Annotated in this window: 54 protein-coding genes and 1 pseudogene (2 of these 55 only partly in view); 29 read left to right on the top strand and 26 right to left on the bottom strand. The window is 62.7% G+C overall.

What is annotated here, in order from left to right; translation table 11 throughout:
* The 12 genes from AC2YI2_RS21770 to AC2YI2_RS21715 all read left to right on the top strand — a co-directional run.
* A protein-coding gene (locus AC2YI2_RS21770) for a helix-turn-helix domain-containing protein (protein ID WP_487388582.1) crosses the window boundary here: on the top strand, positions 1–555 show its 3' portion. It extends 399 nt beyond the left edge of the window; only the last 555 of its 954 coding nucleotides appear in the window; its start codon lies off the left edge, out of view; the stop codon is at positions 553–555.
* 295 nt (positions 556–850) lie between these two features.
* Positions 851–2,221 (top strand): extracellular solute-binding protein, encoded by a 1,371-nt coding sequence (locus AC2YI2_RS21765; RefSeq protein WP_487388660.1) that lies wholly within the window; start codon positions 851–853, stop codon positions 2,219–2,221.
* A 110-nt stretch (positions 2,222–2,331) separates the two neighbouring features.
* Complete coding sequence (locus tag AC2YI2_RS21760) at positions 2,332–3,213, top strand: carbohydrate ABC transporter permease (protein WP_487388581.1); 882 nt, start codon at positions 2,332–2,334, stop codon at positions 3,211–3,213.
* Positions 3,213–4,049, top strand: coding sequence for a carbohydrate ABC transporter permease (locus AC2YI2_RS21755; RefSeq protein ID WP_487388580.1), 837 nt, complete (start codon positions 3,213–3,215; stop codon positions 4,047–4,049). Before AC2YI2_RS21760 ends, AC2YI2_RS21755 begins: the two co-directional genes overlap by 1 nt.
* A 4-nt stretch (positions 4,050–4,053) precedes the next feature.
* Positions 4,054–4,293, top strand: a complete 240-nt coding sequence (locus AC2YI2_RS21750; RefSeq protein WP_487388579.1) for a DUF2160 family membrane protein — start codon at positions 4,054–4,056, stop codon at positions 4,291–4,293.
* Between the two features lie 28 nt (positions 4,294–4,321).
* Entirely contained in the window at positions 4,322–5,365 is a 1,044-nt protein-coding gene (locus AC2YI2_RS21745; protein WP_487388578.1) for an NAD(P)-dependent alcohol dehydrogenase, read from the top strand.
* Positions 5,366–5,375: 10 nt separating this feature from the next.
* A complete protein-coding gene (locus tag AC2YI2_RS21740) occupies positions 5,376–6,437 on the top strand; it encodes an ABC transporter ATP-binding protein (RefSeq protein ID WP_487388577.1) in 1,062 nt (353 codons plus the stop codon).
* Between the two features lie 24 nt (positions 6,438–6,461).
* The gene (locus AC2YI2_RS21735; protein ID WP_487388576.1) at positions 6,462–7,232 is read left to right on the top strand and encodes an SDR family NAD(P)-dependent oxidoreductase; all 771 of its coding nucleotides are present in this window, start codon (positions 6,462–6,464) and stop codon (positions 7,230–7,232) included.
* A gap of 13 nt (positions 7,233–7,245) precedes the next feature.
* Positions 7,246–7,971 carry an SDR family oxidoreductase gene (locus tag AC2YI2_RS21730; protein WP_487388575.1) on the top strand — a complete coding sequence of 242 codons (726 nt, stop codon included), beginning with the start codon at positions 7,246–7,248 and terminating at the stop codon, positions 7,969–7,971.
* Between the two features lie 85 nt (positions 7,972–8,056).
* A complete protein-coding gene (locus AC2YI2_RS21725) occupies positions 8,057–9,040 on the top strand; it encodes a hypothetical protein (RefSeq protein ID WP_487388574.1) in 984 nt (327 codons plus the stop codon).
* 20 nt (positions 9,041–9,060) lie between these two features.
* Complete coding sequence (locus AC2YI2_RS21720; RefSeq protein ID WP_487388573.1) at positions 9,061–10,077, top strand: carbohydrate kinase family protein; 1,017 nt, start codon at positions 9,061–9,063, stop codon at positions 10,075–10,077.
* Positions 10,078–10,122: 45 nt separating this feature from the next.
* On the top strand, positions 10,123–10,851 hold the full coding sequence (locus tag AC2YI2_RS21715) for an SDR family oxidoreductase (RefSeq protein WP_487388572.1): 729 nt from the start codon (positions 10,123–10,125) through the stop codon (positions 10,849–10,851).
* A 144-nt stretch (positions 10,852–10,995) separates the two neighbouring features.
* Here AC2YI2_RS21715 and AC2YI2_RS21710 read toward each other — a convergent pair whose 3' ends face one another.
* Genes AC2YI2_RS21710 through AC2YI2_RS21690 form a run of 5 tightly spaced genes read right to left on the bottom strand, consistent with a single transcriptional unit; the run spans position 10,996 to position 16,936 of the window.
* Positions 10,996–12,510, bottom strand: a complete 1,515-nt coding sequence (locus AC2YI2_RS21710) for an ABC transporter substrate-binding protein (RefSeq protein WP_487388571.1) — start codon at positions 12,508–12,510, stop codon at positions 10,996–10,998.
* Between the two features lie 23 nt (positions 12,511–12,533).
* On the bottom strand, positions 12,534–14,216 hold the full coding sequence (locus AC2YI2_RS21705) for a dipeptide ABC transporter ATP-binding protein (RefSeq protein ID WP_487388570.1): 1,683 nt from the start codon (positions 14,214–14,216) through the stop codon (positions 12,534–12,536).
* Positions 14,213–15,061 (bottom strand): ABC transporter permease, encoded by an 849-nt coding sequence (locus AC2YI2_RS21700; protein ID WP_487388569.1) that lies wholly within the window; start codon positions 15,059–15,061, stop codon positions 14,213–14,215. The genes AC2YI2_RS21705 and AC2YI2_RS21700 overlap by 4 nt, the downstream gene beginning before the upstream one ends.
* Positions 15,058–15,996, bottom strand: a complete 939-nt coding sequence (locus AC2YI2_RS21695; RefSeq protein ID WP_487388568.1) for an ABC transporter permease — start codon at positions 15,994–15,996, stop codon at positions 15,058–15,060. Before AC2YI2_RS21695 ends, AC2YI2_RS21700 begins: the two co-directional genes overlap by 4 nt.
* Positions 15,997–16,042: 46 nt before the next feature.
* Positions 16,043–16,936: a proline iminopeptidase-family hydrolase gene (locus tag AC2YI2_RS21690; RefSeq protein WP_487388659.1), complete on the bottom strand. Its 894-nt coding sequence runs from the start codon at positions 16,934–16,936 to the stop codon at positions 16,043–16,045.
* A gap of 124 nt (positions 16,937–17,060) precedes the next feature.
* Here AC2YI2_RS21690 and AC2YI2_RS21685 point away from each other — a divergent pair, with 124 nt between their 5' ends.
* Complete coding sequence (locus AC2YI2_RS21685) at positions 17,061–17,840, top strand: LuxR family transcriptional regulator (protein WP_487388567.1); 780 nt, start codon at positions 17,061–17,063, stop codon at positions 17,838–17,840.
* A gap of 66 nt (positions 17,841–17,906) precedes the next feature.
* Positions 17,907–18,824 carry a proline iminopeptidase-family hydrolase gene (locus AC2YI2_RS21680; protein WP_487388566.1) on the top strand — a complete coding sequence of 306 codons (918 nt, stop codon included), beginning with the start codon at positions 17,907–17,909 and terminating at the stop codon, positions 18,822–18,824.
* A gap of 140 nt (positions 18,825–18,964) precedes the next feature.
* On the opposite strand, the gene AC2YI2_RS21675 is transcribed toward AC2YI2_RS21680, so the two are convergent.
* Positions 18,965–20,758 carry a sigma 54-interacting transcriptional regulator gene (locus tag AC2YI2_RS21675; RefSeq protein WP_487388565.1) on the bottom strand — a complete coding sequence of 598 codons (1,794 nt, stop codon included), beginning with the start codon at positions 20,756–20,758 and terminating at the stop codon, positions 18,965–18,967.
* 340 nt (positions 20,759–21,098) lie between these two features.
* On the opposite strand from AC2YI2_RS21675, the gene AC2YI2_RS21670 reads away from it, so the two are divergent.
* The 8 genes from AC2YI2_RS21670 (at position 21,099) to AC2YI2_RS21635 (ending at position 29,467) form a co-directional block, all read left to right on the top strand.
* Complete coding sequence (locus tag AC2YI2_RS21670) at positions 21,099–22,571, top strand: benzaldehyde dehydrogenase (protein WP_487388564.1); 1,473 nt, start codon at positions 21,099–21,101, stop codon at positions 22,569–22,571.
* 71 nt (positions 22,572–22,642) lie between these two features.
* Positions 22,643–23,743 carry an NAD(P)-dependent alcohol dehydrogenase gene (locus tag AC2YI2_RS21665; RefSeq protein WP_487388563.1) on the top strand — a complete coding sequence of 367 codons (1,101 nt, stop codon included), beginning with the start codon at positions 22,643–22,645 and terminating at the stop codon, positions 23,741–23,743.
* Between the two features lie 53 nt (positions 23,744–23,796).
* Positions 23,797–24,711 carry an alpha/beta hydrolase gene (locus AC2YI2_RS21660; RefSeq protein ID WP_487388562.1) on the top strand — a complete coding sequence of 305 codons (915 nt, stop codon included), beginning with the start codon at positions 23,797–23,799 and terminating at the stop codon, positions 24,709–24,711.
* 35 nt (positions 24,712–24,746) lie between these two features.
* A complete protein-coding gene (locus AC2YI2_RS21655) occupies positions 24,747–26,060 on the top strand; it encodes an ABC transporter substrate-binding protein (protein ID WP_487388561.1) in 1,314 nt (437 codons plus the stop codon).
* Between the two features lie 47 nt (positions 26,061–26,107).
* Entirely contained in the window at positions 26,108–26,830 is a 723-nt protein-coding gene (locus AC2YI2_RS21650; protein WP_487388560.1) for an ABC transporter ATP-binding protein, read from the top strand.
* Positions 26,830–27,552, top strand: coding sequence for an ABC transporter ATP-binding protein (locus AC2YI2_RS21645; protein WP_487388559.1), 723 nt, complete (start codon positions 26,830–26,832; stop codon positions 27,550–27,552). Before AC2YI2_RS21650 ends, AC2YI2_RS21645 begins: the two co-directional genes overlap by 1 nt.
* Complete coding sequence (locus tag AC2YI2_RS21640) at positions 27,552–28,439, top strand: branched-chain amino acid ABC transporter permease (protein WP_487388558.1); 888 nt, start codon at positions 27,552–27,554, stop codon at positions 28,437–28,439. Before AC2YI2_RS21645 ends, AC2YI2_RS21640 begins: the two co-directional genes overlap by 1 nt.
* Positions 28,439–29,467, top strand: a complete 1,029-nt coding sequence (locus AC2YI2_RS21635; protein ID WP_487388557.1) for a branched-chain amino acid ABC transporter permease — start codon at positions 28,439–28,441, stop codon at positions 29,465–29,467. The genes AC2YI2_RS21640 and AC2YI2_RS21635 overlap by 1 nt, the downstream gene beginning before the upstream one ends.
* Positions 29,468–29,528: 61 nt before the next feature.
* On the opposite strand, the pseudogene AC2YI2_RS21630 reads toward AC2YI2_RS21635, so the two are convergent.
* Together AC2YI2_RS21630 and AC2YI2_RS21625 are read right to left on the bottom strand one after the other, a co-directional pair.
* Positions 29,529–29,639: pseudogene (locus tag AC2YI2_RS21630) on the bottom strand (4-hydroxyphenyl-beta-ketoacyl-CoA hydrolase); the annotation flags it as partial.
* Between the two features lie 439 nt (positions 29,640–30,078).
* Complete coding sequence (locus AC2YI2_RS21625; RefSeq protein WP_487388556.1) at positions 30,079–31,878, bottom strand: NAD(P)/FAD-dependent oxidoreductase; 1,800 nt, start codon at positions 31,876–31,878, stop codon at positions 30,079–30,081.
* Between the two features lie 349 nt (positions 31,879–32,227).
* On the opposite strand from AC2YI2_RS21625, the gene AC2YI2_RS21620 reads away from it, so the two are divergent.
* Positions 32,228–32,935 (top strand): hypothetical protein, encoded by a 708-nt coding sequence (locus AC2YI2_RS21620; RefSeq protein WP_487388555.1) that lies wholly within the window; start codon positions 32,228–32,230, stop codon positions 32,933–32,935.
* Here the strand turns inward: AC2YI2_RS21620 and AC2YI2_RS21615 are convergent, their stop codons facing one another.
* From AC2YI2_RS21615 to AC2YI2_RS21580, 8 genes are all read right to left on the bottom strand, one after another.
* Complete coding sequence (locus AC2YI2_RS21615) at positions 32,936–33,865, bottom strand: NADP-dependent oxidoreductase (RefSeq protein ID WP_487388554.1); 930 nt, start codon at positions 33,863–33,865, stop codon at positions 32,936–32,938.
* Between the two features lie 140 nt (positions 33,866–34,005).
* Positions 34,006–35,058, bottom strand: coding sequence for an ABC transporter ATP-binding protein (locus AC2YI2_RS21610; RefSeq protein WP_487388553.1), 1,053 nt, complete (start codon positions 35,056–35,058; stop codon positions 34,006–34,008).
* A complete protein-coding gene (locus tag AC2YI2_RS21605) occupies positions 35,058–35,849 on the bottom strand; it encodes an ABC transporter permease (protein WP_487388552.1) in 792 nt (263 codons plus the stop codon). Before AC2YI2_RS21605 ends, AC2YI2_RS21610 begins: the two co-directional genes overlap by 1 nt.
* A complete protein-coding gene (locus AC2YI2_RS21600) occupies positions 35,846–36,667 on the bottom strand; it encodes an ABC transporter permease (RefSeq protein WP_487388658.1) in 822 nt (273 codons plus the stop codon). The genes AC2YI2_RS21605 and AC2YI2_RS21600 overlap by 4 nt, the downstream gene beginning before the upstream one ends.
* A 313-nt stretch (positions 36,668–36,980) precedes the next feature.
* Positions 36,981–38,042 carry an ABC transporter substrate-binding protein gene (locus AC2YI2_RS21595; protein WP_487388551.1) on the bottom strand — a complete coding sequence of 354 codons (1,062 nt, stop codon included), beginning with the start codon at positions 38,040–38,042 and terminating at the stop codon, positions 36,981–36,983.
* Positions 38,043–38,058: 16 nt separating this feature from the next.
* Complete coding sequence (locus AC2YI2_RS21590; protein WP_487388550.1) at positions 38,059–39,042, bottom strand: PfkB family carbohydrate kinase; 984 nt, start codon at positions 39,040–39,042, stop codon at positions 38,059–38,061.
* Positions 39,035–40,060: an ADP-ribosylglycohydrolase family protein gene (locus AC2YI2_RS21585; RefSeq protein ID WP_487388549.1), complete on the bottom strand. Its 1,026-nt coding sequence runs from the start codon at positions 40,058–40,060 to the stop codon at positions 39,035–39,037. Before AC2YI2_RS21585 ends, AC2YI2_RS21590 begins: the two co-directional genes overlap by 8 nt.
* A gap of 2 nt (positions 40,061–40,062) precedes the next feature.
* Entirely contained in the window at positions 40,063–40,767 is a 705-nt protein-coding gene (locus AC2YI2_RS21580) for a GntR family transcriptional regulator (RefSeq protein WP_487388548.1), read from the bottom strand.
* Between the two features lie 153 nt (positions 40,768–40,920).
* Between AC2YI2_RS21580 and AC2YI2_RS21575 the strand changes: the two genes are divergently transcribed.
* The 5 genes from AC2YI2_RS21575 (at position 40,921) to AC2YI2_RS21555 (ending at position 44,528) form a co-directional block, all read left to right on the top strand.
* On the top strand, positions 40,921–41,694 hold the full coding sequence (locus tag AC2YI2_RS21575; RefSeq protein WP_487388547.1) for an SDR family NAD(P)-dependent oxidoreductase: 774 nt from the start codon (positions 40,921–40,923) through the stop codon (positions 41,692–41,694).
* A gap of 96 nt (positions 41,695–41,790) precedes the next feature.
* A complete protein-coding gene (locus AC2YI2_RS21570) occupies positions 41,791–42,177 on the top strand; it encodes a hypothetical protein (RefSeq protein WP_487388546.1) in 387 nt (128 codons plus the stop codon).
* A gap of 385 nt (positions 42,178–42,562) precedes the next feature.
* Positions 42,563–43,036, top strand: coding sequence for a YciE/YciF ferroxidase family protein (locus AC2YI2_RS21565; RefSeq protein WP_487388545.1), 474 nt, complete (start codon positions 42,563–42,565; stop codon positions 43,034–43,036).
* Positions 43,037–43,118: 82 nt separating this feature from the next.
* Entirely contained in the window at positions 43,119–44,237 is a 1,119-nt protein-coding gene (locus AC2YI2_RS21560; protein WP_487388544.1) for an AI-2E family transporter, read from the top strand.
* A 99-nt stretch (positions 44,238–44,336) separates the two neighbouring features.
* Entirely contained in the window at positions 44,337–44,528 is a 192-nt protein-coding gene (locus AC2YI2_RS21555; RefSeq protein WP_487388543.1) for a CsbD family protein, read from the top strand.
* 186 nt (positions 44,529–44,714) lie between these two features.
* On the opposite strand, the gene AC2YI2_RS21550 is transcribed toward AC2YI2_RS21555, so the two are convergent.
* The 9 genes from AC2YI2_RS21550 to AC2YI2_RS21510 all read right to left on the bottom strand — a co-directional run bounded on the left by AC2YI2_RS21550 (position 44,715) and on the right by AC2YI2_RS21510 (position 55,149).
* Positions 44,715–45,323: a DnaJ domain-containing protein gene (locus AC2YI2_RS21550; protein ID WP_487388542.1), complete on the bottom strand. Its 609-nt coding sequence runs from the start codon at positions 45,321–45,323 to the stop codon at positions 44,715–44,717.
* 91 nt (positions 45,324–45,414) lie between these two features.
* Positions 45,415–46,350, bottom strand: a complete 936-nt coding sequence (locus AC2YI2_RS21545) for a LuxR C-terminal-related transcriptional regulator (protein WP_487388541.1) — start codon at positions 46,348–46,350, stop codon at positions 45,415–45,417.
* Positions 46,351–46,488: 138 nt separating this feature from the next.
* Positions 46,489–48,798 (bottom strand): N,N-dimethylformamidase beta subunit family domain-containing protein, encoded by a 2,310-nt coding sequence (locus AC2YI2_RS21540; RefSeq protein WP_487388540.1) that lies wholly within the window; start codon positions 48,796–48,798, stop codon positions 46,489–46,491.
* Between the two features lie 4 nt (positions 48,799–48,802).
* Positions 48,803–50,320: a branched-chain amino acid ABC transporter permease gene (locus AC2YI2_RS21535; protein ID WP_487388539.1), complete on the bottom strand. Its 1,518-nt coding sequence runs from the start codon at positions 50,318–50,320 to the stop codon at positions 48,803–48,805.
* Positions 50,317–51,246: a branched-chain amino acid ABC transporter permease gene (locus tag AC2YI2_RS21530; RefSeq protein ID WP_487388538.1), complete on the bottom strand. Its 930-nt coding sequence runs from the start codon at positions 51,244–51,246 to the stop codon at positions 50,317–50,319. The genes AC2YI2_RS21535 and AC2YI2_RS21530 overlap by 4 nt, the downstream gene beginning before the upstream one ends.
* Position 51,247: 1 nt before the next feature.
* Positions 51,248–51,946, bottom strand: coding sequence for an ABC transporter ATP-binding protein (locus AC2YI2_RS21525; protein WP_487388537.1), 699 nt, complete (start codon positions 51,944–51,946; stop codon positions 51,248–51,250).
* Positions 51,939–52,670 (bottom strand): ABC transporter ATP-binding protein, encoded by a 732-nt coding sequence (locus tag AC2YI2_RS21520; protein WP_487388536.1) that lies wholly within the window; start codon positions 52,668–52,670, stop codon positions 51,939–51,941. Before AC2YI2_RS21520 ends, AC2YI2_RS21525 begins: the two co-directional genes overlap by 8 nt.
* A gap of 11 nt (positions 52,671–52,681) precedes the next feature.
* Positions 52,682–53,935, bottom strand: coding sequence for an ABC transporter substrate-binding protein (locus tag AC2YI2_RS21515; RefSeq protein WP_487388535.1), 1,254 nt, complete (start codon positions 53,933–53,935; stop codon positions 52,682–52,684).
* Between the two features lie 107 nt (positions 53,936–54,042).
* Positions 54,043–55,149 carry a class II histone deacetylase gene (locus AC2YI2_RS21510; protein ID WP_487388534.1) on the bottom strand — a complete coding sequence of 369 codons (1,107 nt, stop codon included), beginning with the start codon at positions 55,147–55,149 and terminating at the stop codon, positions 54,043–54,045.
* Positions 55,150–55,274: 125 nt separating this feature from the next.
* On the opposite strand from AC2YI2_RS21510, the gene AC2YI2_RS21505 reads away from it, so the two are divergent.
* Entirely contained in the window at positions 55,275–55,931 is a 657-nt protein-coding gene (locus tag AC2YI2_RS21505; protein WP_487388533.1) for a GntR family transcriptional regulator, read from the top strand.
* A gap of 8 nt (positions 55,932–55,939) precedes the next feature.
* Here the strand turns inward: AC2YI2_RS21505 and AC2YI2_RS21500 are convergent, their stop codons facing one another.
* Positions 55,940–56,326, bottom strand: the 3' portion of a protein-coding gene (locus AC2YI2_RS21500) for a glutamine amidotransferase-related protein (protein ID WP_487388532.1). It continues 330 nt past the right edge of the window; only the last 387 of its 717 coding nucleotides appear in the window; the start codon falls outside the window, past its right edge; it ends in the stop codon at positions 55,940–55,942.

Below are 56,326 nucleotides of genomic sequence, written 5' to 3'. Positions count from 1 at the left end.
GCACTTGCTGGCCAGCGGCTTCTTGCCCAAATGGGGTCCGCTCATGGCGCCGAACGTGTGGTGCTCTTCCTCGAGCTGATGATCGCACTGGCGCGCAATCCCGCCGAACGGCGCAGGCTCTCGCGGCTTGCGCCTGCCACCGCGCAGGTGGAGCTGCCGCCGGAGCTCGACATTGCGATGCGCTATGTGATGGAACATTACAGCGAGGATTTCGACCTTGCTTCGGTTGCCAGGGTTTGCGGCCTTGAGCCACAGGCCTTCTCGCGTCTCTTCAAGCGCCAGACCGGTCACACTTTCGCACGCTATGTGATCCTGGCGCGCGTCTATGCAGCCTGCTCGCTGTTGACCCAGACCTATCGTCCGATCACTGAAATCTGCTTCGAGGTCGGGTTCAACAACATCGCCAATTTCAACAGACAGTTCTTCAAGATCTGCGGGCGGACGCCCTCCGACTATCGGCGCAACGCGCACAAGATCGGTACGGAGGCACGCGCCGATCCGTTCCGCGAAATCCGCGCTTTCTCGGCCGGCATGGCGGTCGGCGAAAAAGTATAGGTCGCTGGCAAAGCACGCGTGGCAGAGCCAAAGACCGCGCACTAAGCTCCTTTCACGCCAATAGGAAAGGGGCCGGCAAACAAGCCAGAGGTCGCAATTCTACGGAGGCGAGCCGTATCCGAAAGCCGGGAGGAGCCGTGCTTCGGAGTTCGGGAGGAACCGACACGTGTCGGGCGTGGGAACATGCCTGCAGATTCAAATCTGTGGGCTGTGCAGAGGCACAGGAGGAGGAACTATGATCAGGAAAAGTGGAATTGGACTTGCCGCGCTTGCGATCAGCCTGTTGGCAGGCGTGATGCCCGCACAGGCCGACTTCTGGTCGGATGCCGGCGCGAAATACAAGGGCGTCGTGCTGCACGGCGTGACCGAAAGCACGCCGCCGTCCAACTACATCAAGGACGTGCTGGCGCCGGAATTCGAAAAGAAGACCGGCATCAAGGTCGAGATCGAGACGACCTCCTGGGACCAGATGTACGACAAGGCGATCAAGGACATGGAAGCCAAGACCGGCATCTATGACATGATCTATATCGAGCAGGACATCATCTACGCCTATCTCGCCCGCAACTTCCTCGTCGACATTACGAAGACCCTTAACGATGACGCTTCGCTGAAGTCTCCGGATTTCAACGAGGCAGGATTCACGACCTTCGCCGACTATTTCAAGAAGGACGGTGACCTCTACGGCATCCCGATGGAGGCCTTCGTCAAGGTCTATCTCTATCGCACCGATCTCTTCAACGATCCCAAGATCCAGGAAGCTTTCAAGGCGGCCACGGGCAAGGACCTGAAACCTGCGACCACGCATGCGGAATACACCGAGATCGCGGAATTCTTCACCAAGTACGGCAAGGACAACGGCCTCGAGCTCTGGGGCACGACGGCCCAGGCACATACCGGCCATCCGGCATCCTGGTACGAGTTCTTCGAGTCGATCGCGCCGACATTCGGTATCTATAACTGGGGTATCGACGCCAACAACAATTATGCCGCGTCGGTCGAGAATGGCGGCCAGATGAACAGCGACAAGGCCAAGGCCGCCATGAAATACTGGCTGCACCTGCGTGACATCGCGCCACCTGAATCGGCAGCCTCGACCTGGACCGAAGTCGGCACGACCTTCGCAGCCGGCCGCGTCGCACAGGGCCTGGTCTATGGCGAGAATGCCGCCTGGATCGCTTCCGATGCAGAAAAATCGAAGGTGGTGGGCAATGTCGGCGTGGCTCTGCCGCCGACAGATCCAGCGGTTCTCGCGGAGGTCGAGGCCGGCAAGGGCTATCTTGGCTATTATGATGGAGGGGCCTTCGGCCTGCCGGTCACCTCGAAGAACAAGGAAGCGGCACTGCTCTTCCTGCAGTTCATCGGCCAGGACTCGGTCCAGCCCGACTGGGCGGTGGCGGCACCCCGCATCACCAACACGGCGACCTATGACGACCCGAAGGTCATTGACATGGATAAGAAGCTGAACGGCTACTACACCATGCTCAAGGACCAGGGAAAGCTGTTCGCCGGTGCGCCTCCCTATCCGTTCCATGCGCAGGTTCGCGAAGCCACGGCACCGATCTTCTACAAGATCCTGCTCGGCGAAGTCGGACCTGACGAAGGCCTCGATCAGATGGCGGCGGCCGCTGAAGCGGAGCTGAAGAACCTCGGCTACCGGAAGTAAGACCGACACGAGCCTGCGTCCGGGTGGTATCTCCCAAGACCGCCATCCGGGCGCAGTGTCAGATATTGCGGGCCTCCGGCCTGCGCGAATATCTTCGGGAGCAGGAATTCATGCGTTCAAACACGGTCGGTTGGCTGATGCTTGCCCCGACGATTGCGATCCTCGGCATCTTCGGAATCATCCCTTTTATCTACGTGCTTTATGTGGCGTTCCATCAGTGGAACCCGTTCGGCGCCACCCCGGATATGATCTACAACGGCGCCAACAATTTCCGCCGCCTGGTCTTCGACGCCGAATTCCTGACCTCCATCGCCGTCACCATGAAGTTCGCCTTCTTTGTCGTCGCCAGCGAAATCGCGCTCGGCTATCTGCTGGCGCAGCTCTTCATGCGGGAATTTCCCGGACGTGGCTTCTTTCGCACCATCCATACGCTGCCGCTGATCGTGGCCCCCATCGTCGTCGGCTCGGTCTGGCGGCTGATGACCACGCCGAGCATCGGCATCATTCCCTATCTGCTCAAGAGCTGGTTCGGCTACGACCTCAATATCGGCCGCGATGCGACCACCGCCTTCATCCTGACCGTGATCATGGACATCTGGCACTGGACGCCGCTGGTGACGCTGACGCTGCTCGCGGCACTGCTCGCCCTGCCAAAGGAACCATTCGAACAGGCCCAGATCGATGGCGCCAACCGCCGCCAGATCTTCTGGCACATCACCCTGCCGATGATCCGCCCAGCCATTCTCGCCACCGTCTTCATCCGCATGATGGATGCGCTCAGGACCGTCGACGAGGTCTGGATGCTGACATCGGGTGGGCCGGGGGCCGCCACCCGCTATCTCGGCCTGCATATCTGGAAGATCGTCTTCCCGAAGACCGACTATGGCTATGGCGCGGCGATCTCGGTCATCGTGCTCTATATGACGCTGGTCATGTGCTGGATACTTTATGTCGCCCTCGTCGCGCGGCGCGAACGGAAGAGGACATTCTGATGCGCGAGAGCAATCCCATCCTCAATGTCCTGCTCTGGGTGCTTCTGAGCGTCCTGACACTGTTTCCGATCTACTGGCTCTTCGTGATATCGGTGAAGCCCGCGGTCGATCTCTTCACCACGCCGAGCCTGTTCATCGATACCTTTTACTGGAAGAATTACGTCAACGTGATCGGCAACGAGACGCTGCGCGGCTACATGATCAATTCGATCATCATCTCCAGCGGCAATGCGTTGCTGGTGACCACCCTGGCATTCATGGCCTGCTACGCGCTTTCGCGCTTCGACCTCCCCGGCAAGGAGAACATCTTCTTCTGGACCATCACCAATCGCATGGCACCGGCGGCGGTGTTCCTGCTGCCCTTCTTCCTGCTCTTCACCCAGGTCTTCACGATCGGCGACTGGAAACTCTACGACACCAAGATCGGCATGATCCTGCTCTATTGCACCTTCAACCTGCCCTTCGCTATCTGGACGCTGCGGCCGACCATCGACGGCATCCCGAAGGAGCTCGATGAGGCCGCCACCGTCGATGGTGCCTCGACCTGGCAGGTGATCTACGAAGTCATCTTCCCGCTGGCGCGGCCGGGGCTGGCGGTGACGCTGATCCTCACCTGGGTCTTCGCCTGGAACGAATTCCTGCTCGCCGCGACGCTCACCAGCTTCAACGCGCGCACGATCACGACCGGTCTGTCGGAATATGTGACGACGACAGGCACTGAATGGGGTGCGATGGCGGCAATCGCGGTCATCACCCTTATCCCCGCGCTTATCATCTTCGCCGTCGTTCAGCGCCACATCGTGGCCGGCCTCACCTTCGGCGCGGTCAAGGAGTAGAGTCATGCAAGAGCCTTTCGATCCCGGACAGGTCGGCGCCGAAACGCAAGCTGCCGAGGGCAAGGCCGAGCGGACAGGCTTCCTTCCGATCGTCACGAACTGGTTCGACCGCGTCTTCGTCGGCATCTACCTGTTCGTCGCGCTCGAACTCTTCTGGATGCGGTTCCTCGAACAATCGATCCCGCTCACGGTATGCCATGTGCTGGCCGTGGCACTCGGGGTGCTGATCGTATGGCGCGGCTGACGCCCGCCGGAAAAATGGGACAGAGACAATGAAATCGCTGGTACTGGAAGAAAAGATGAGGCTCACGCTCCGGGATTTTCCGATCGAGCGCCAAGAGGTGCTGGGCCCGCGCGATGTGCGGATCAAGCTGCATACGGTTGGCATCTGCGGTTCCGACGTGCACTACTACACCCACGGCGGCACCGGCGTGTTCCAGGTGAAGGCGCCGATGATCCTGGGCCACGAGGCATCGGGCACGATCATCGAGACGGGCGCCGACGTCACTTCGCTGAAACTGGGCGACCGCGTCTGCATGGAGCCGGGCATTCCCGACCCCAACAGCCGCGCGACCCGCCTTGGAATGTACAATGTCGATCCGGCCGTGCGCTTCTGGGCGACGCCGCCGATCCATGGCGTGCTGCGGCCGACCGTCGTCCATCCAGCCGATTTCACCTTCAAGCTGCCCGACAATGTCTCCTTCGCCGAGGCTGCCATGGTCGAGCCCTTGGCCGTCGGCGTCCATGCCGCCACCAAGGCGCAGGTGAAGCCCGGCGACATCGCGCTGGTGATTGGTGCCGGCCCGATCGGGCTGGTAACGGCGCTTTCGGCACTCGCTGCCGGTTGCGCCCGGGTCTTTGTCAGCGATATCGACGATGCCAAGCTCGAACTCGCGGCCAAGCTCGGGCCGATCACGCCGGTCAATGTCGCCAAACAGGATCTCGTCCAGACGATCCTCGCCGCCACCGATGGCTGGGGCGTCGAGATCGTCTTCGAATGCTCCGGCCATCCCAAGGGCGCCGAGGGAGTCTTCGATCCCCTGTCGCCCGGCGGCCGGGTGGTCTTCATCGGCTCGCAGGTCCATCCCATCCACTACGATGTCGGCAAGGCCATGGTGCGCGAGGCGCGCGTGGAGCATGTCTTCCGCTACGCCCATGTCTTTCCGCGCTGCGTGGAGATGCTGTCATCCGGTTCCATCGACGTGAAGCCGCTCATCACCCGCACTTTCGATTTCGACGAGAGCGTCCGTGCCTTCGAGATCGCCGCCTCCGCCCCCAAGGGCGAGGTGAAAATGCAAATCGCGTTGCCGCAGTAAGGGAGTTCCAATGGCTCACGTCACCGTCAAGGACGTCACCAAGAAATACGGCGCGCTGCAGGTCATCCATGGCGTCGGCATCGATATTGCCGATGGCGAATTCGTCGTGCTGGTCGGTCCGTCCGGCTGCGGCAAGTCCACGCTTCTCAGGATGATCGCCGGGCTCGAGACGATCTCCGGCGGCACGGTGGCTATCGGCGGCAGGGTGGTCAACGACGTGCTCCCCAAGGACCGCGATATTGCCATGGTGTTCCAGAACTACGCACTCTATCCGCACAAGACGGTGGCCGACAATATGGGCTTTCCGCTCAAGCTCAAGGGCGCGCCGAGGAGCGAGATCGAGGCCAAGGTCCGCAAGGCGGCCGAGATTCTCGACCTCGGAAAGCTGCTCGACCGCTATCCCAAGCAGCTTTCGGGCGGCCAGCGCCAGCGCGTCGCCATGGGCCGCGCTATCGTCCGCGATCCGCAGGTCTTCCTGTTCGACGAACCACTCTCCAATCTCGATGCTAAACTCCGCGTCACCATGCGCGTCGAGATCAAGGAACTGCACCAGCGGCTTAAGACCACGACCATCTATGTGACGCATGACCAGATCGAGGCCATGACCATGGCCGACAAGATCGTCGTCATGCGCGACGGGCGCGTGGAGCAGATCGGCGCGCCGCTCGATCTCTACGACCGTCCGGCCAATGTCTTTGTCGCGGGTTTCATCGGGTCGCCATCGATGAATTTCGTCGCCGGCAAGCTGACGAACGAGGGGGGACGGCAGAGCTTCGTCAGTGACAAGGGAACCGTGCTGCCCGTGCCCGAAGGCACGGCCAATCATAGCGAACCTGTCATCTATGGCATCCGCCCCGAGCATATCGACGTCCGGCCGGATGGATTGCCGGCAACGATTTCGGTTCTCGAACCGACCGGCTCGGAAACGCAGATCTTTGCGCATTTCGGCGGCGATGCCATCATGGCGGCGGTTCGCGACCGTATCGTGGCCCGTCCGGGCGAGGTCATCTCGCTTCGCGTCGATGTGGCAAGGGTGCATCTCTTCGATGCGAAGAGCGGCCGGCGCCTCTAGCCCGCATGAAAATGGGAGTGACAGATGTTCTTTGAGAAGTTCCGGATGGACGGCCAGATCGCCGTGGTGACCGGCGGCGGACGCGGCATCGGCCTTGCCTGCGCCGAAGCGCTCGCCGAAGCGGGCGCGCGGATTGTGATCATCGATCGGGATGAAGCTGTTGCCGAGTCAGGCAAACAGGCGCTGTCGAGCAAAGGCGTCGCGGCCGATACATTTGTTCTCGACGTGACGGATTCGGCGGCAGTCGATAGAGCCGCGGCGGACATCTTCGCCAGGCATGGCCGGATCGACGCGTTGGTCGCCAATGCCGGCATCGCCCGCACCGGCACGGCAGCGGAGGACACGCCGGACGAGCTCTGGCTCAATGTCAACGACGTCAACTACAACGGCGTCTTCTGGTGCAACCGCACGGTCGGCCGCTACATGTTGAAGGCTGGACGCGGCTCGATCGTCAATATTGGTTCGATGTCCGGCTTCATCGTCAACCGGCCGCAGCTCCAGACCTATTACAATGCCTCCAAGGCAGCCGTGCATCACTTGACAGCGTCGCTGGCCGCCGAATGGGCGCCGCGCGGCGTGCGGGTCAACGCGGTGGCGCCGACCTATATCGAGACGGAGATGACGAAAGACATCGTCGACAGGTCGATGATGGACATCTGGGTCCGCGACACGCCGATGGGCCGGATGGGCCAGCCGCATGAGATCGCGTCGGTCGTGCATTTTCTCGCCTGCGACGCGTCGAGCCTGATCACCGGTGCCACCGTCAAGGCAGATGCCGGCTTCACCTGCTGGTAAGAGGAGAGCACTCATGGACTTCACGGGCAAACATGTCGTGCTGACTGGTGCCGGCAAAGGCATTGGCCGCGCGACGGCGCTGATGCTGGCGCGGCGCGGTGCCAAGGTCACAGCGCTCTCGCGCTCGGCCGCAGATCTCGAAGAGCTTCAGAAAGAGATCGGCTGCATTCCGATCCCGGTCGATCTCGCCGATCCCGAAGCAACAAGGGCCGCGGCGCGCAAGGCACTGCCCGCCGATTATCTTATCAACTGCGCCGGCACGACCGAGCTCGAATCCTTCCTCGACCTCAAGGTGGAAAATTTCGACCTTCTGATCGCCGTCAATGCGCGGGCGCCGATGATCGTCTCGCAGGAATACGCCCGCGAGCGCATTGCCAGTGGCAGGAAGGGCGCGATCGTCAATGTGTCGAGCATTTCCTCTTTCATCGGCTTCGCAGATCATGCCGCCTATTGCGCCTCGAAAGGCGCGCTCGATGCTATGAGCCGGGTCATGGCCAACGAACTCGGCCGGCAGGGTATCCGCGTCAACTGCATCAATCCGACCGTGACGCTGACGCCGATGGCGATCAAGGCCTGGAGCGATCCCGCCAAATCCGCCGGCATGTTGTCGCGCATTCCGCTCGGGCGATTTGCGGAGACCGATGAGGTGGCCGAGGTCATCCTCTTCCTACTCTCGGATGAGGCATCGATGCTGCACGGCCTGACGATGCCTGTCGATGGCGGCTTCATGGTGAACTAGGCTCGACCGGCGGGACCTTCCATGGTCCCACCCGGAAATTCCGGCGGCGCGTGAAGCGGCCGTCCCGCATTCGAAGGATTCCCGCATGACACGTTTCGACGCCAAGCTCGCCAGGATCAGGGCCGGTAACTACAAACGGACCGATTTCATCATCGCCGACGCCAAGGATGGCGACATGGGGCCGAGCATCCCCTCTTGCGGTCCGAAGCTCGAGAAGGATTGCACCCATACGCGCTTTCGCACGCGAGCCGAGTTTCTCGACCAGATCCGGGCAGTGATCGCCCAGGACGTCGTCGATATCATGCTGACCTCGGCCTCCAATCTAGAGCTGCTGATGGAAAGCGGCGCCTATGCCGGCAGCAGCGTGAAACCCGCCATTCGCGCCAATGATACGACCGATATCTGGGTCGGGCGCGGTGCGGGCTACAGCAAGCAGCCCTCGCGGCCCTATCGCACGGCATCGCTCTCGATCAACCGGCGACACACCGATCTCGGCCTCTACTCGATCACCTTCAACAACAACCTCGAAGCCGACTACAATTCGCTGCTCGCTTTCCTCGATTTCGTTGAGGATGCCGACGACAACGGCTTCAACTACTTCCTTGAAGTGTTCAATCCCAATGTCGATACCGGCCTCGCGCCCGATCTCGTTCCGCACTACGTCAACGATAGCATTTGCCGTGCGCTGGCCGGGCTGACGCGGGCGCAACGGCCGCAGTTCCTCAAGATCGCCTACAATGGGCCGAAGGCGCTGGAAGAGCTCAGTTCCTACGATCCGGGCCTGGTGGTCGGCGTTCTCGGCGGTGGCGCCGGCACAGCGCGCGACACGTTCGAGCTCATCCATCAGGCGGAGAAATACGGTGCCCGCGTCGCGCTTTTTGGCCGCAAGATCAATCTTGCCGAAGATCCGCTTGCCATGGTGAGTTTGATGCGCGCCGTGGCCGACGGCGATGTCGGGCCAGAGGAAGCGGTCAAAGCCTATCATGGGGCGCTGCAAGCCGCCGGGCAGACGTCGTTCCGCTCGCTCGCCGACGACTTGGTCGTCACCGAAAAAGTCCTCATGAATTGAGTCCGGCGGAGGAGGAGATCATGGCCGGAGCGAGCAGGCGCGGCTTCATCGCCGGAGGGACATGGTGCCTCGACCGCAACCGCAGGATTGACGCCTGGCCGCGGGAGGACAGTGTCGGTATCGCCTGGGGGCTGGAAGAGCGTGGCGGCGGGCCGGCGTGCAATCTCGCGATCGACATCAGGCAGCTCGACCCGTCCATTCCGGTCGAAACCATCGGCCTGATCGGCGATGACGAGGCGGGCCGAAAACTGGTTGCCGAAGCCGAGAAGGCCGGGCTCGATCACCGGCAGATGCAAATCAGTCTGGAAGCACCGACGCATATGACGGAGGCCTTCATTTCGCAGGCAAGCGGGCTGCGCACCCATATTTCCGATCTTGGCGTATCGGCCCTCCTGAGCCCTGAGCATTTCGACTTCTCGACGACATCAGCCCGCTACCTGCATCTCGGCCTCCCCGGTATCCATCCCAGGATGGATGCGCCATGGCAGGACGATGCCAATGGCTGGGTGGCGGTTCTCAAGTCGGCGCAGCGGGTCGGGCTGCAAACCAATCTGGAACTCTGCACCGTCACCCCGGAACGCTTGCGCGGCCTGATCCTGCCCTGCCTGGCGCATCTCGATACGCTCATCGTCAATGACAGTGAGATCGGGGCGCTAGCGGAAATGACGACGGTAAAGGACGGGCGGACCGACATTGATGCTTGCGCGGCAGCATCCTCCGCCATGCTTGAGCAGGGCGCGATGCAACTGGTCACCATCCACTTTCCCGAGGGCGCGATTACGGTCATGCGGTCGGGCGAGACGATCTTTGTGCCCTCCGTGAAGGTGCCCCACGATGCGATCGTCGGCCCCAACGGGGCAGGCGACGCCTTTGCGGCCGGCTTCATGTACGCGCTGCATGAGGACTGGGCGATCAAGGACTGCCTCTGGCTCGGCCATGCCGCCGCCGCCTGCTCGCTAAGGAGTGCCGGCACGACCGATGGCGTCGTCGGCTGGAAGGAATGCCTCGACATTGCAGGCCAATGGGGCAGCCGCTGAAGCCAGGGCTGCCGCAAGACTTTCACGGACACAGAGGAGATGACTATGGGTAAATATCTGGAAGGCAAGGTGGCGGCGATCACGGGCGCGGCCTCCGGGATCGGGCTCGCGAGCACGCGGGCTATGATTGCCGAGGGCGCGCGCGTGGTGCTCGTCGATCGCGACCGCAAAGCCCTGGATACGGTCTGCGCCGAGCTCGGCAGCGCCGCGATACCGCTGGAGATCGACCTTCTCGATTCGGTCAGCTGCGCGACCCTGATGCCGTCGATCGAGAAACTCACCGGCCAGCTCGACATCTTTCACGCCAATGCGGGCACCTATATCGGCGGCGACCTGATCGAGGCGGATACTGCAGTCATTGACCGCATGCTCAATCTCAATGTCAACGCGGTGATGAAGAACGTCCATGACGTGCTGCCGCATATGATCGCGCGCGGCTCGGGCGACATCATCGTCACGAGCTCGGTCGCGGGGCACTATCCCGTGCCGTGGGAGCCTGTCTATTCGGCCTCCAAATGGGCGATGACCTGCTTTGTCCAGACGGTGCGACGGCAGGTCAACAAGAAAGGCATTCGCGTCGGCTCGGTCTCGCCGGGACCGGTGATCAGCGCGCTGCTCGCCGACTGGCCGGAAGAAAACCTCAGGAAGGCCAAGGAATCGGGCAGCCTGATCGAGCCGAGCGAAGTCGCCGACGCGATCATTTTCATGCTAACGCGGCCGCGCAATGTCACGATCCGCGATGTCGTCGTGCTGCCGACCAATTTCGATATCTGAGATCGCCGGGTTGCGCCGCAACACGGGCGGCGTCGCGGGCCCAACCGTACTGCCGCGCCAGTTACTGCATGCGTCAATGGCGGAGCCTGGTTGGCTCCGCCATCGTAAACAACGTCATGACCTGAGCGCGCCAGTAGAGGCGGTTCAGTTCTTCACGGTGTCTTCCAGAAAGAACCGGCCGAGCGGGTTCTGGTAGAAGTTCGCGATATTCTTGCGCGAAACGTTGATGTAGGGGCTGTAATAGAGATCGATCCAGTTGACATCCTCCTTGGCCATCTTCTGGATCTCGACATACATCTGCTCACGCTTGGCCGGGTCGAGTTCCAGGCGGGCGGCCGCCACGAGGTCCTTGACCTTGTCGTTCTTGTAACGCGTCATGTAGTTCATGTTGCTGTCGTGGCCGACGACGAAGGTGGTCTTCTGGTCCGGGTCGAGAATGTCGTTGGTCCAGTAGTTGACGCCGACATCATAATCGCCCGCTACCAGCATGTCCCATTCCTGGCTCGGATCGACCTTGTTGATGTTGACGGTAACGCCGGCCTTGGCGAGCTGCTGCTGCAGCAGCACTGCCGTCTGCTCCACCACTTCATCGCCCGCGCGGACGACGTAGTTGAGTGTAAGGTCTGACGCGCCCGCCTCGGCCAGCATCGCCTTGGCCTTCTCGGGATCATAGGGCCGCTGCAGGTTGTCGGCGTAGTAGTAGAGCGCGCCTTTAGGGACATAGGAGTTGGCGATGGTGCCGAGCCCGAAGGTCACGGTGTCGACCAGTGCTTTCTTGTCGATCGCCATGTCGAGCGCCTGGCGGACTTCCTTCTTTGCGAGCGCGCCATGTTCGTGGTTGATCAGCAGGTGGTCCTCGCGGGTCGATGTCTCGATATGAACCTCGAGATTGGGATCCTTCTTGAGTTCCTCGACGCGCGAGAAGGGCACGAAGATCGCCGTGTCGAGCTGACCGGCCTGCACGTTGAGCATGCGGGTATTGTCGTCAGGCACCGAGATCCACTCGACACCGTCGAGCTTCACCCGGTCCGCCTGCCAGAAATTCGGGTTCTTTTCGAGGATGACGCGATCGCCGCGCCGCCATTCCTTGACGATGAAGGCGCCCGACGCTGCGGTCGGCAGTTCGGCAAAGGCGTCCTCGCCCGCTTCAACCGCCTTCTGCGACAGGACGGACACATTCGGCAGTGCCAGCGTGGCGAGGAACGGTGCCGAGGGGTTCTTGAGCTTGACCACCAGCGTCCTGTCATCCGCGGCGGTTGCAGTATCGACGACCTTGTAGCTGTCGGCCCAGAGCGAACCCTTGTTGTCGCGGATGCGGAGCAGGCTGAAGGCCGCGTCGCCGGCCGTGATCGGCGAGCCGTCGGAGAACTTGGCGTCACGGATCTTGAAGGTGTAGGTCAGGCCGTCCTCCGAAATCGTCCAGCTCTCGGCGAGACCGGGCTCGAGCTTGGTGCCCGTCTTGTCGACGCGGATCAGCACGTCGAAGACGTTGGAAAACACCCAGTTGTCGACATTCTGCGCCGACTTGATCGGGTCGAAGGTGGTGGAATCCTCGCGGCGGCCGATGGAAAGGACACCGGCAGCCTCGGCGATCGTGGCACCCAGTGTCAGCAGGGCGAGCACTGTGGCGACACCCATGTTCAACCATTTTTTCTTCATGTCATTCGTTCCCTTTGTTGTTGTCAGGCGGTTATCAGTCTTGGCTGGCTGCCACGCATGGCAGCCAGGAGCGGCTTGTCGGGATTGATGTCGGGAATGGCGCGGATCAGGGCAGCCGTGTAAGGGTCGCGCGGATTGGCGAAGACTGCGTCCGAGCGGCCCTCCTCGACGATCCGCCCGCGATGCATGACAACGACCCGCTCGCAAAGGCTGCGGACCACGGCGAGGTCATGGGCGATGAAGATGAGAGTCAGTTTCATCCGCGTCTTGAGATTACGAAAGAGATCGACGATCTGCGCCTGGATCGTGACGTCGAGCGCGGCGATGCATTCGTCGGCGATGATCAGCTTCGGGTCGACTGCCAGGGCACGCGCGATGCCGGCCCGCTGGCACTGGCCGCCACTCATGCTGCGCGGCAGGCGGGCGGCGAATTCCCGCTCGAGGCCGACGAGATCGAGAAGTTCGCTGACCCGTGCCGGAATCTGTGACGTGGCGGCCTTGCGCTGAACCTGCAGCACCTCCGCCAGCATTTCGCCGATCGTGAGCCGAGGGTTGAGTGCGCCATAGGGATCCTGGAAGACCATCGCCGCCTGGCTTCGGATCGCCGCCAGCGCCGTCCGCTTCTGCCCGGCGAGATCGAGCCCGGCGAAGCTCACATGGCCCGAACTGAGCGGTGTGAGGCCAAGGATGGCGCGCGCCAGCGTGCTCTTGCCCGAGCCGCTTTCGCCGACGATGCCGACGCTCTCGCCGGGCATGACCTGCAGGCTGACACCATCGACCGCTGCGACCTTTCGGCCGCCACCGAGGATGCCGAGCCCTGGTGTCGGGAAGCGGACGACGAGATCGTCGATTTCAAGCAAGGGTCTTGAGATCGATGCCGCCTGATGCGGTGCTGATGTAGGCGAGACAGACTCCGGCATCGACGGATGGCTGCTTAGCAGGCTCCTTGTGTAGGCGTGTTTCGGCGATGCAAGCACAGTGCGCTTCGGCCCCTGTTCGAGCAGGCGTCCACCGCGCAAGACGGCAATGCGGTCGCAGACCTGAGCGACGATGCCGAGATCGTGGGTGACCAGGATGATCGACAGGCCGCGGCGGTCGCGAAGATCGAGCAGCAGGCCAAGGATCTGCGCCTGGATCGTAACGTCGAGCGCGGTGGTCGGCTCGTCGGCGATCAGGATTTCGGGATTGCATGAAAGGGCAATGGCGATCATCGCGCGCTGGCGCATGCCGCCGGAGAATTCGTGGGGGTAATTGTTGTACTGGCGTGCCGGATCCGGAAACCCGACCTGGGCGAGGATTTCGAGCGCCGCTGGCCTGGCTTCGCTGCGAGATTTGCCTTGATGAAAGCGGATGCCCTCGCAGATCTGGTCCCCGATGCGCATGACCGGGTCGAGATGGCTGGTCGGGTTCTGGAAGATCATGCCGATCCGCGCGCCGCGGATACCCAGCATGTCCTTCTCGTCCAGCGCGGTCAGGTCGCGTCCATCCAGCATGACCGAGCCGCCGGCAATCGCGAGCGATCTGGACGGCAGGAGCCGCATGATCGCCCGGCAGATCATGCTCTTGCCCGAGCCGCTCTCGCCGACGAGGCCGAGCACCTCGCCGCGTTCGAGATCGAACGATACGCCATCCATCAGCCTGCGGGTCTCGCCGTCGAGGTCTGCCTCGACCGTCAGTTCGCGAATGGAGAGGATGGGGTCGCTCATTCCGCGACCCCCAGATATTCGCCGAGACCGTCGCCGAACAGGCTGAAGCCGAAGGCGAGGACCACGATCGAAAGGCCGGGGAAGAGCGTGATCCACCATGCGGTGGTGATGAAGCTCTGTCCTTCGGCCACCATCACGCCCCATTCGGCCAGCGGTGGTTGCACGCCGAGCCCGAGATAGCTGATCGCGGCACCGTTCAGCAGCACGAGGACGGCATCGGACATCGAGAACACGATCGATCCTGCAATGGCGTTCGGCAGAAGATGGCGGAACATGATGCGCATACGGCCGAAGCCGAGGCTGGTCGCCGCGACGGCGTAGTCCGTGGTTTTGAGCACGAGCATCTGCGCGCGGATCAGCCTTGCATAGGAAACCCAGCCGACCAGTGCCATGGCGATATAGAAGCTGGAGAGGCCAGGCCCCAGAATGGCGATGATCGAGAGCATCAGAACCAGGAAGGGGAAGGCTAGGATGATGTCGATCAGCCGCATGAAAACGATATCCACCACGCCGCCGAAGAAGCCGGCGCCGGTGCCGACCAGCGTGCCGATCAGGAACGGGAAGACAACGCCGATGACGGCGATCTGCAGGTCGATGCGGGTTCCCCAGATAACCCGCGACAGGATATCGCGGCCGAAATTGTCGGTGCCGAACGGGTAGGCGAACGATGGCGCCAGCAGCCGCGCATCGCCGTTCTGGAGTATCGGGTCATAGGGCGCGATCCAAGGCGCCAGGAGTGCGATCGCGACGAAGGACAGCAGTACGCCTGCCCCGATCGACAGGGTTAGATGCCGGCTGACCCAACGCAGCCACGGCGCGTTCTTTCGCATCGCGACCGCCGTCATATCTTCACCCTGGGATCGAGGGCGACGGTCAGGATATCGGCAATGAAACTGACCAGCACGGTGGCGCAGGCGAAGACCATCGCGACGCCCTGCACGACCATGTAGTCGCGCGAGAAGATCGCGCGCACGAGCAATTGCCCCATCCCGGGAATCGCAAAGACGCTTTCGACCACGACCGTTCCGCCGATCAGCCAGCCGATGTTCACGGCGAGCAGGTTGATGGTCGGCACGATGGCATTGGGCAGGACGTGTCGCCAGAGGACGATGTGTTCCGGCATGCCCCTGGCGCGCGCGGCGGTCGCCATGTCCGACTGCAGCTCGACGATCATGGCGGCGCGGAGGCTGCGCAGCAGCACCGCCGAGAGCGAAAGCGCGATGGTGAGGCTCGGAAGAACGAGATGCGCCGCCTTGTCGGCAAACGTGCTGCCATATCCGGAGACGGGGAAGATGCCGAGCTTCACGGAGAACAGGATGATGAGCATCAGTGCCAGCCAGAAGGGCGGAAAGCCGATGCCGAGGGTCGAGACGATCCGGACCATATGGTCGGCGAGCCGTCCTCTAGACCGCGCCGACAGCGCGGCCAGCGGCACGGCGATCAGGATGGAAAGGACAACGCTTGTCAGCACCAGGGCCAGCGTCGGTTCCAGGCGCGTGGCGACCAGTTTCAGAACGTCGATCTTGTAGAGGATCGACTTGCCCATCTCCCCGCTGCCGAGATTCTTGAGGAAATAGAAATATTGCTGCCAGATCGGCAGGTCGAGACCGTATTGGGCGCGAATATTGGCGATGGCTTCCGGCGTCGAGCGGGTGCCGAGCAGCACGCGCGCCGGGTCACCGGGAATAAGACGCACCAGGATGAACGTGATCACGCTGATGCCGAACAGCACCGGCAGGAACTGCAAGGGACGAAACAGGACGAACCGGTAGCGGTGCATCAACAACACCCTTCAGGTCGTAGTGCCGTAATCGCCCATCGCGATTTCATCGGGTGGTCCTGTGGCGCGAGAGGAAATCGAGGAGCGCCGGATAGTAGGCGCCGGGATTCTCGTAGAACGGCATGTGGCTCGCATTGTCGAAGACCTGCATCTCGGCATCCGGCAGGTTGAGCTTCATCCTGAGCGCGCAGGCCGGCGTCAGTTCATCATGGGCGCCGCAGGTGATCAAGACAGGCATGGTGAGTTTCGGCAGGTCGGGGATGCGGTTCCAGTCCTTGAGGTTGCCGATGTAGAGGAATTCGTTCGGCCCCTGCATCGTGCCGTATGGTCCCATGTTCCAGTCTTCCAGCGACCGGTTGACCGGGGCAGGCCATTCGGGCAGCCGGCAGACATGGCGATAATTGAGGATCGTGATCGCGGCCAGGTATTCGGGGTGATTGATCGTGCCACGGGCCTCGTGCTTCTGCATCATGGCGACCGTCTCCGATCCGAGGGCCGCGCGCAGCCGCTCGAGTTCGCTGACGAGATGCGGCATGTCGGCGACGGTGTCCTCGAGGATCAGCGTCTTGAGATGTTCCGGATAGGTCAACGCATAGTCGATGCCGAGCCAGCCACCCCAGGAATGGCCGAGCAGATGCACCTTGCCGAGGCCAAGCGCCTTGCGGACCGTCTCGGTCTCCTCGACATAGCGGCCGATGGTCCAAAGTGCTGAATCGGTCGGCCGGTCCGACGCGCCGGTTCCGAGCTGGTCGAAGGCCACAACGCGGTAACCCTCGTCGACCAGGCAAGAATGCGCCTCGCGCAGATAATCACATGGCAGGCCAGGGCCGCCATTGAGGCAGAACACGACCTCGTCGCCGCCGCCGAACGAGTAGGCGACGACCTTGAAGCCGTCCACGTCCACCTCGATCCGGTCGTCGGGTTCGATTTCACGCCACATGCCGGCCTCCGGCCACAGATTCAGCTTGCTCATCTTTTGAGCATGGCTAATTTTTAGCGGAACGCCAATTCCGCGCCAGCTATAAGAAGTGATAGGGTATGCGTTTGGAAACCGGGAGCCGCAGATGCTCGACACCATTGCGGAGCTGAGACACCGCTTTTCGACCGCCTCGACACTGGACGGGCGGATCGACCAGGCATTCGAAGCAATGAAAGCATTCGGCTTCGATGCGCTCATCTATGACTATACGCCCGTTCCTTTCGATCTTGCCGGCGACCTGATGATCCCGTCGCTGCTGAAGCTGCGCAACATCGCCGACGACATGCATGAATACTGGTGCGACCGCGGCTATTTCCGCATCGACCCCGTGCAGCAGGTCGCGCTGAGAACCACGACGCCCTTCTTCTGGAACTACGACCGCGACGCCTGTACGCTGATCAACCGCTTCATGAGCGAGGCGACCGCGCCGGTGACCCATTATCTGCGCGAACGTGACATGTCGTGCGGCGTCACCGTGCCTGTGCATATGCCGCGCGGCGACTATGCCACCGTGACCGGCCTGCGGCTCGGCGCCAAACAGGATTTCGAGCGTGCCGCTGGGGCGGCGCTGGCCGACTTCGGGCTGCTCGCGCATGTCTTCCACGAGAGCGCATATCCGGTTTTCGACCGCGATGCCCGAAGCTGCACCGCACTCCGACTCACCGAACGCGAGCGGGAATGCCTGCGCTATGCCGCCGAAGGGCTTTCCGCCAAGGAGATTTCACGAAGCATCAAGCGGTCGGTGCCGACGGTCGTCATGCATCTGAACGCCGCAGCACGAAAGCTCGGCGCCAAGAACCGCACGCAGGCGGTGGTGCGCGCCACGCATTATCGCCTGCTCGACGACGCACCCTATTACTTATGATAGCTGCCCGCCCTGCCGGCGCGACGCTATGTTTCCGTCACATTTCGAGGTGAATGGAGACGGACCGTGGGATTGCTGCCGACAGAAGAAGGTTATGTGCCCTTTGGCGAATACCGCACCTGGTATCGCATCACGGGCTCCCTCGACTCGCCGCTTCTGCCGCTCGTGGTGGCCCATGGCGGTCCCGGCTGCACGCATGACTATGTCGATTCCTTCAAGGACATCCACGCGCTCGATGGCCGCCCTGTCATCCACTATGACCAGCTCGGCAACGGCAACTCCACCCGCCTGCCGGAAAAGGGTCCCGATTTCTGGACGGTCGAGCTCTTCCTGAACGAGCTGGATCGCCTGCTCGTCCATCTCGGCATCCAGCACCGCTATGCCTATCTCGGCCAGTCCTGGGGCGGCATGCTCGGCGCCGAACATGCGGTGCGGCGGCCCGCCGGTCTGAAGGCGCTGGTGATCGCCAATTCGCCCGCCAACATGCAGACCTGGGTCGCGGAGGCCAACCGGCTGCGCCGGGGCCTGCCGGAGGACGTGCAGGCAACATTGGCCAGGCATGAAGACGCGGGAACGATCACGGACCCGGACTATATCGCGGCATCTCGCGTCTTCTACGACAGGCATGTCTGCCGGGTCGTGCCCTGGCCCGAGGAAGTGGCACGCACATTCGCGATCATGGACGAGGACAACACGGTCTACCGCAACATGAATGGTCCGACCGAGTTCCATGTCATCGGCACGATGAAAGACTGGACGATCGAGGATCGACTGCCTGATATCGCCGCGCCGACGCTGTTGATATCCGGGCGTCACGACGAGGCAACGCCAGAAGTCGTCCGCCCCTATGTCGAGCGTGTGCCGAACATCCGCTGGATGCTCTTTGAAGACTCAAGCCATATGCCGCATGTCGAGGAAAAGGCGCTCTGCCTCGCCACAGTTTCCGGCTTCCTGAAGGAGCACGATGAGGCAAATCGGATATGATGATTTGTCGCCTCATGTCACGAAATAGACGCCGCTGAAGAGCTCGGGCGGACGCCTGAATATGGCCATCCCAGGGGTAATGACTGACTTAAATTGTACCGGCCCTGGAAGTCGCGCGAATCCGCGGGCCTGAAGTTCATTTAGGGTTCGTTCGTTCGGGTCAGCAAATCAACCTTCTTCAGCCTGTATTCCAGCTTGGCGCGGGTCAATCCGAGCTGGCGCGCGGCGGCTGACACGTTGCCACCTGCAGCCTCGAGTGCCGATCGATACAGCTCGGTTTCGGCGCGCTTGAGCGCTTCGGGCGCGGTTATCATCCGGCGTTCGCCGGTCAGGTCCATGCCATCGCGGGGTGCCACGCCGATGCGGCCCTCTCCTGTCAGTTTCAGCGACAAGGACGGAACCTTCTCGAAGCCGGTGAAGAGATGCTGCATGTCGATCAGCGATCCGCTTTCGGCATAGATGACGCCGCGCTCGACGAGGTTCTGGAGTTCGCGGATATTGCCGGGGAACTCGTAGGCGAGCAGCGCATCCATCGCCCGCCGGGTGAAGCCTGCGACGTCGCGACGATGCCGGTCGCGGAACAGTTTCAGGAAATGCGCTGCGAGCAGAGGGATGTCGTCGCGCCGGTCACGCAGAGGCGGAATCACGATCGGGAAGACGCAGAGGCGGAAATAGAGGTCCTGCCGGAAACGTCCGGCGCGGACCTCTTCCGCGAGGTCGACATTCGAGGCGGCGACGACGCGCACATCGACGGGAATCGTCTTTGCGCCGCCGACGCGTTCGATCTTCCGCTCCTGGACCGCCCTGAGCACCTTGCCCTGTGCCGAATAGGTGAGCGAGGCGATTTCGTCGAGGAAGAGCGTGCCGCCATGCGCGCGCTCGAAATAGCCGGCACGAGACTGGATCGCGCCGGTGAACGCACCTTTCTCGACGCCGAACAGTTCGGACTCGACCAGGGTCTCGGGGATGGCGGCGCAATTGATCGGCACGAAGGGACCTTGCACGCGCGGGCTCAGCTTGTGGAGTTCGTTGGAGAAGAGCTCCTTGCCGACACCGGACTCGCCCATGAACAACACCGTCGCGTCGGTATCGGCCACCTTCTCCAGCATCAACCGGGTGCGGAGGAAGCTTGCCGAGACGCCGACGACCTGGCCCTCGACCGCCTCCGTCGGCTCCCGGCCCGACGATTTTGGCGCCGGCGCAGGGCGGTCCACCGCCACGTAGCGCCGGCTCTTCCAGTCGAGACCGAGATAATGCCGTTCCGGTGCGTCCTTGCCCCAGGCATCGACATGCTGGCCGACGACGAAGCATCGCGGCGCGCCCATGCCGGCGCATTCGATCTCGCGGAAGATCACCGGCCGGCCGAATAGCGTGCTGGTATAGCCCGAAGGATAACCCGTCTGCATCCAGCACACGGGCTCGCTGGAAATGCCGTAGCTCGAAATGTGCTCCGCGGCTTCCGAAGAGTCGTCCCAGTAGAACTCGCCGAAATAGGTGCCCTTGCGGAGGTCGAACTGGAACTGCTTCGTCGTCACCTTGACGAAGCCTTCGAGCGTGTGGACGCGCGGACCGGCGGCGAGGGCATGGGTCAAATCTTCCTGCGGGAACCGCTTCTGGATCAGTTCGGCATCGCGCACGCCCTGCATATAGCCGACGCGCATGAACAAGCCCTTGGCGGTCTCCGTTCCGAAGGCGTCGATGATCTCCTGCCTGAGCCGTCCCAGCACCAGCGACTGGATCAGCACCATCCGCTGGTCGTTGAGCCAGATCCGGCCGTCGCCGAGCGCGAAGTGAAGCGCCTCGGTGAGATCGGTGAGGGTGGGCGCCGCGCCGGTATCGAGTTCGCTGAAAGCGCCGCGCGTGAGGATCTTGCCCGTCTTGCGAGAGGCTTCGGCGAGGGAGATCAGTCCGTCGAGATGCTGTGTGCCTGTCATGATGACATTAATAATTTGATGAATTTATCAACACTATTTCATTATTTGCGTAATCACAAGATCCCTGCCGCAGAAGCGGAAATACTTCCCGTACGCGACGGAAAAACAAGCGTCATCAATCGCTTGCAGACTCCTATCGGCAAGTGCCGCATGCCTTTCGAAATTCTGGCACGACCTTTGCAATGTTAGCTCCGACCGCTTGAGGAGGCGGCAGGAGGACATCGGCGGAAAGTCAAGCGACTGCAATTCAATGGACCCTGGCAAAAACGCCCGGGCTCGCAACGGCGAAGCCATGCCTGCGCCTCAGACGACAGACCGGCACTTTTTGGAGGAGGAACAAATGAACATCGAGAACCAAAATTTCCTGGACAGCGAACGCTGGCAAGGGCGCGCCTTCTTTGCTGATTGGCAGAAGACCGCCGCCGGCGTCATGGACGTGACCGATCCGGCGACCGGCGCAGTGATCGCCTCGGTCGGCGTCGGCGGTGCCGCAGATATCGCCCGTGCCGCCGCCGAAGCACGTGCCGCCCAGAAGGCCTGGGCCAAGACGTTGCCGACCGACCGGGCGCGCATTTTGTCCAAGGCCGCCGACCTGCTCGAACAGAACGGCGCCGAACTTATCCCCTGGATCATGCGGGAATCCGGCTCGATCTATCCCAAGGCCGGCATCGAGATCGAGCATGGCGCACTGTTCATCCGCCATGCGGCAACGCTCGCCACTTTGCCGATGGGGATGATGATCCCGTCGATGGACGGCCGGGCCAACTATGCCAAGCGGGTGCCGCATGGCGTCGTCGGCGTGATCTCACCGTTCAATTTCCCGCTCGTGCTTTCGGTCCGCTCGATCGCAGCGGCACTGGCATTCGGCAATGCCGTGGTCCACAAACCCGATCCGCGCACGCCGATTTCGGGCGGCATCATCATCGCCCGCATTTTCGAGGAAGCCGGCCTGCCGAAGGGCGTGCTGCAGGTGGTGCCGGGTGGTGCGGATGCCGGCGAGGCGATGTGCACCGATCCCAATATCGCGATGATCTCCTTCACCGGCTCTGCCCGGGGCGGTTCGAAGGTCGCCGAGATTGCCGGCAAGCATTTCAAGAAGGTGCAGCTGGAACTCGGCGGCAAGAACTCGCTGATCGTGCTCGACGATGCCGATCTCGACATCGCCGCCTCCAATTCCGCCTGGGGCGCCTTCCTGCACCAGGGCCAGATCTGCATGGCGACGGGGCTGATCCTCGCCCACGAAAAGATCGCCGATGCGCTGACGGAAAGGCTGGTCGCAAAGGCATCGCATCTGCCGGCCGGCGATCCCTCCACCAATCAGGTGGCGCTTGGCCCGATCATCTCGGACGCCCAGGTGGCAACCATCCAGGCCATCGTCGACGATGCCGTGGCCAAGGGCGCCGGCCTTCTCGCGGGCGGCACCCATGACGGGCGCTACTACGCGGCGACTGTGCTTGCGGATGTCGCGCCCGGCATGCGCGCCTTCGACGAGGAGATCTTCGGCCCGGTGGCTTGCGTCGCGACCTTCAAGACGGATGAGGAAGCGATCGCGCTGACCAATGGCAGTGACTATGGCCTCGCCGCCGGCGTGATCTCGGCCGATACCGGCCGCGCGATGCGGATTGCCGACGAACTCGATGTCGGCATGGTCCATGTCAATGATCAGACGGTCAATGGCGGGCCGTTCGCGCCTTTCGGAGGCCCGCGCAAATCCGGCAACGGCACCCGCATCGGCGGCCCGGCCGACATCGAGGAATTCACCACCTGGAAGTGGATTTCCGTCAAGGACGCCGCGACCCCCTATCCCTTCTGATCACTCCCAGGACCGGGATGCGGGCCGCGGCGCCCGCATCCCCCGCGTGACATTTCATTTCGGAGACCACCATGCAGATCAAAGCTGCCATCGCCCGCGCGCAGGGCGCGGACCTCAGCCTCGAGACCATCGATATCGAGGAGCCGAGGGACAATGAAATCCTCGTGAAGGTCGTCGCCACGGGCGTCTGCCATACCGACATTGTCGTGCGTGACGGCATGCTGCCGACGCCGCTGCCAGTGGTGCTCGGCCATGAAGGCGCCGGCATCGTCGAAAAGGTCGGCCGCTCCGTGTCGAAGGTGAAGGCCGGCGACAAGGTGGTCATGACCTTCAATTCCTGCGGTCATTGCCCGAGCTGCCAGGATCATCACATCAGCTATTGCCACGAATTCTTTCCGCGCAATTTCTTTGCGGCCCGCACGGATGGCTCGAGCGCGCTGTCGGCAGGCGACGAGCGCATCCATGGCAATTTCTTCGGCCAGTCGTCCTTCGCCACCCACGCCATCTGCCACGAGGTGAATGTCGTGAAGGTGCCGGATACGGCGCCGCTCGAACTGCTCGGACCGCTTGCCTGCGGTATCCAGACAGGCGCGGGCGCGGTGATGAACGCGCTTAAGGTTTCGGCGGGCAAATCCTTCGCCGTATTCGGATCGGGTTCGGTCGGCCTTTCCGCCCTGATGGCCGCCAAGGTCGTCGGCGCGACGACGATCATCGCGGTCGACATGAATGACGAGCGGCTGGCGATGGCGCGCGAACTCGGCGCCACGTATACGATCAATCCCGGCAAGGTCGATGCGACGGCCGAGATCATGGCCATTACCGGCTATGGGCTGAATTTCGCGCTCGACACGACGGGGATTTCGAGCGTCATCCGCGGCGCGGTGATGGCGCTGGCACCGATGGGCGCCTGCGGCATTCTTGGCGCCTCGGCCATGGGCACGGAGATCAATCTCGACGAAGTGCATTTCATGAGCGGCGGCCGCCGCCTGATCGGCATCGTCGAGGGCGAATCCAACCCGGACACCTTCATTCCCATGCTGGCCGAGCTCTACGCCCAAGGCCGTTTCCCCTTCGACAAGCTCGTGAAGTTCTACGACTTCGCCGAGATCAACCAGGCGATCCACGATTCCGAGAGCGGCAAGACGATCAAGCCGATCGTGCGCATGCAATAGCCGGGCGGAGGCCGCGCCGGCCTTTCCCCATCCGACATTTCAGGGAGGAAACCATGTCGAAAGCGCAACTCGATTTCATTCTCGATATCAGCAGCCAGAACCCGCCGCCCGAAAACGCCACGCCTGATATGATGCGAGCATGGTTCGAGGGCATCAACGCGCAGACGCCGATCGCCGATGGCTCTATGATCGAGCGGGTCCCCGCCGGACCCTGTGGCGGCGACCTGATCCGCCGGGAGGAGACCGACGAGCGCCGGCTGGTCATCTACTATCACGGCGGCGGCTTCTTCTTCGGTTCGAGCCGCTCGCACCGGGTGATCGCCACCCATCTCGCCCGGACTTCGGGTGCCGCGGTGCTGGCGGCGGACTATCGGCTGGCGCCTGAGCATCCGGCACCCGCCGCGCATGACGATGCCTTCGCCGTCTACAAATGGGCACTGGCGCAGGGCTATGATTCGTCGGCGATCGCGCTGACCGGGGACAGCGCCGGCGGCAATCTTGCGCTCTCGGTTGCCGTACGGGCGAAGAAGGAAGGCCTGCCGCAGCCCGGGGCGCTGGTGCTGATGTCGCCCGCACTCGATCTCGCAAGCGTGGGCGACTCGCATCACTCCGTGACCGATGCGCCGCTCCTGACGCCTGGCCTCATGCAGCTTTTCAACGCGGTCTATGTCGGCACCGGCGACCGCAAGTCGGAGCTGGTCACGCCCTTCTACAGTGATTTCACCGGGCTAGCGCCGACGCTCGTCCAGGTCGGCTCCTGGGAAATCCTGCGCGACGATTCGGTGACCGTCGTCGAGCGGCTAAAGGCTGTGGGCGTGTCGGCAGAACTCAAGGTCTTCGACGGCATGGTGCATTCCTGGCAGCTTTTCGCGCCGATGCTCGACGAGGGCATGCAGTCGATCGAGGAAGCCGGAAGCTTTCTCCGCGAGCATCTGCGATCCGGGATGGTGAGACGGGTCGCGGTCTGACGATTTTTCCAACGCTCTTGGTCTGGGAGGACAATATGGGCAAGCATTCTGATATCACGCGCCGCGGCCTGCTGCGCGCCACCGGCAGCGTCGCGGGAGGCGCCGCTGCCGCATTCGCCATGCCGGCGACCATCCGCAAGGCATTCGCCTCGGGTGGCGATACGATCAATATCGGCTGGGTCAATGCGCGCTCCGGCCCGCTCAGCCCCTTCTCGGAGGCGGACGAGTATGTGCTCGGCCTGGTCAACGAGGCGCTGAAGGGCGGGATCGAGATCGGCGGCAAGAAATATGCCGTCAACTTCATCCTCAAGGACACACAATCGGACCCGGTGAACGCCTCGAAAGTCTCGAAGGAGCTCATTTCCTCCGATGGCGTCGATATGGTGATGACATCCTCAACGCCGGAAACGGTCAATCCCGTCGCCGATACCTGCGAGGCGGCCGGCACGCCCTGCCTGTCGACTGTTGCCCCCTGGGAGGCGATCTATTACGGCCGCGGCGCTAAGCCGGGCGAGCCGTCGCCCTACAAATGGACCTTCCATTTCTCGTTCGGCGCCAACGACTTCGCTGCCCTCTATGCTGATCAGTGGTCAAAGATCGAAACCAACAAGAAGGTCGGCCTGTTGTTGCCGAACGACGCCGACGGCAATGCGATACGCGGCGTGATGATCCCGGCACTGCAGGAGGCCGGCTTCGAAGTGACCGATGCCGGACCCTATGAGAACGGCATCACCGATTTCTCGGCGCAGATCGCCACGCTCAAAGATGCCGGCATCGAGATCTTCAACACTTTCCCGTTCCCGCCGGATTTCCCGGTCTTCTGGCGCCAGGCGGCGCAGAAGGGGCTCGCCCAGCAGATCAAGATCGTGCAGGTCGCCAAGGCCGGGCTATTCGAGCCGGAAATGGAGGCGCTCGGGGATCTCGGCAACGGCGTTGCGTCGGGTGCCTATTGGCACAAGGCGTTTCCGTTCGTCTCCCCGGTGACGGGACGCACCTGCGCAGACCTCGCCGCCGGCTTCGAGATCGCAACCGGCAAGCCATGGAGCCAGCAGGTGGGCGCCCAGATGGCGCTGTTCGATGCGACGATCGCGGCGCTGAAGGCCTCGGGCAATCCCAAGGACAAGGCGGCCGTTGCCAAGGCGATCTCGACGCTGAATGTCGAAACCGCCACCGGCGTGGTCGATTTCACCAATGGTCCTGCACCCAGCATGGCGGCCACCGGGCTCGTCGGCACGCAATGGCTCAAGGACGAAGAAGGCAAATTCCCGTTCAAGCTCGAGGTGACCTCGAACATCCTGATCGACCGCGTGCCGATCACCGCGCCGCTCAAGGCCTACACACTGGGCTGATTGGAAGGGGCGGGCGTCGCGTGCCGGCGCCCGCTGTCGGGGGAAACATGGCGGAAATTCTTTCGGGCAGCGGCATCAACAAGACCTTCGGCTCGTTCCAGGTGCTGAAGGACGTGAACTTCACTCTCGCGGAAGGGGAAGCGCTCGGAATCGTCGGGCCCAATGGTGCCGGCAAGACGACACTGTTTTCGGTCGTTGCCGGCTCGCTGGTGCCGTCATCCGGTTCGGTCTTGTTCTCGGGGGCCGACGTCACCAGGGCGGATGCGGCGGCACGCTGTCGCGCCGGCATCGGCCGGACCCATCAGGTGCCGCGTCCGTTCCTCGGCATGAGCGTGTTCGAAAATGTCCTCGTGGCCGCCGAGCATGGTTCCGGACGACGGGGCGTTGAGGCAGGAGCCCTCGCCGCCGAGGCTCTCGAGCGAAGCGGTCTCCTGCCGCTCGCCAACCGGCCCGCCGCCACGCTCGGCCTGCTCGACCGCAAGCGGCTCGAGCTTGCCCGCGCTTTGGCGACCGGGCCGACGGTGCTGCTGCTCGACGAGATCGGCGGCGGGTTGACCGAGGCGGAGCTCGGCATTCTCGTCTCGCTGATATCAGGCCTCAAGGCATCCGGCGTCACCATCGTCTGGATCGAACACATCCTGCATGCATTGCTCAAGGTGATTGACCGGCTGATCTGCATGAGCGCGGGCCAGGTGATCGCGGAAGGAGACCCGCGCGAAGTGATGGCCGACCGCGCCGTGGTCGGCGCCTATCTCGGGGGAGTGCAATAATGTTCGAGGTCGAAAATGTGGTGGCATGTCATGGCCTGCTTACGGCTGTCAGGAATGTGTCGCTGAGCGTGCGCAAGGGTGAAGTGCTCGCCATCATCGGCGCGAACGGCGCTGGCAAGACAACGCTGTTCCGGTCGATGACCGGCGTTCACACGAAAATGGCTGGGCGGATCCGGCTGGGCGGGACCGATATCAGCACCTGGTCGCCGGCGAAACGCGTGGCGGCCGGGCTCGCCATGGTGCCCGAGGGACGCCGGCTCTTTCTCGACATGACCGTACGCGAAAACCTCCAGGTTGCCGGCGAGAACGGCCGCAAGGGGCGCTGGAACCTCGAACGGGTGCTGTCCGCACTGCCGGTCCTGCGCCAGATCCTCAATTCGGTGGCCGGCAATCTCTCGGGCGGCCAGCGTCAGGCCGTCGCCATCGGCCGGGCGCTGATGACAAGCCCGGATGTCATCCTGCTCGACGAAGTGTCGCTCGGACTTTCGCCGATCGCGATCGGCGGGCTCTATGAATCGCTTGAGGCGCTGAAGCAGGAAGGCGAGACCGCGATGATCGTCGTCGAACAGGATCTGGCGCGGGCAATCGCCTTTGCCGACCGCATCATCTGCCTTCTCGAAGGGCGTGTGGTGCTGGAAGGCAAGGCGGCCGAACTGAGCCATGACCAGATCACCAGCGCCTATTTCGGGCTTGAGACCATGTCCGGCGCGGAGGTGCATTGATGCTCGACGCGCTTGTTCAAGGTATCCTGCTCGGCGGCTACTATGCCATTCTCGCCGCCGGCCTGTCGCTGATGTTCGGCGTCATCCGCTTCATCAACCTCGCCCATGGCGATCTTGCGATCCTCGGCGCCTATATCGTCCTGCTGTTCGTCGAGCGGCTCCACATGCCCGTCGGATACGCCATCCTGCTGATGATCCCGGTGCTGGCTGTGCTGGGCTATCTGCTTCAGGCCTTGCTCTTCGCCCGGACCATGCGCGGCGGGTTTCTCCTGCCGCTGCTCACGACATTCGGCCTCGGCGCCGTGCTTCAGAACGGCATCTATGGTGCCTTCTCGTCGGATGCGAAGTCGCTCGGCAACTATATCGGCAACCTGTCCTGGGCCTCCTGGAACCTGCCGTTCGGGCTTACGGTCGGCAAGCTGCCGGTGCTGACCTTCGTCGCGGCTGTCCTCTTGCTGGCCGTACTGCAACTCGTCCTCAGCTATACCAGGCTCGGCCGCGCGATCCGCGCGACGTCTTCCGATCTCGAGGCCGCGGAGCTTTCAGGAATCGAGGCGAAACGCATCCAGCGCGCGGCGGTGGCAATCGCGGTGGCGCTTGCCGGCCTTGCCGGCGCGGCACTCGCCATGCGCTCGCTGATCAGTCCCTATGCCGGGCCGGCGCAGTTGATCTTCGCCTTCGAGGCGGTGGTGATCGGCGGGATCGGCTCGCTCTGGGGCACGTTGATCGGCGGCATCGTGCTCGGGGTCGCGCAGAGTTTTGGCGCCATCGTCTCGCCGCAGCTCTTCCAGCTTACCGGACATCTCGTGTTTTTCGCGGTTCTGGCGCTGCGTTTTCAGGGCGTCGGCCTGATCCGCCTTCGCACTCTTCTGACTGGGGGTCGGTGATGCATGGGAGTTTGAAGTCGGTTGGACGGTTTACCTTCGAGCGCTGGAACCGCTCCGGCAGGGCAACGGTCCTGCTCTCGGCGATCCTGCTTGTAGGACTGCTGGTCGCGCCGCTATTGCTGTCGGCCAGCGCCGTGGACAAGCTGACCACACTCTGGGTCTACGTCATCCTCGCCGTGGTGTGGAACCTGCTGGCGGGCTTTGCCGGCCTGGTGTCGGTCGGGCAACAAGGCTATTTCGGGGCCGGGGCCTATCTCACGCTGCGCTTCGTCGAGGCCGGCATGAACCCATGGATCGCCCTGATTGCCGGTGCAGCCGGCGCGGGTCTCATCGCGATCCCGCTTTCCTTCTATGTGCTGAAACTCCGCGATGGCGAATTCGCCATCGCCACCTGGGTGCTGGCGGAGGTGCTGCGCATCATCGTGATGTTCGATCCGCTGGTGCAGGGCGATACCGGCAATTCGCTGATCGCACTCAATGTCTACGATCCCGATTTCCGCCGGAACATGACCTATTGGCTCGGGCTTTCGGCCATGGCGGGCTTCCTCGTCCTGACCTTCTGGCTGCTGCGCAGCCGGACGGGCAGCGCCGCGCAGGCGATCCGCGACGACGAGGACGCGGCCCGTTCCGTCGGCATCGATATCACCAGGACCAAGCAGATCATCTATGTCGTCGCCGCCTTCGGCTCGGCGCTCGCCGGCGTGGTGTGGCTGGCAAGCGCCATCACATTCCTGCCGCGCACCAATTTCGGAGTGCAGTGGACGGTGTTCATGCTGTTCATGGTTCTGGTCGGCGGGCTCAAGACGTTCGAGGGGCCGATCCTCGGCGCTGTCGTCTTCTTCCTGCTGCAGGAGGTTTTTGGCGACTATGGCGCCTGGTACCTGTTCGGCCTGGGCGCAGTGGCGATAGCCTTTGCGCTGGCGCTGCCGGACGGGCTGTGGGGGCTGGTGCGGAAGCAGATCGACGGCGATCTGCTTCCCACGGGGACGGTTTTGCGCGAGGGGAAAGACGAAGAGGCGCGCCACTAACTGTTGACGGCCCTTCCGCCGAGCGGCCGGCCCAAACGGCCCGGCAAATGGTCTCACAGCCTGAGGCAAAGGGGATCATGATGTCGGAATTCTCAGCCGCGATCTTTGCCACTTCCTCATTCTCGTAGCGGCGAAAGCCGGTCTCGCGTTCGGCATCGACGGAGAAGATGACGCAGCGGCACGCTGACCCCGTTCCGGAACGCGCTGAAAGGCAGTCCGCTGGAGGGATACTACAGCGACAAGCGCGACGCGCCGCGCCAGGAGGCAAACGCCTGGATTCGGGAGAGCGGAGAATTCGAAGCGGTTGTAGATCTCGACACGCATTTCGCCGATCCGGACAATCCGCGCGACATCAAGGATGAGGTGTAGGCCGACCATCTGCTCTGTCGCCTGCGGATAACAAGCTCGTCGCCGATGCAATGACACCGGCCGCACTTTTCGGCGAACAAAACAGCGGTCGGACGAGGGTTTTGAACCGAAGGCTCCAATTGTCTGGCCGGTGAAGAGCCGACATGTGGGTCTGCTGTTCTCTCCTCGTCCGATGGCTGCTTCACTCCCCCATGGATAGCTCCGTCGACCACGGGAAGTGCCAACCAGCGATCCGGCTGTCGTCAGCCCTTGTGATGCACCGTCTGCAGCCCGTAGACCGGTGTCGGGATACCCTCCATCCGCGCCTTGAGCTGCAGCGACAGGAACTGCGAATAGTGGCGCGACTGGTGCAGGTTGCCGCCGTGGAACCAGAGGGCCTCCTGTTGGGTCGGCTTCCACATATTGCGCTCTTCGCCCTCCCACGGGCCGGGATCCTTTGGCGTGTCGGAGCCGAGGCCCCAGCATTTGCCGACCTTGTCGGCCGTCGCCTGGTCGACGATATCGGCCACCCAGCCGTTCATCGAACCATAGCCGGTCGCATAAACGATGACGTCGGCCGGGATCTCCGTGCCGTTGGTGAGCTTGACGGAATTCTCCGTAATTTCCTCGACCTGTCCGGCCGCGAGTCTGATCTTGCCGTCGATGATGAGCTGTGAGGCGCCGATGTCGATATAATAGCCGGAGCCGCGGCGGAGATACTTCATGAACAGACCGGAGCCGTCAGCACCCCAGTCGAGCTGGAAGCCGGCCTTTTCCAGCCCAGCATAGAAATCCGCATCGCGCTCCCGCATCTGCTCATAGAGCGGGATCTGGAATTCATGCAGGATCCGGTAGGGCAGGGAGGCGAAGATCAGGTCCGCCTTGGCCGTGGTCACGCCATTCGCCAGCGCCTGCTCGGAATAGAGCGAACCGAGGCCGATATCCATCAGCGTGTCGGACTTTACGATATGCGTCGTTGAGCGCTGGATCATGGTGACATCGACGCCGGCCTCGTAGAGCGCCGCGCAGATGTCATGCGCCGAATTGTTCGAGCCAATGACGACGACCTTCTTGCCCTTGTAGCCATCCGGTCCGGGATGCTGGGACGAATGGTGCTGGTCGCCCTTGAAGGTCTCGCGGCCCTTGAAATTGGGGACATTGGCCTTGGCCGACATGCCGGTGGCGAAGACCAGTTGCTTTGGCCGGAGTGTGACCTCCTGGCCGTCGCGATCGACGACGATGGTCCATTCCTTCTTGGCCTCATCCCATTTTGCGGATCTGGCGGTGGAGCGGGTCCAGTAGTTGAGCTCCATGACCTTGGTGTAGAATTCCAGCCAGTCGCCGATCTTGTCCTTCGGCGAGAAGATCGGCCAGTTCTTTGGGAAGTCGATATAGGGCAAGTGATCGTACCAGACCGGGTCGTGCAGGCAGAGCGACTTGTAACGCTTGCGCCAGGAATCGCCGGGACGGTCGTTCTTCTCCAATATGATGGCCGGCACGCCGAGCTGCCGCAGCCGCGCGCCAAGAGCGATGCCGCCCTGGCCGCCGCCGATGATGACAACATAGGGCTGCTTTTCGTAGCCAAGCGTGCGCGCTTCGTCCTCGCGCTCATCCTTCCAGGTCTTGGCGCCGGGATTCTGGCCGTGCTTGGCACCGAGCGGTCGGGTAAAGCCAGCCTTCTCCTCATGCCCCTTGAGTTCGGCGAGCGTGGTCAGCAGCGTCCAGATCAGGCCGTTCTTGAAGCGCACGAGGCCATAGCCGCGGCCGACCTCGGTCTCGAAGGTGATCCAGCTCTCCAGCACCCCGTCGGCTTCCGTCGCCTCTTCACCGGGTGCTACGCTCCAGTTTGACGGCTTCGTAGTGGCGAGCTGTGATTGCAGCATGTCGCGCACCTGATCGCGGCCTTCAACGGTCTTAATATTCCATGTGAAAGCCACGAGGTCGCGCCAGTAGCATTCGTCGGCAAACATCCCGTCCGCTTCGTCGATGCGGCCGCCTTCGAGTGCGGCGCCGAACTTGTCGAGAAGGGCCTGCATGCGGGTCGTCGGGGTTTTTTCGAGCATAAGTTTCTCCTCCTGGGCTTCCTGGGCGACGGTGGGATCGAGCCGGTAGCCGTCGGGCAGCGCAGCCAGGACCGGATGAGCGGCGCATCCCCGGCACTCGCATCGCCCAAGGCGGCGTGCTCGATCTCGCGGATATGCGAAAGCGTCGACGCCATCGAGCGCTCCTCCCGAAGCGATCGTCGCATATCCGCGGTTTGCTCACAATCCGCAGTTGCCTGGACTGTCGCATGCTTGCGCCTTATCAAGCTGTGGAATAAGTAGCCGACATTGAGCGACGGAGATCTTGAAACAAGGCTGATATTCCGATTCAAACCCTTCGAACCAATCGAGATTGTGTAGGTGACAGCCGATGTCCTTTGCTTACTTCCTGTCTTTTGAAAGTCCGCCCAACCGTGCGGTTGGTTTGCCGAAGCCCGCGCTGCCGGCCCTCAGGACGCTGCTTGCTGGCGTCGCCGGCCTCGAACGGGCGTTGATTTTCACGCCCGAAACGACAAGGGACCAATTCATCGATGACGGCACGCCTCCGCCCTTGTCGCTCCAGCTCTACTTCGCCGAATTGCCCGCGCTGGAGGCCGCAGCGTCGGCCGGGGGACCGCTCGCGCCTCTCGTTGGCACCGGTCTGCTCGGGGAGCTTGGCGATCTCGCGATCAGCCAGCAAGCCTTCTATGCGCGGCCATTTCCGGTCGACGATCCCGTCGTGCGGCCCGGTCCGTCCGGTCTGCCCTGCAGTTTCGTCGTGCATTATGCGGGACCTGCCGCCGATCTCAATCTCTGGCTCGCGAACTACATCGCCAGTCACCCTCCGGTCATGCGTCAGTTTCCGGGCATCCGTTCGATCGAGATTCTGTCGCGCGTCGACTGGTGTGGCAGCCTGCCCTGGCCGCGCGCCAACCATATGCAGCGCAACCGCGTGATGTTCGACAGCGCCGATGCGCTGACCGCAGCGCTGGCTTCGCCGGCCCGGCTTCAGCTCCGGCGGGATTTCGAGAAGTTCCCGCCCTATGAAGGCGGCACTTTCCACTATCCGATGGCAACCGAAGAGGCGTTGCCCGGCTGACTACATGGTCAGAACCAGCCGGCCACGCGTGACCTGGCCGGATTGGATGAGCCGATGCGCTTCCGCTGCTTCCGAGAGCGGCATTGTTGACGAGACCTGCGGCCGGAAGGCGCCGGACGCCATCATGTCGATGACCCTGGCGATCATGTCCGGTTCGTCGGCAGGCCCCCTGTAGCCGAGCGTGACGGTGACGCCGAATTCCGCGCCGCGATCGATGATTGGCTGGGCGTTCAGGTAGATCAGCCGGCCGCCACGCCGCATGATGGCATAGGAGCGGTCGTGGACGGCCCCGCCTATCAGGTCGAAGACGACGTCGATATCGCGGAGGGTGCCGAAATCTTCACCGTCGTGAGCCACGGCTCTATCGGCGCCGAGACCGGCAACATAGTCCTTGTTGGAGGCGCGGCAGGTGGTTGCGACATGGGCGCCGGCGGCGTGGCAAAGCTGCACCAGGATGCCGCCGACCGCGCCGGCGCCGCCATGGACAAGCACGCGCTGGCCGCGCTTCACGTCGGCCATGTCGAAGCATACCAAGGCATTGATGCCGGCGTTCAGTCCGGCCGCTGCGCGCACTGGTGGGAGGGAAGCGGCTATGAGCGCGACATTCCGGCGGGGCAGCGTGACCTTTTCCGCATAGATGCCGCCCCTTGCTGCGCCAGCAAGCACGCAGACACGATCGCCCAATTTGAGATCCGCAATATCAGTGCCGACCGCTTCGACGACGCCGGCGCCTTCGCGCCCCGGAACAAAGGGAAAAGCCGTCTTGAAATGGTCCTGCAACAGGCCTTGGCGCAGCTTCCAGTCGAACGGTGCAACGCAAGCCGCCTCCAGCCGCACCAGCACCTCGCCCTCTGCCGCAACCGGATCAGGCGCGTCCACATATTCAAGCACATCAGGCCCGCCGAACGATCTGTAGAGCGCTGCCTTCATGCTGATTGTCCCTATAGGCGAGATCGCCGCTGCCAGAATGAAGGATGCGGCATCGGCTGGGCTGAGAAGGTTTAGACATAAAATATGTCCTCTCGCAAGATGGGCTCCGCTGAACGAGCAGCGCCCCATCACGTGGCGCCCTAGTTGACCTGGAAGGTATTGGCCGCCGACCAGATTACGCTCACAGGATCGCCTTCCTGGAAGCGGATGTCGGCGGAATTCGTTACCACGACCCGGATCTCGCGGCCTGCAGTCTCGATATGATAGGTGGAATTGACACCCGAAAACATCTTACGGACGACGCGGCCGCCCAGTGTATTTTCGAAGGGCGGTGTGGTTGCCTGAGCGAATTGCATGCGCTCGGGACGGATCGCGCATTGCATCGGCTCGCCGGGTCTGTGGCGCTCCGCACCGGACACCAGGATCTTCGTTCCATCGGCCATGACCATAGCGTCGCCGGACCAGGTGCCGGACAGGATGTTTGCATCGCCCAGGAAGGTCGCGGCGAAGAGGCTTCGCGGACGGTTATAGATCTCCTCCGGCTCACCCTCTTCCACCAGTTGGCCATCTTTCAAGATGCCGACCCTGTCCGCCATGGTCAGCGCCTCTTCCTGGTCGTGGGTCACGAAGATCGTGGTGATGCCGATCTCGCGCTGGATCCGCTTGAGCTCCACCTGCATGTCGACGCGAAGCGATTTGTCCAGCGCGCCGAGCGGTTCGTCGAGAAGCAGCGCGCGCGGATTGATGACGAAGGCGCGGGCGAGCGCCACGCGCTGGCGCTGGCCGCCGGAGAGCTGATGCGGCTTGCGCTCGCCATAGGTGCCGAGCTTGACGAGGTCGAGCGCGGCCCGGACCTTGTCCCGGATCTCCGCTTTCGGCAGGCCGCGCACCTCGAGCCCGAAGGCGATGTTGTCGGCGACGTTCATGTTGGGAAACAGCGCATAGTTCTGAAACATCATGCCGATCTGGCGCTTCTCCAGCGGCACGCGCTCGACGCTCTCGCCGTCCATCTCGATCCGCCCGGCATTGGGGAAATCGAAGCCGGCAATCATCCGGAGCAGCGTCGTCTTGCCCGAGCCCGAGGGGCCGAGCAGCGCATAGAAGCCGCCATCATCGAAGCGCACCGAGACGTCGTCGAGCGCCTTGTGATTGCCGAATGTGCGGGAGAGATTCATGACCTCGACGCTTGCCACTATTGCTCTCCCCCGAATTTGTAGAAGCGTGCGGTGATCAGCATGATTGCCATCGACAGCAGGATGATGATGGTCGAGACCGCGTTGATCTCGGGCGTGAAGCCCTTGCGGATCGCAGCATAGATTTCCACCGGCAGGGTCGATTGTCCCGGCGTCGCCAGGAAATAAGAGACGACGAACTGGTCGAAGGACACGGCGAAGGCAAATAGCCCGCCGGCGATGATCCCCGGCGCGATCCACGGCAGCGTCACCCGCCGCGTCACCTGCCACTGGTTGGCGCCGAGCGACCGCGCCGCTTCCTCGAGTTCCGGCGCCAGCGTCTTGAGCCGCGCGTTGACGACGATGATCACGTAAGGCAGGGCGAGCGCGACGTGGCCGAGAATGATCGCATGCAGGCCGCGGCCGATGCCGACGCCGAAGAAGAAGATCAGCATCGCCGTGCCCGTGATCAGCCAGGGAATGGCGATCGGCGGCAACAGCGCCGCCTGCAGCACCGACTTACCGGGGAAATCGTAGCGATAGAGCGCGAGCGAGGCTGCCGTGCCGAGGATCGCGGAGACGATCGTGGTGATCACGGCGATCAACACGCTGTTCCAGGTCGCCGCGATCAGTTGGCTGTTGGCGAAGAAGGTCTCGTACCACACGGTCGACCACTCGATGGGCAGCATGTAGAAGGGTGAGGCGTTGAAGGACATCAGCGCCATGATGATGATCGGCAGATAGAGAAAGAGCAGCAGCAGGCCGACATAGAGCTTGCCGAGGCAGTTCAGCGTGCGCGTCAGCCCGTTCATTGCGCCCTCCGCATGATGGGGGAGGCAGCGGCCAGGATCACCAGCACGACGCCGAGCAGGATGAAGGATAGCGCCGCCCCAAGCGGCCAATTGAACACCGCCACGAACTGGTCCTCGATCACGGTTCCGTAGAAGGTACCCGTGCGGCCGCCCAAGATTCGCGGCTCCATGAAGGAGCCGACAACAGGCACGAAGATCAGCACTGCGCCGGCGACGATGCCTGGTACCGCGAGCGGCAGGATGATCTTTCTCAGCACCCGGAACCGCGAGGCGCCGAGCGACCGCGCGGCCTCGATCAGGCTGTCGTCGATCGCCTGCAGGGTGAGATAGCAGGTCAGCACCACATAGGGCACGTAGCTGTGCACGAGCCCGATGATCACAGCCGGGTAGGAATACATGAGGTCGATATTGATCTTGAACGGCAGCACGGCGTTGAGCATCGTGTCGAGAATGCCGCCCTCCCGCAGCACCATCGCCCACGAGAAGATGCGCACCAGCCCGTTGCTCCAGAAGGGCAGGATGACAAGCAGGAACACCGCTTCGCGGCTGCGGCCCTTCAGCACCTTGGCCAGCACATAGGCCGCAGGAAAGCCGACCAGCAGGCACCAGAAGGTCACCTCAAGTCCAAGCCGGAGCGAGGAGCCGAGCAGGGTAATGTAGATGCCGGTCGCGAAGAAGGCCTGGTAATTCTGTAGCGTAAACGACCAGTCGCGGCCGGTGAGCGGCATGTCGCTCATGAAGCTGAAGAAGACCATGGCCGACAGCGGCAGGAAGATGGCGATGACCAGCCAGACATAGGCGGGCAGGAGGAGTGGCATCGCCCTGCGGAGGGGGGAGTCATGCGGAATGTAAGCGATGTCTGCCAAGATCTATCCGCCAGTGAGAGTCACGACTTGAGAGTTTTACCCCTCACCAACTTCGGCCAAGGGTTCGCGTTGCTCACCCGGCCTTCGTATCCTCTCCCACAAGGGGAGAGGTAGGGTGCCGCGATCGCGGCCTAGCTTGGGGCACCGTGAGCGCCGCGGGTTTACCTCTCCCCTTGTGGGAGAGGATAGCAAGCCCGGCTGAGCCGAAGGCGAAGACTTGGGCGGGCTTGGTGAGGGGTGCACACCCAAGACAAGCACGCTCCGGCTACTTCACGTTGACCTTGATCTCCTGCCAGAGCGCCAGATAGGCCTCGCGCTGAGCATCGGTAATCGGCGCCTGGAACTTGATGCGCGAGGCGACCTTGGGATCGCCCATCACCACCCGGTTGAAAGCATCCGCGGGCAGGGCTTCGAGCGCCTTGTCATTCGCCGACACCGGGGCACCGACCTTGGCCACCCACTCAGTGTAGAAGCCCGGATCGATCATGTAGTTGATGAAGGCTTGGGCACCCTCGACATTCTTCGAACCCTTGGGGATCGAGAAGGCGTCGAGCCAGCCGACGCAGCCTTCTTCCGGGATCACCAGGCTCACCGGCAGCTTGAAGTTCTTCTTGGCGCGATCGGCCGAGCCGCTCCAATAGGTGCCGACATCGATCTGGTTGGCGGCGACCATCTGGTTGAAGTCGTTCTCGGCGCTCCAGAAGGTGCGGATCTGCGGCATGAGTGAGGTGAGCTTGGCCCTCACCGCATCCATGTCCTTGATGTCATTGATATCCTGGCCCGTCGCGATGGCGCCGAACTGGATCGCTTCGACGGCATCGTCGCGCAGCACGACGCGGCCCTTGTGTGCCTCGTCCCACATCACGCCGATCGAGGTCGGCGGAGTCGGAAAGCTCTTGTCGTTGATGGCGAGTGCCGTGACGCCCCAGACCCACGGCACGCCATAGACCTTGCCGTCGTGGTTCAGCATCGGCGACTGGGCCTTCTCGGCGCCGACATTGGCGTAGTTGGCGATCTTGGACGTATCGATCGGCTCGACCAGGCCTTCGCTGAACGCCTGGTCGTTGAAGGCGGCGTTGATCATCACGACGTCGTAGAGGCCGGGATTGGTCCTGAGCTTGGTGAGCATTTCCTGCTCGGAATTGAAGAAGTCGTTGATGACCTTGTGGCCGGTCGCCTTCTCGAAGGCTTCAATGGCCCAGGGTTCGTCGGCGCCGTAGCCCTTCCAGTTGAGCACGTGGAGTTCGGCAGCGAGCGCCGTTCCCGCCAGAAGTGCGGTCATGGCCACAGTCGTCATCGTCTTTGCAATCATGCGCGTCATGTTCATGACATTTCCTCTCCGTTTAGAGTGCCAATGTTCCCTTTGTCTCCGCATCAGCGGAATTCTCTTCCCGGGCACGTTTCAGGAATTCGTTGATTTCATCGGCATCGGGCGCCGCCGGCCCGCCATGGCGGGTGGTCGAGATGGCTGCCGCCGCATTGGCGTAGCGAAGTGCCTCGATCGGCGGCCGGCCCTGGCTCAGCGCGGCAATAAAGGCGCCGTCATGGGCGTCGCCCGCGCCGTTGGTATCGATTGTGTGGACGCGGAAGGCGGGCACAAAGACCGGTTCTTGGCCCGCCAGCGCAAGAAGCGCGCCAGCGGAACCAGAGCGCAGGACAATGCCTTTCGCCCGCCGACAGTGCCGCGCGAACAGGCGCGCCGCCATCTCGGCATCCTCGGTGCGACCGACGATATCAGCCGCCTCGTTGCGGTTGAGGCTGAGCCAGTCGGTGCGGCCGAGCACACGATGCAGCAGATCGACGGGGATCTCGCCGACAATGCCCGTCGGATCAAAGGCGAAGGTCGCATGGTCGGGCAGCGTTTCGATGAAGCGCGTCTGGCCCTGCTGGCTGCCGGGATAGGCGAGCGTGTAGCCCGTGGTGAACACCCAGTCGCCGGGTGAAGGCATCATGTAGGGAAAATCGTCAGGCGTGATAACGCCCTCGGCGCCGGGTCGGGATACAAATGTCCGCTCACCGTCGCCCTCGGTCACGAAGACCACGCAGGTGCCGCTGTCGATGCCGCGGCTGACCGGCTGGAGCCGCTCGATGCCCTCTGCGGCGAGCGCGTCGGAAATCAACATCCCGAACGGCCCGTCGCCGATCTTGCCGGCATAGGCCGTGCGCATGCCGCTCCGCTTCGCCGCGACCATCATGTTGAAACCCCCACCGGGAAGGGCGGAGAAGGATGAAGCGGTAAGGTCGTCGCCAGGACCGGGCAGACGGACGATGCGGTAGATGAAATCGACAACAGAACTGCCGATATGGATGAGACGGGGATCAGCCATGCTGCGCCTCCCGTGCGGCAAACCGTGCCCGAACCAGCGCGTGAGCCAGTTCCTTGACCGCGTCGAGATCGATGCCGACAAGGCCGCCGATCCTGTCGGCGGGCAGGCTGTCGTAGCCGGCGCAGGCGCCGGCCATGGATCCGGCGATGGCGCCGATCGTATCGGTATCACCACCGAGATTGGCGGCGATCACCGCAGCTTTCCAGGCATTTCCCTCGGCGAGCTTCAGCACGGCGAAGGCCGCCGGCACGGATTCCTGCGAGATGACACTGGTGCCGAGCCGGTCGAAGACACGCGAAATGCCTTCCTCGACCGAGCAGCCCTCGACCATCTCAAGCGCCCATTCGATGCGCGCAGCAATTGTGCCGCCCGGTACCCAATGACCCTGCTTCTCGCCCGCACGCGCCGCGGCGACCCCATGGCTGATCGCCTTGCGCCAATCGGCGCCGTCGATGCCATGACTGATAACGGTCGCCACGGCTGCGGCAGAGGATATCGCAATCGTCGTGTTGTGGGTGGCGCCGCAGGTCTCCGCGACCCGTGCAATCAGCGCGTCGCCCGGCGGGACAAGGATGCCGACGGGCGCGATCCGCATTGCCGCGCCATTGGTCTCGCCGTTGCGGCCTGCTTCCTCGGGCGGCGTGCCTGAATTGATCGCGTCGATCGCCCGCTTGGTCGAGGGGCCGAGCAGGTCGTAGCCGCCGCGCGCCTTGATGTCTTCCTCCCAGGCGATGAGAGCATTGACCCAGGCATGATGATCGAAGCTCTGGCCGGATTTCAGCAGCACCGATGCGAGCAGCAGCGTCTGTTCGGTATCGTCAGTGATCGTGCCCGCCTTGAGGCCCTTCGACACCGGATGATCCGGCGCGGGATCGACAAAGCGATCGACGAAACCGTAGTCGGCCCTGATCTCGGCGGGCGATAGAAGCTGGGTCGGCATGCCCATGGCGTCGCCGAGCGCGCCGCCGACGAGTGCCCCCAGAGCTCTGTTGAATGCGATCTCCTCCTGCACCGCCATCGTCAGAACTCCAGATGAAGCGCGAAATAGGCGGGGTTGAGCAAGCTGGTGACATATTCGATCGGCCGCCCCTCGGCCTCCCGCGTCAGTCGCCGAGTGCGGAGGAAGGCACTGCCAGGAGCGCAGCGGAGCAGTTCCGCATCGGCTGCGCCCAGCATTTCGATATCGGCCCATTCCTCGCCATGGTCGGGCACGAGGCCAGCCGCGCGCAGCGTCTGGGTAAGGGAGCCGTCGCGAAGACCGCGTAACGGCACGTCTTCGAGTTCCGGCAGGAACGGCACCCGGCTGCGTTCGATCGAGATGGGCGTCTGGTCCTTCGCCAAAAGGCGGAGACGATCGACCGCGATGAAGGCGTCGTCGTCGATCTTCATTTGCGCTGCGAGCGCCGCATCCCGCATCATTTCGATGCGCAGGACGCGTGTCGCCGTGTCGGCGCCGACATCTGCGAGCGCCTTCGACCAACCCATGACATCATTGATCGTCTGGCCGTTGAAGGTGACGAAGGAACCGATGCCGACTTTGGTTGTGATCAGGCCGCGGCTGTTCAGCTCCTCGAGACCCTTGCGCAACGTGTTGCGGCTGACGGCGAAGCGCTGGACAAGTTCGTTTTCGCTCTGCAGCCGGTCGCCGAAGGCGAGTACGCCCGAGCGGATCTCCTGTTCAAGAACAGAAGCGATCTGCTCCGGCTTCGGCGCGCCGGGCTTCAAGGGGGTCTTCAGACTGGAGCGCCGAGCCATGTCATGCCTGTGCAATGAACCTGTTTAATCCTGTTCACTAGCATGCCATGAAATTGCTGCCTGTCAACATCTGGCTTCCATGCACCGATAATGCCATAAATCGGCGTCATCGAGGCAGGTGTCATGAAGATGAAGAACGCGCCGGATTTCACCCTTGACGGCAAGGTGACGCTCGTGACCGGGGCGAGCCGCGGGATCGGTCGTGCTTGCGCGATCGCCTGTGCCGCCTCGGGGTCGGATATCGTTCTGGGGGTCCGAGATGTCGCGGCAGCTGCGGACCTCGTTGTCGAACTCGAGGGCATCGGGCGCAGGGTCCTCCTGGTCGAGCTCGACATCCCCAACAAGACACATATCGCAGGAGCAGTTGATGCGGCGCTGCGGACGTTTGGGCGGATCGACATCCTCGTGAACAATGTCGGGGTGGCTCCGGGCGATCTCGCCGAACGCGTCGAGGAGAAGGACCTCGACCAGATACTGGATGTCAACATCAAGGGCACCTTCCTGATGACCCAGGCGGTCGGCCGTCATATGATCGAGCGCAAAGAGGGGCGTATCATCAGCATCAGTTCGCAGGCCGGCACCGTGGCGCTCCGCGGCGAGGCGATCTACTGCATGAGCAAGGCGGCCATCAACCATCTGACGCGGTGCCTTGCAGCCGAGTGGGCGCGTTACAACGTGACTGTGAATACCGTGTCGCCGACTTTCATCCACACCGACGGCACTGCACCCTTTCTGTCCGATTCCGACAACCGCCAGGCGACGCTCGACCATATTCCACTCGGTCGGATCGGTGAAACCGACGATGTGGTGGGTGCCGTGGTCTTCCTTGCATCGCCGGCCGCGAGCCTGATCACCGGCGCGAACCTGTTGGTGGATGGCGGCTGGTCTGTCGCCTGAGGGTCCGACATGGCGGTCAGCGACGCCTCGCCGGTGGTAGCTCAGCTATTGAAATCTCGATGCATCGTCACGACCTGAGGGGTACAGGAGCCGATCATGTTCTACGTCCTCATCAGTTTGTCCGTCGCCTTCAGCATCTGTGTCGCTGTCAGTACGTTCTTCTTCGTTCGCTACCTGGCCGCAAAGACGCGCCTGGTTGAGAAAAACATTGACGATGTGATTGCGGGCAAGCTCAGCGGCAACAAACAGCTTGGGGAATTGAAGCGCCTCCGCGAGGAGACCACGGTGATGCGCAATCTCTTGCTCGACATGGTGGAGAACGAAGCTTCTCTCGTGGGAATGAATGAGCAGACGCCGTCGGATGTGAAGCAGCGTCGCCTCGACGCGCGCACGGCCCGGCGTCGGGAATTGTTCGGAGAGGCCATGGTCATCCTGCAGAAGGGGCCGCCTAGGCAGATCCGCATCCCGCATCCTGCCAAGTAGCACGATCCGCTGCCGGCATTCCGACGATGAGTTTCCAGCTCTGTCGCTCGTTGAATGCGTGTCACCTGCGCGCTCTCAATAGCTGACGTATTGTTGAAACAGGCGGGAGCGAAATAGATCGCGTTTTCCCCAGTAGAGAACGAGGACTTGGGCCCGGTCGCTTCGGCGGCCGGGCTTTTTCTTCGTCGTGTCGCCGCTTCTATCCTTTCGCGCGAAACTGGAGCTCATCCGGTATCAGCATCACCCGTGCCATCATTGTGGATTGGCGGGTTCAAGTGACCCGAAACTGACTGCCTTAGCCGTGCCGGCATCTTAGGAATTCGTTCACACAGGAACGATCGCCCCACATTTCCGTTACTGGGCGTCTCCAACAAAGGAAATTCCCGTGAAAACTCTCGCCGAATTGTTCGAGCACACGCTCAAAGACGTCTACTACGCCGAGAACGCAATCACCAAGTCGCTGCCAAAGATCGCCGTCGCGGTGAAGAATGCCAAGCTGAAGGCTGCGGTCGAAGCCCATCTCCAGGAGACCAAGGGGCAGATCGAAACGCTCAAGAAAGTGTTCAAGACGATCAATGTCAAACCCGAAGGCGTGAAATGCGATGCCGCCGATGGCCTCATCAAGGAAGCCGAGGGTTTGATGGAAGAGGCCGAAGGTGTCGCTCTCGATGCAGGCCTGATCGGTGCCTGCCAGGCCGTCGAGCACTACGAAATCTCGCGCTATGGCTCGCTGCGGGAATGGGCGAAGGTCCTGGGCAATGAGAAGGCGCATGTTCTCCTGACGGAAATCCTCGACGAGGAAAAGGGGGCGAACGCCAAGCTGACCACGCTAGCGATAACCGCCATCAATTCCAAATAGGCAGCGGGCATTGTAGATCGGCGGCCCCGTCGCATGAGCGTCGGGGTTTTTTCAATTCGACACCAATGAAGGAGCCACGCAGATGCCGACCGATTCCGAGGCCTACACGCCGACCGTGCCTGACGCGTCGCCCGGATCGACCCGGCTGCAGAAATATGTCGGGTGCATTCTGTTCCTGATGGTCATCTATAGCCTCTATATCGGACGTGAGTTCCTCACCCCGATCGTCCTGGCTTTCCTTCTCGCGCTCACGCTCACGCCGGTGGTGCGATTCCTATCCAAGCGCTCGGTGCCATCGGCGCTCTCCGCCACGCTGCTGATCGTTGTAACGGCGGCAGCGATTGCGGTGCTCGTCTACGTGACCAGCGGCCCCGTATCGGCGCTCGTGGCGGACGCGCCAGCCATAGGCGAAAAACTCCAGGCAAAGGTCCACACGCTGCAGATGACGGTGGAGAAGGCGATCAAGGCCACCGCACAGATCGACTCCGCGACGGAAGCCGTCTCCGACACGAATGTCCAGAAAGTCGTCGTCGCGCAGCCGGGCATCCTCTCCCGCGCCGCCGGCAACGCGGTGTCGATCGGCACCACGCTAGCCATTACTTTCGTGCTGTCGCTGTTCCTGCTCGCGTCCGGTACGATGTTCTACGAAAAGATCATCCAGAGCGTTCCCAAGCTGAGTGACAAGAAGAAGGTGCTCAGAGTGGTTTATAACGTCGAGCGGGAGATATCCCGCTATCTCTTCACGATCACCATCATCAATGCTGGCCTGGGCGTCGCCGTTGGCACGGGCCTGTGGCTGCTGGGAATTCCCGACGCGCTCGTCTGGGGCGTGGCCGCCGCGATCCTGAACTTCCTTCCCTATATCGGGGCCCTGGTGACCGTGCTGCTCGTCGCGGTGATATCGCTTGCCACCTTCGACGGGATCGTGATCGGCCTCGCCGCCCCCGCTTTCGTCCTCGCCTGCAACATCATCGAGGGGCAGCTCGTCACGCCGCTGATGCTGGGTCGGCGGCTGGAACTCAATACGGTCGCCGTCTTCATCTCGATCTCGTTCTGGTCATGGATTTGGGGCTTCATCGGCGCGCTCCTCGCGGTCCCTATTCTTGTTGTGATCAAAGTGATCTGCGATCATTTCGACCCGCTCCAGGCGTTTGGAAACTTCCTCTCGGCGCAGCAATCAATGTCGAAGCCGGAGGAGTGATCCGTCTTCGCGCAACATTGTCACATCAATGGAACGGAGTGAGGCGCTGCCCGTTGTTTCCTGCGGTGAGACGATCACGTCTCTTACAAGGAGAATGAAATGGGTAGCACTTCAGACAAGGTCGTCGGCAAGGCAAACGAGTTGGTCGGCAAGGCGCGTCAGGGCGTGGGCAAGGCGATGGACGACAAGGAAATGCAGGCCAAGGGCATCGTCCAGGAAGCAAAGGGTGACGCCCAGCAGGTCAAGGGCAAGGCCAAGGAAGCCATCAAGGGCGTCGTCGATCGCGCCTGAACGAGAACCGACGACAAAAGGGCGCTCGCCACCGGCTGAGCGCCCGGTCTCCAGACAGATGACCGGGAAGCCCTAATGCAAACCAGGCCTGAGAGCGTTACTCGGGCTGATGGACGCCCGACGCGAGTTGGCAGGGCAAGAAATCTCGATGGCATGGGAAACCGCGCATGGATTTGCAGCGCGATTTCAACAAAAGCCGTTCAGCTTTAGAATCTTGTGGGCCTCGATCGATGCGCGGAGAGCGTCTTCAGAGGAGCGATTTCCCTCGTTGGCATCCGGATGATGCATGATGAGCTTTTCCTTGTAGCGACTCCTGATCTCCTGCGGCGTCGCATTTGGCGAGAGGCCAAGCGTCTCAAAAGCCCGAGCTTCAAGCGCCTTCAGCTTTCGCACCTCAGGGTCACGTCGATCTGTCTGGCGTTGGGTTGTGGTCTTGCGAGCGTTCAAAGCCTTCGCAGAACCCGATCGAGCGGTAGACGGCATCGGCGCTTCGGCAGATTTTTCGACAACGGTGCCCCAAGTCTGGCGTTCGCCGGTCGTGGCTTCTCTTTGATAGCGGGCGACTTCCGGGCTGGAGAGATCGGTCGCGTAATTGTAGCCCTTGTTGTATTCCTTGACGTGCTCAAGACAGAACAACAGATACAGGCCTTCGGCGTCCCGCCCGACCGGCGCGCGGTGCGCTCCATGCTTTTCGCACTGGTCCCACTGGCATTTCGGACCGGTGGGTTCGCTGCGAGGAGCTGATTTTTTTCGAGTGGATTTGAGACCAACGAAGATTTTTGATTCGACCGCCATGGCTCTATATGGAGAAAGCCGATCAACTAGGCAAGAATTGGCGAATTGGGCATGTGCGAACCTTGGGCATGCTGGCGGCGCTCTCCTTCAATCAACCCGCTCCCAAGGGCACCGCTGCGACCAGTGCGGCACGATTGTCGACCTGGAGTTTCTGGTAGATCGATTGCGTCTGGTTGCGCACCGTCGCCGGCGCAAGACCGAGATGACGGGCGACCTCCTTGGCGCTCTTTCCGCCTGCGAGCTCGCGCGCGACCTCGCGCTCTCTCTTGGTGAGCAGATCGAAACGGTTCAGGCGCCGGAGTGTCAGGCGGCGGAGGTCCATGTTGAGAAAATTGGGTGTCCGCTCGACCAAAACGACAAGATCGCGCTCCGACAGGATATGGGTGCCGGGTTGGCTGATCAGGCAGGCAAGCTGTTCGGGCAGGTTGTCACCCGTCCAGCGCGGCCAGACATCGCCGAACTGCTCTCTGAGAGCGTCGAGACAGAGAAGGCCGATACCATCCTTCGAGGCAAGGATTGTCACCGAACCGGGCACGGAGATACGGCCGGGCTCCGATGTCGAGAGCTTCATCGCCGAGGAGAGATGATTGACGGCGCATTGCAAAAAATCGCGCTCTTCCTCGTTGAAGGCCCGCGCGGTTTTGCCGGTGCGGTATGAGGAGATGTAGAAGTTGGCAAACTCTCCATAGCGCCCGTTCATCGCGGTCGCCATCCGTCTCAGACCGTAGCTGTCCGACAGGTCCGCCATGCCGTCGGTCTGGCGCGACTGCCCCCGGTCGTAGGTGGCGACGTAACCGGGGTTTTCGATCATCGACCGGGCAAGCAGGTCCTGGTCGGACATTCTGAGCCAGTTGCCGTAGTAATTCTCCGGCAGGTTGAAGGTGGTATTGGCATAGACCTCCACGCCTTCCTGGCGCAGTGTCGCCCAGCCATACCATGCCGCGTCAAAGCCGAGTGTCTCAGAGAGTTCGGATACGGCCCAGCGCGCCAAGCCCTCCGCGTCCTCAGACTGGGTGCGGTGGTTCATGTCGCTTATGAAACGCGAAAAGCTGGTTATTCCCAGTCCCATAGGCCCCCCAGACCCCAGACAGGACATCCTGACAGGTCGGCTCGAAACTCCTTCCGCATTCCAGGAAACGAGGCCCGGTTCATTCCGGCTTGGACTTCAGCGCCAGAGCTTTTCGTCTCCGGTATACTGACTGCCGGGCAGGGCTCCTTCCCTCAGGAAAGCATTTAACACATTTAGCATTATCTTCGCCACATTGTTTTCGCCGCCGTGGCAGGGCAGGGCCTGGCTCCAGGCGATCGAGCCGACGCTGAAGCAGGCGCCGTTTTCGGGCGTGGAGAAGAGGATCATGTCGCCCCGCACCTGCGCATCCTGCGTGCCGCCGCGGCCGGGGAAGGCATAGGTGACCTCTTCGGAGACGAGCGGGTAGTTGTCGGAATGGCCCGAAGTCGATCCAACGAGCAGCGTATGCGGCGGCGTGCCGAGGCCGAGTTCGTAGCGGTCGATCTCGATGCCGCCGGCGCCGCCGCCGGCGAGGCCGAAGTCGCCGATCAATTCATCGTCGCCGATACCCTCGAAGATCCAGGAGGCGCGCTTGTGGAAGCTGTCCGGCATCCGTTCGAAAGGCTGGCTCGCATCCATGCCCTCGGCTGTGAAGCCGAGGCCGACGATCTTCTGTGGCGCCCGGCCACGCGACCGCCAGAGGCCCGACCTTTGGCCGGTACAGGCCAGGTAGCCCTCGCCGGGTTCGGCCTGCCAGGCGCGGGAACCGGCGTCGAGTTTGCGGACCTCGATGCAGTGGGGTTCGTCCTTGCGCGTGCCCGTCACCCAATAATAGCCGTTGCCGCCAAGATACATCACGCGGCCGCCTTCTTTCAGGTAAGCCTCGGTCGCGTCCATCATCTCCTCGGAATAATATTCGGGATGGGTGCCGTTGATTACCGTCCGGTACGGCTTGAGGCATTCGAGGCCTTCGGCGTGGAGGTCATGGTCGGTGATCAGGTCGTAGTCCAGACCCACATGTTCCAGCCACCAGATCAGTGACAGGTCTGCGGGGAGCGCCCAGGGGAAGTTCATCGCCGGCAAGCGGTAGCGGGGCCTCAGCGTGATGATCGGCCGCTTCCAGGAGGAATAGCAGCAGCCGGCGCCGTCGGAATGGTGGTCATAGGTCGAGAGGCCGAACTCCTCGAGCTTTTTGTATTCGAGATCCTCCTCGTTCAGCACCGGCGTATGCGCCGTGATCGCCTGGGCAATCGGGGCCTCGTAGGACAGATGCTCGTTGCCATAGGCGAGATAGGTGAAGGTCGGGAGCAGCAGGGCGAGCTTGGCCTTCGGCGTCTTGGGGCGGACGATGAAGGGGACGGAGTCGGTGCCGTTGCCCGCCGCGATTTTCAGGCAATAGATGCCAGACTTGAGATCGTCGGGGAGGGGAAGTGAAAAGGTCTTCTGCCAGCGGCAGTCGGTCAGCGCGTCGTCGTGATAGTGCACGCCGCCGAATGTTTCAGGCGCAAGGCGATAGCTTTCCTCGCCCTTCCAGTTGAAGCCGGTCATGCAGCGAACCGGGCGGTTGATCCCTTGCATGTGGAGGCCGTGCGGGCCGGTGTCGGGGATGGTGTCGCCCACGCCCTCGCGTGAGAGGTTCGCGGTCGGATCCCAATAGGCCGCGAGGCCTTCTGGCGACGGTGCCGCACCGCCGGCAAGGGCTACGATCTCGGCCCTCGTCAACAGGCGATCATAGACCCCGGCGCGATCGATCTTGCCGTTGAACAGCAGGCTGGCATGATGGCCGCGGATCGGGTTCCAGGCCGTCGCCGAAGCCAGCTTGAAGCTCGCTTCGCCTCCCGTTGGAACAGGCGAAACGCGAAGGCTTTCGCGCACCCAGCTGTCGGCTTCGAAGGGCACGACAGTCGATATCCGACTGTTCCAGGCGTTGACGCAATTGATCAGATGCAGTTCGGCCTTCCTCGTCGCGCCATCGAAGGACGCGGCGATGAAATACCAACAGCGCGGCACCAGCGTGATCTCGGTGCGGATCTCGTCGACATGGGTTCCGTCGCCGACCCAGAGCGCGACATGGCCATCCGGATCGACGCCGAGGCCGAAGCCCATGGTGCGATCGATCGCCCAGCGCCCCATGATCTGCTGGCGTTCCGCCTTCGGCGCGGTGGGCTGGAAATGGGCGAACAGGGTGAAGGAGGATAGGCCGTCCAGGCGTCCGTTTGGATCATCTGTGCGGGCGAAGCTGCCGAGTTGGGTGAATTGCCGCCCGGCGGGGATCGATGCGGGGAGCTTGATGTCGGTTGGCAGTTCGACATAGCCCGGCCCCTCCGGGTTCTCGTCGCCATGGATGACCCGGACCAGGCTCGCGGTCACGTGATCCTGTCCCTCGACCGAGATCATGAAGTCGACCGTCCCGCCCGCCCGGGCGCAAAGAGGATCGGCATAGCCGAAGATGCGGGTATTGGTCATGGGATCAGCTTTCCATCAGGTCGTTTACGCGCAGCAGGAACACGGCGTGATAGGCATCGTTGATGTCGTCATAGGTCCGGTCGTCGACGAGGCGCGGCGGGGCGCCGCGAACGCCGGAGAAGGCAACGATCTTGTAGGCGTGGAACTGGCCGGACTGGCGGATGATGGCGTATTTGTCGGCGACATCGCCACGGCGGAAATAGTTGAGCACGCGGGAAAGCCCGTCGGAATGCTGGCCAAGCGGTTGACGCTGATGTTCTGCGATCAGTTCGGGCGTGATCAGCGTCTTGAGATGGTCGCGCAGGCGCTTGTCGAAGCGCCGGTAATAGATCGCCTGTTTGTCCTGGATCTCGATGGCTTCTTCGGGCATGATCTCGCCCCCCTTTTCGCTGCGGCGCGCACGCGCCTCTGATTGCCTGCGGCGGCGCCAGCGGCGGAATTGATCGCGGGCGCCGGCAATACCGTTGTCGGTCCAGAGCGTGACCATCAGTAGGATCGCGGCGACCAAGAGAATGCGGACCGGACCCAGATCCAGGAGGCCCTTGTCGATCAGGACGACGATCGCAGTGCCGATCACCGCGCCTTCGGCCCGCCCCAGGCCGCCGATGACGATCATGGCGAAGAGCAGCATCAACTGGTCGAGCGAGAAGATCGCCGGTGAGATCGAGCCGTAGAACTGGGCATAGAACGCCCCGGTCACGCCGAGGCCTGCCGAGGAAATCAGGAACACCTGCATGCGCGCCCGGCGATAATCGATACCGGCGGCCTGGGCGAAATCCTCGTCCTCGCGGGCGGTCTGCAACAGCATGCCGAGCCGTTCGGAATTGACGATCCGGAAGGTCAAGAGCGCCAGCAGCAGCAGAATGAAGGCGCCGGCGAAGCCCACCAGCAAGCCCGGACGCTGCAGCATCCAATCCTTCGGGATGAAGCCTGCGACGCTGTTGATCGAGCCATTATACGGCGTCAGCGGCTTGAGCTGCTGGACGAAGACGCGGCAGATCTCGGCCACACCCATGGTCAACAGCGCATAGTAGAGCCCGTCGAGCCGGGTCGACGGCAGGGCGAGAAGGCCGCCGGCGACAAACCCCGCCAGCCCGCCGGCTAGGAACATGAAAGGCCAGGGCAGGCCGAGATAGACATTGAGTGCGGCGCTGCAATAGCCGCCGATGCCGACGACAGCGAGTGTCGCCAGACTGAAAATGCCGGCCGTGCCGATGATCAGGGTCCAGAGCACATTGATCGCGGAAAAGATGCAGAAGATCGAGACGATCGTCAGCGCCGAATTCGACAGGAACGGCGCCGACAGCGCTAGCAGCGCCAGCGCGATGGTCCACCAGAGCGGCTTCTTGTCCGCGAGCAGGCGCTCCTGCTTCAGCGTCTTGGGGTTCAGCCGCGAGCGCCATTTGAGTAGATGGCGCCGGGTGAAGGGCAGGCGGCGGCGGTCGAGCGGCTCGCTGCCCGACACAGGCAGTGTCACCTCCTGCGGGCGTTGACCGATCTCGAAGAGTTTTTTCTCGGTCATTTGCGCGCCTTGTCCAGGAGCCCGCCGATGCCCCGCGGACGGATGATCAGGACGGCGATGATGAAGAGGAAGGTTCCGAACAGCACGTAGCGCTGGCCGAGGAAGGGCACGGCGCCGATGATCGCTTCGAGGAAGCCGATGATCACGGCGCCCGCCACCGCACCCGGAACCGAGCCGAGCCCGCCGAGCAACGCGATCGTCAGGCCTTTGATGAGCGGAATGGCACCCGATGTCGGCGAGACGAAGATGGTCTGCGACAGGAGCACCGAGGCGAGGCCGGCCAGCGCCCCGGTCAGCATGGTCACGGGCAGCGCCGTCCACCGCACGGAGATCGCCGACAGCACCGCGCCCTCAGGATTCTGCATCATGGCGCGGATTTCCAGGCCCTTGCGGCTGACCTTCAGCCAAAGCAGGACGAGGCCGAGGATGATGGTGGTCCCGATGATGGTTCCCAGCTGGTCGTAACGCGCCGAGAGGCCGAGGAACTCGATCCTGCCCATGCCGAAAATCTTGGGAAGGTTCTTCTGCTTGGGGCCGAAGGTCCAGAGCAGCGTCTGCACCGTCGCCATGTTGATCGCAAGCGTGACGATCAGGCTGCGGACGGCGAAATTGGGCTTGTCGTGAATCGGCAGGAATGCGAGGAGGTAGATCAGCCCACCCATGATTGCGCCGCTCAACGCGCCTGCCGAGAGGCAGAGCCCGGCCATGGCGATCGTGCCGGACAGGGTCTTGCCCAGGGTGGCGAGGATCAACGGCTTGGCGACTTCGGCGGCCCCCCAGGCTGCATAGCCGGCCACGGCGAAGGAGGCGCCATGCGCCATGTTGATCATGCCGATCGACGACCAGAGCAGGCTGATGCCGATGGCCATCAGCCCGTAGATGGCAGCCAGCGAAAGTCCGTGAACGAGGAGGATCGACAGGTCCATCTCAGTGCAAGCTCACATGTCCGACGTCGCCCCGGAGCCGGCCGGCATGCATGCCCACCATCCGGTCGACGCGTCCTGACAGAAGCGCCACATTCTGTTCGGCGATGATCATGGCGCGGCCATCCTGCGGCAGGGAAAACAGCGCCTCGATCACGCTGGCGGAGATTTTCGGCGCGAGGCCGAGCGACGGTTCGTCGATGAGATAGAGCTTGGCTTCCACCATCAGGGCGCGGCCGACGCTGACCATTCGCCGCTCGCCGCCGGAGAGCCGGCCGACCAGCGCATGTTCGAGTCTCCGCAAAGGCGGGAAGATGTCGAAGATCATCTCGCGACGCTGCTTTCGCTCGCGCCAGGCCGTGGGCGTATAGGCGCCGCAGTCGAGATGCTGGGCGACGGTCAGGCCGGGGAAGATCGCGTCGCCCTGTGGCGCCATCGCGAGGCCCGCCCGGACGATGCCCGGCGTCAGTCGGCCCGGCCCTGTCGAACGGCTTCCACCCACCTCTGTTCCCATCAACTGGACCGACCCCGATTGCCAGCCGACCTGCGACGAGATCGCCCGGAACAGCGTGGTTTTGCCATGGCCGTTGAGGCCGACCAGACCGATGCGTTCGCCTTCCGCGACCTTGAACGATATGTCGTGCAGCACGCGAAGGGGACCGTAACCCGCCGTCAGGCCCTCGACTTTCAGCACGTCAGGCATGGGCTGGCTCCTCGAAATAGGCGGCAAGGACGCGCGGATCACGGAACACCTCGCGAGGCGTGCCGGTGGCGATGACGATGCCCATGTCGAGGACAACGGCACGATCGGCGATGGCCGAGAGGAGCTCCAGCCGGTGCTCGATCAGGATCGCGCCGATATTGTACTCGTCGACGAGGCGGCGGATGATCAGGTCGAGCTCGTCGATCTCGGAATTGATCAGGCCCGAAGCCGGCTCGTCGAGAAGCAGCACCGTGGGTTGGCGCATCAGCAGGCAGGCGAGCAGCAGCTTGCGGCGGTCGAATGTGTCGAGCGACCCCGCGACACGGTCCCAGGGCTGGCGGAAATTGGCAAGGTGGCAGGCCCGTTCGGCATCCATCCGGGTCTTGTAGGGTTTGTAGGCATAGCGCGCGGCGCGGAAGGTCTCGGCGATGGTCAATGAACCGGGAACGACGGGGCTCTGATAGGTCCGCCCGAGCCCCAATCGCGCTCGGTCATGCACCGACATGCGGGTGATATCGCGATCCCCGAGGAAAACCTGCCCGCTGTCGGCGGTGTAGCGGCCCGTGAGGATTTCGAACAGTGACGTCTTGCCGGCGCCGTTTGGGCCGACGAGGCCGAGGACCTCGCCTGACGCAACCGAGAGCGTCACATCCTCAAGGATCGCCCGGCTGCCGAAGGAGATTCCGATCCCCCGGCAGCCGAAGATGGTTGTGTCCGATGACATCGATCTTCCGCTTACATCCACGGAGCGGGCCGCAGGTCAGCTTCCTTGAGGATGGCGGGCGAGATGATCTTGTGCGCGCCGTCCTGCACCTGGAAGATCAGGTGCGCCTGAGCGGAGTCGGCATCGTCGGTCATGGTCGGGTAGCTGACCGGCGAGTTTGTATCGGTGGCGAATGTGTAGGTGCCGCAAACGCCGCGATACTTGATCGCCTTGATCGCCTTGCCGACAGCGTCGAAATCCTTGGGATCGACCGTCTTCCAGGCCTCGGCGAGAATGTGGACGGAGTCGTAGCCGGAGCCGGTATAGACCATGCCCATCGTGCCGGGATATTTGGCCTGATAGGCCTTGCGGAAGGCCGATCCCTTTTCGTCGGCATAGACGCCGATCACCGAACCCCAGACGAAGCCCTCGGAGGCCTCGCCGGCGAGATCGAGGAATTCCGGCTGCGAGGGGCCGTATTGCAGATAGACCAGCGAGCCCTGGGTCGGGTCGAGCACATAGGCCTGGGCGAAGCTCGCCAGTTCCGCCGCCACCCAGTGGTCGATCATGATGACGCCGCAGTCGGCCTCCTTGATGGCCTGCACCACGGGCGTCCAGTCCTGCACCGGAAACTGGATGTCGGTGATCGGGCCCTGCTCCCATTCGCCGTTGGTGGCAGCGATCGCGGCCTGGGTCGCCTTGGAGATGACCTGGGTATAGCCGATCTGCTCCTGGACGATGTGGACGCGATTGTTCTTCGGCGTCCAACCCGCAGCCTTCTGGTTCGACAGGAACTTCACGAAGCCGGCCCCGTAATAGGTCTCGGCGACATCGATCTGGAAGATGTTGCGATACTTCTTCGGATCGGACTTCATCAGGTCGAGGCTGGCCTGGCTGGTATTGCCATGCAGGTAGGGCACACCGTTCGAAGCGGCGACGTCCATCGCGGGCTGAGGGATGATGGCGAAGGAATGTGCGAGCGCCTGGACACCACCCTCGACGAGGCTCTGGAAGGCGGCAACCGTGCCTTCGGGCGTCAACAGGTCGATATCGACGACGCGGGTTTCGAGCGGCCTGCCATTGACGCCGCCGGCGGCGTTGATCTCTTCGACCGCCATGGTGACGCCGTTGAGCCAGTCAGCCTGATCGGCGACGCCGACGGGACCGGATTTCGCCGTGGGAACGCCGATGACGATCGGGTCAGCGGCCAGGAGCGGGGTGGAAAGCGAGGCGACGGCAAAGGTCGCCACCGAGCTCATCAGAAATTGACGACGATTGAAGTCCATTGCGCATTCTCCCGTTTTCGGCTGTTTGCCGGTTCACCCTTGTTTTTTGTCATGAGGCCGCTGATCGGCCCGTCTGTAAATGATGCAAATGCACCATGCCGGCGGCTTCAGAAGCCGAGGCTTCGCGCCTGCTTCTCAAGGCGCGTGCGCTGCCAGGCGACGTAATCGGCCGGCGGTTGCTGCTGGGTGAGGATATCGAGGAACGGATCCTGCACCGGCGTGCGGCGGCCCGACAACTCCTCGATGACGGCCAGGCCGCAGAAGGGCACATATCCCTCGGAGTAGCCGCCCTCATGTGCCGCCAGCAGCCGCCCGCCGCAGAGTTCCGCCGCGATCGTCTTGATCTTCGCGGCCATGGCGCGGAAGGTTTCCGAATGCGCCTGCATCCGCGCCAGAGGATCGAAGGCATTGGCATCGAGGCCCGAGGCGACGACAATGATTTCGGGCTTGAATGCGCGAAGCGCCGGCGTCACCAGCAGGTCGAAGGCGTCCATGTAGGCCTGGTGACCACTGCCGGGCAGCAAGGGCATGTTGAGGTTGTAGCCTTCGCCTTTGGCCGTGCCGCGGGCCTCCGGCCGGCCCTGATCCGGCGGGAAGCAATTCTCCTGGTGCAGGCTGATCGTCAGCGTGTCGTCGCGATCGTAGAAGCAGGCCTCGGTGCCGTTGCCATGGTGCACATCCCAGTCGACCACGGCTGCCCGGACAGGCCCGACCTCGGCGCGGAGCGCTTCGAGCGCCAGCGGAATATTGGCGAGCAGGCAGAAGCCCATAGACGCATCCGGCAGACAGTGATGGCCCGGCGGGCGGGAGATGACATAGGCATTGTCCTGCCGACGGTGGAAGACATCGGAAACGGCCCGTTTCACCAGTCCAGCCGAAATCGCGGCGATCTCGAACGAGCCGGGTCCGAAGGGCGAATAGAAGCCGGCATTGCCGCCGCCGGCATCGGAGAGGCGCTTGAACTCGTCGAGATATTTGGTGGTGTGGATGCGCTCCATCTCGGCCCGGGTCAGAGGCTCGGCCTTGCGCCATTCGAGATGGTCGCCCAGGCCCGAGACTTCAACGAGATTCTTCAAGCGGCGCTTCGTTTCAGGGTTCTCGGCATGGCCGCCCCCGGAGGGTGGCTGAAGGTAGCCGCCGACGGGCGCGATGATGACATGCTCGCCTGTCGTGTGCCAAAGGCAGTGCTCGTCGAAATAGAATCCCGTGGCCATGTGACGTCCTCTCCCAATGCTGGGGACAGGCTTTCACGAACGCCGGCCGGGTTCCATGATGCAATTGCACTAGGAATTCGCTTTTCGTATATTCAGGGCAATCGAAAAAATACATAGATAGGCGCATGGGAAGCCAAACCGATCAGATCGTCGACCATATCGTCCGCGAAATCGAGCAGGGCACGCTGATGCCCGGCGATGTGCTGGAGGAAAAGGCGCTTGTGAGCCGGTTCGGCGTGTCCCGCACACCGGTGCGAGAAGCGCTGCTGCAGCTCGACGCGCTGGGCATCCTGCAGCGCAAGCCGCGCGGCGGGGCGGTGGTGTTCAAGCCCAATCTCGAGGAGTTTCTGGCTATCCTCGAGGTGCATGCGAAGCTCGAAGGCCACGCGGCTGGGCTCGCCGCCCGCCGCCTCTCCGCCGAGGATGGCAGGACCCTCGAACAGGCGGTCCGCGCCTGCGAAAACCACCTGGCTGAATACGGCGACGCTGAACCCGATCGATACTACCTCGCCAATCTCAATTTCCACCGCCTCGTTGCGGTCTCTGCACACAACCCGGTGCTGCTCGAAACAATCAAGGTCAATGCCCGCAAGCTGCTCGCCTATTATCGGGCCCGCTATCGCTACAAGGGATCGATCCCCAAATCGGCGCTGGAACACCGCAAGATCGCCGAGGTGATCATGGATCGGGATTCGGCGGCGGCAGAGGAGATGATGGTGACGCATGTCATGTTCGACAGCGTGACGGCGATGGACCTGATCGCCGTCCTGTCGCGCCCCTGATCAGGATCTCACGGCGACCGGTATTCCAGGAAATTGACGATCCACTGCGCGAAGAACGGCCCTTCGGCCGGTGTTTCGAGAGTGGCCCGCGCCTTAGCGAGCGTCTCGGCGTCGAGCTTTCCATCCAGTTCGTCCAGGAGTTCGGCGATGAAGCGATGCGTCATCTCGGGATGGTATTCCGTGGCGAAGACGTGATCGCCGATCCTGTAGGCTCCAACAGGGCAGAAGTCGTCGCCGCCGAGCACCTCGGCACCTTCGGGGAGCGCCTCGACCTGTTCCTGATGGGCGGCGAACAGCACGAGGTTCTCGCGAAACGGCTTCATCCATGGAGCCTGGCGATCGAAATGCGTCGGCGCCGTGCCCAGCCCCCAGCCCTTGTCCGACTTGGTCACGGA

This window comes from Rhizobium sp. SRI_017 (assembly GCF_057586295.1).
The sequence above is the reverse complement of the archived record's forward strand: the minus strand, read 5'-3'. Positions and strand labels throughout refer to the sequence as shown.

What these genes read in the sequence shown, in the direction of transcription:
- AC2YI2_RS21550 (WP_487388542.1), bottom strand. Translation starts at nt 45,323, where the DNA reads ATGGCGGTCGAATCAAAAATCTTCGTTGGTCTCAAATCCACTCGAAAA.
- AC2YI2_RS21690 (WP_487388659.1), bottom strand. Translation starts at nt 16,936, where the DNA reads ATGTGGCGTGAAATCGAACCCGACGACCGGATCGAGGTGGACGTGGAC.
- AC2YI2_RS21760 (WP_487388581.1), top strand. Translation starts at nt 2,332, where the DNA reads ATGCGTTCAAACACGGTCGGTTGGCTGATGCTTGCCCCGACGATTGCG.
- AC2YI2_RS21755 (WP_487388580.1), top strand. Translation starts at nt 3,213, where the DNA reads ATGCGCGAGAGCAATCCCATCCTCAATGTCCTGCTCTGGGTGCTTCTG.
- AC2YI2_RS21555 (WP_487388543.1), top strand. Translation starts at nt 44,337, where the DNA reads ATGGGTAGCACTTCAGACAAGGTCGTCGGCAAGGCAAACGAGTTGGTC.
- AC2YI2_RS21560 (WP_487388544.1), top strand. Translation starts at nt 43,119, where the DNA reads ATGCCGACCGATTCCGAGGCCTACACGCCGACCGTGCCTGACGCGTCG.
- AC2YI2_RS21545 (WP_487388541.1), bottom strand. Translation starts at nt 46,350, where the DNA reads ATGAACCACCGCACCCAGTCTGAGGACGCGGAGGGCTTGGCGCGCTGG.
- AC2YI2_RS21710 (WP_487388571.1), bottom strand. Translation starts at nt 12,510, where the DNA reads ATGAAGAAAAAATGGTTGAACATGGGTGTCGCCACAGTGCTCGCCCTG.
- AC2YI2_RS21650 (WP_487388560.1), top strand. Translation starts at nt 26,108, where the DNA reads ATGGCGGAAATTCTTTCGGGCAGCGGCATCAACAAGACCTTCGGCTCG.
- AC2YI2_RS21605 (WP_487388552.1), bottom strand. Translation starts at nt 35,849, where the DNA reads ATGAACGGGCTGACGCGCACGCTGAACTGCCTCGGCAAGCTCTATGTC.
- AC2YI2_RS21535 (WP_487388539.1), bottom strand. Translation starts at nt 50,320, where the DNA reads ATGACCGAGAAAAAACTCTTCGAGATCGGTCAACGCCCGCAGGAGGTG.
- AC2YI2_RS21515 (WP_487388535.1), bottom strand. Translation starts at nt 53,935, where the DNA reads ATGGACTTCAATCGTCGTCAATTTCTGATGAGCTCGGTGGCGACCTTT.
- AC2YI2_RS21635 (WP_487388557.1), top strand. Translation starts at nt 28,439, where the DNA reads ATGCATGGGAGTTTGAAGTCGGTTGGACGGTTTACCTTCGAGCGCTGG.
- AC2YI2_RS21695 (WP_487388568.1), bottom strand. Translation starts at nt 15,996, where the DNA reads ATGCACCGCTACCGGTTCGTCCTGTTTCGTCCCTTGCAGTTCCTGCCG.
- AC2YI2_RS21585 (WP_487388549.1), bottom strand. Translation starts at nt 40,060, where the DNA reads ATGGCGGTGCAGGAGGAGATCGCATTCAACAGAGCTCTGGGGGCACTC.
- AC2YI2_RS21505 (WP_487388533.1), top strand. Translation starts at nt 55,275, where the DNA reads ATGGGAAGCCAAACCGATCAGATCGTCGACCATATCGTCCGCGAAATC.
- AC2YI2_RS21600 (WP_487388658.1), bottom strand. Translation starts at nt 36,667, where the DNA reads ATGCCACTCCTCCTGCCCGCCTATGTCTGGCTGGTCATCGCCATCTTC.
- AC2YI2_RS21750 (WP_487388579.1), top strand. Translation starts at nt 4,054, where the DNA reads ATGCAAGAGCCTTTCGATCCCGGACAGGTCGGCGCCGAAACGCAAGCT.
- AC2YI2_RS21665 (WP_487388563.1), top strand. Translation starts at nt 22,643, where the DNA reads ATGCAGATCAAAGCTGCCATCGCCCGCGCGCAGGGCGCGGACCTCAGC.
- AC2YI2_RS21730 (WP_487388575.1), top strand. Translation starts at nt 7,246, where the DNA reads ATGGACTTCACGGGCAAACATGTCGTGCTGACTGGTGCCGGCAAAGGC.
- AC2YI2_RS21645 (WP_487388559.1), top strand. Translation starts at nt 26,830, where the DNA reads ATGTTCGAGGTCGAAAATGTGGTGGCATGTCATGGCCTGCTTACGGCT.
- AC2YI2_RS21735 (WP_487388576.1), top strand. Translation starts at nt 6,462, where the DNA reads ATGTTCTTTGAGAAGTTCCGGATGGACGGCCAGATCGCCGTGGTGACC.
- AC2YI2_RS21705 (WP_487388570.1), bottom strand. Translation starts at nt 14,216, where the DNA reads ATGAGCGACCCCATCCTCTCCATTCGCGAACTGACGGTCGAGGCAGAC.
- AC2YI2_RS21615 (WP_487388554.1), bottom strand. Translation starts at nt 33,865, where the DNA reads ATGAAGGCAGCGCTCTACAGATCGTTCGGCGGGCCTGATGTGCTTGAA.
- AC2YI2_RS21655 (WP_487388561.1), top strand. Translation starts at nt 24,747, where the DNA reads ATGGGCAAGCATTCTGATATCACGCGCCGCGGCCTGCTGCGCGCCACC.
- AC2YI2_RS21520 (WP_487388536.1), bottom strand. Translation starts at nt 52,670, where the DNA reads ATGTCATCGGACACAACCATCTTCGGCTGCCGGGGGATCGGAATCTCC.
- AC2YI2_RS21740 (WP_487388577.1), top strand. Translation starts at nt 5,376, where the DNA reads ATGGCTCACGTCACCGTCAAGGACGTCACCAAGAAATACGGCGCGCTG.
- AC2YI2_RS21720 (WP_487388573.1), top strand. Translation starts at nt 9,061, where the DNA reads ATGGCCGGAGCGAGCAGGCGCGGCTTCATCGCCGGAGGGACATGGTGC.
- AC2YI2_RS21510 (WP_487388534.1), bottom strand. Translation starts at nt 55,149, where the DNA reads ATGGCCACGGGATTCTATTTCGACGAGCACTGCCTTTGGCACACGACA.
- AC2YI2_RS21625 (WP_487388556.1), bottom strand. Translation starts at nt 31,878, where the DNA reads ATGCTCGAAAAAACCCCGACGACCCGCATGCAGGCCCTTCTCGACAAG.
- AC2YI2_RS21530 (WP_487388538.1), bottom strand. Translation starts at nt 51,246, where the DNA reads ATGGACCTGTCGATCCTCCTCGTTCACGGACTTTCGCTGGCTGCCATC.
- AC2YI2_RS21660 (WP_487388562.1), top strand. Translation starts at nt 23,797, where the DNA reads ATGTCGAAAGCGCAACTCGATTTCATTCTCGATATCAGCAGCCAGAAC.
- AC2YI2_RS21620 (WP_487388555.1), top strand. Translation starts at nt 32,228, where the DNA reads ATGTCCTTTGCTTACTTCCTGTCTTTTGAAAGTCCGCCCAACCGTGCG.
- AC2YI2_RS21765 (WP_487388660.1), top strand. Translation starts at nt 851, where the DNA reads ATGCCCGCACAGGCCGACTTCTGGTCGGATGCCGGCGCGAAATACAAG.
- AC2YI2_RS21670 (WP_487388564.1), top strand. Translation starts at nt 21,099, where the DNA reads ATGAACATCGAGAACCAAAATTTCCTGGACAGCGAACGCTGGCAAGGG.
- AC2YI2_RS21640 (WP_487388558.1), top strand. Translation starts at nt 27,552, where the DNA reads ATGCTCGACGCGCTTGTTCAAGGTATCCTGCTCGGCGGCTACTATGCC.
- AC2YI2_RS21700 (WP_487388569.1), bottom strand. Translation starts at nt 15,061, where the DNA reads ATGACGGCGGTCGCGATGCGAAAGAACGCGCCGTGGCTGCGTTGGGTC.
- AC2YI2_RS21675 (WP_487388565.1), bottom strand. Translation starts at nt 20,758, where the DNA reads ATGACAGGCACACAGCATCTCGACGGACTGATCTCCCTCGCCGAAGCC.
- AC2YI2_RS21595 (WP_487388551.1), bottom strand. Translation starts at nt 38,042, where the DNA reads ATGAACATGACGCGCATGATTGCAAAGACGATGACGACTGTGGCCATG.
- AC2YI2_RS21570 (WP_487388546.1), top strand. Translation starts at nt 41,791, where the DNA reads ATGTTCTACGTCCTCATCAGTTTGTCCGTCGCCTTCAGCATCTGTGTC.
- AC2YI2_RS21745 (WP_487388578.1), top strand. Translation starts at nt 4,322, where the DNA reads ATGAAATCGCTGGTACTGGAAGAAAAGATGAGGCTCACGCTCCGGGAT.
- AC2YI2_RS21540 (WP_487388540.1), bottom strand. Translation starts at nt 48,798, where the DNA reads ATGACCAATACCCGCATCTTCGGCTATGCCGATCCTCTTTGCGCCCGG.
- AC2YI2_RS21590 (WP_487388550.1), bottom strand. Translation starts at nt 39,042, where the DNA reads ATGGCTGATCCCCGTCTCATCCATATCGGCAGTTCTGTTGTCGATTTC.
- AC2YI2_RS21715 (WP_487388572.1), top strand. Translation starts at nt 10,123, where the DNA reads ATGGGTAAATATCTGGAAGGCAAGGTGGCGGCGATCACGGGCGCGGCC.
- AC2YI2_RS21575 (WP_487388547.1), top strand. Translation starts at nt 40,921, where the DNA reads ATGAAGATGAAGAACGCGCCGGATTTCACCCTTGACGGCAAGGTGACG.
- AC2YI2_RS21525 (WP_487388537.1), bottom strand. Translation starts at nt 51,946, where the DNA reads ATGCCTGACGTGCTGAAAGTCGAGGGCCTGACGGCGGGTTACGGTCCC.
- AC2YI2_RS21725 (WP_487388574.1), top strand. Translation starts at nt 8,057, where the DNA reads ATGACACGTTTCGACGCCAAGCTCGCCAGGATCAGGGCCGGTAACTAC.
- AC2YI2_RS21685 (WP_487388567.1), top strand. Translation starts at nt 17,061, where the DNA reads ATGCTCGACACCATTGCGGAGCTGAGACACCGCTTTTCGACCGCCTCG.